Genomic DNA, 56,748 nt, shown 5'->3' on the forward strand with positions numbered 1-56,748 from the left:
TGGGAGGGCGGCACGCGGATCGGGGCCTGCCTGCATGCCTTCAACCGCGACTGGTCGCGCCGGGTCATGGGGCAGGGGGCAGTGGTGCTGTTGATCACCGACGGGCTGGATCGCGACGACCCCGGCGCGCTGTCGCATGAGATGCAGCGGCTGCACCTGTCGGCGCGGCGGCTGATCTGGCTCAACCCGCTGTTGCGCTGGGAGGGGTTCGCGCCCAAGGCCACAGGCATCCGCGCGATGCTGCCGCATGTGGACACGTTCCGCGCGGGCCACTCGATCGCCACGCTGGAGGCGCTGGCCGAGGCGCTTTCACGCCCCGACGATGCGGGCGAGAAGGCGCGGCTGATGGCGCAGCTTTGACAGGCGGGCGTGATCCAGTTGAGCGCTACCGCGCGCCTTCATTCAGACATCCCTGACGCGACGCCAGGTTGACAACTGGTCGCACCTGCATCGGCGGGGCTGGAAAACGTCTGTTCGGTATTATATATTCACAAACATGAATATGAATCGGAGGGCGATCTCATGCCACTGAACTGGAAATCGGGCGGGCTCTTGCTGGGCCTTGTCTTCTTTGCCGCCGTGCTCCTGGTGAAACCCATCGGGGTCAGCACGCAATTTGTCATCTTTGACGCCATGTTGGGCGATCTGGCCAGTCCCGGCCTGATCACCGAGACGGAGGAGGGCTATACCTCCACCAATGCCTATCTGGCCAAGTCCGGCGGGAAATACGCCAAGAACGCGGCCAACCCGCTGAACTACAGCTTTGTCTTCGTGCTGGCGATGATGGTAGGGGCCTTTGCCTCGGCCATGCTGCGCGGCGGCGTGGGGGCGGATGAACGGCGCCTGCCCGCGATCTGGCGCGCAAATTTCGGAGACACGCCCGCCAAGCGCTATGCGGTGGCCTTTCTTGGCGGGTTCATTGTGCTTTACGGGGCGCGCCTTGCGGGTGGGTGCACCTCGGGGCACATGATGTCGGGGATGATGCAGACCGCCGTGTCGGGCTATATCTTCGCCGCCGGTGCCTTTGCCGCCGCCATTCCCGTTGCCATCATGATGTACAGACAGGAGGCCTGAGCCATGACGTCGATTTTACTTGCTGTTGTGATCGGGGCCGCGTTCGGCGCGGTTCTGGACCGGATCGGGGCCACCAACCCCAACTGGATTGGCCGGATGCTGAACCTGACCAATCTGCACCTGATGAAGACCATTCTGCTGGCGATCGGCACAGGCTCGGTCCTGATGTTCGGCGGGCAGATGCTGGGCCTGGTCGATGTCGGCCATATGAGCGTGAAGACGGCCTATGCCGGTGTCTTCATCGGCGGGCTTCTGCTGGGCGCGGGCTGGGCGGCGTCGGGCTATTGTCCGGGCACCGGGCTTGGCGCGGCGGCGGCCGGGCGCAAGGACGCCTGGTTCTTCATCGCAGGCGGGCTTGTCGGTGCCGCGGCCTATATGGTGAGCTACCCGATGTGGAAGGCGAGCGGCCTTCTGGAGGGCGAAAAGCTGACCATCGGTGCTGTGCCGGGGGCCAAATATGACGCGCTGACCGGGCTGTCGGGCGATCTGGTGGGGATCGTGCTGGGGCTGATCTTCGTGGCCGTGGCCTTTGCCTTGCCCGAGCGTCTGCGCGGGCAGGAGGTCGCCGTTCCGGCGGAGTAATCCCGCGACCTGAAAAACGGATTTGTGCAATGCCTCCCCGCGCTTCATAGTGAGCGCGGGGAGGTTTTTTCATGGACCGATTTGACGACATTCCCGAAACCGCGCTGCGCTGGTACCGCGAGGGCAAGGGCGCGGCGCTGGCCACGGTGGTGCAGACCTGGGGCAGCGCGCCGCGCCGGGTGGGCAGCCAGCTGGCGATTTCGGGCGAAGGCGAGATTGCCGGCTCGGTTTCGGGCGGCTGTGTCGAGGGCGCGGTGGTGGCCGAGGCGCTGGATGCGATCGACGAGGGCAGGCCGGTGATGCTGGAATACGGGGTCAGCGACGGCGATGCCTTTGCTGTGGGGCTGGCCTGTGGCGGCACGATCCGGGTGCTGGTCGAGCCGGTGGGCCGCGTCATGCCCGAGGCGCTTCTGGATGATCTGGTGCTGGCGCGTGCGTCCCGCGTGCCGGTGGCCTATGTGACCGGGATGACCGCCGAGCGGCGGCTGGAGCAGGACGGGCACGAGGCGCGCTTTCGCATGGACCGCTCGGGCTTTGAGGAAGATGGCGAAACCTTCGTGGCCATTCACAACCCGCCTTTGCGGCTGATTATCGTGGGGGCTGTGCATATCGCGCAGGCGCTGGTGCCGATGGCGCGGATCGCGGGGTATGATCCGCTTCTGATCGACCCGCGCGAGAGCTTTGGCAGCGCCGAGCGCTTTCCCGGTGAGACGATCCTGCATGACTGGCCCGATGAGGGGGTGCAGGCCTATGGGCTGGATGCGCGCACGGCGCTGGTGTTGCTGACGCATGACCCCAAGCTGGACGATCCGGCGCTGATGCAGGCGCTGCGCTCGGAGGTGTTTTATATCGGCGCGCTGGGGTCCACCCGGACCCATGCCAAGCGGGTGGAGCGGTTGCAGGCGGCGGGGTTCTCGGACGCCGAGATCGGGCGCATTCATGGCCCCGTGGGGCTGAATATCGGGGCCGCCGGGCCGCCGGAGATCGCCGTGAGCATCCTGGCGCAGATGACCCAGGTTCTGAGGCAGGGCGCATGAAATTTGGCCCGGTGCCCGTGGCCGAGGCGGAAGGCGCCATTCTGGCCCATTCGCTGCATCTGTCGGGCGGGCGGCTGCGCAAGGGGGTGCGGCTGACGGCGGAGCATGTGGCGACGCTGCGGGACGCGGGGCAGACCGAGATCACCGTCGCGCGGCTTGAGCCGGGCGACGTGCATGAGGACGCCGCCGCGCTGGCGCTGGCGGAGGCCGCGGCGGAGGGGGCATCAAGCCTGCACCTGAGCGCGCCCTTCACCGGACGGGTGAACCTGATCGCGGACCGGCCGGGGGTGGTTGTTCTGGATCCCGACAAGGTCATCGCGGCCAACGAGGTGGACCCGATGATCACCGTGGCCTGTGTTCCGGCCTGTCATCAGGTGCTGAAGGGCGGGATGATCGCCACGATCAAGATCATCTCCTACGCGGTGTCCGAGGCGGCGCTGGCCGAGGCCTGTGCACGCATTCGCGGGGCGCTGGGGCTGGCCGTGCCGGTTCATGGCAGCGCCAGCCTGATCATCACCGACATTCCCGGCGGGCCGGGCGACAAGGGCCGGGCCGCGATTGAGGCCCGGCTGGGCGCTCTTGATATGCGGCTGGAGGAGCTGCGGCTCTGCGCCCATGACGACGCGGCGCTGGCCGGGGAAATCGCCGCGGCGACGGGCGATCTGGTGCTGATCCTGACGGGATCGGCCACATCGGACCTGCGCGACACAGCGCCCGAGGCGCTGCGCATGGCGGGGGGCAAGGTGACGCGCTTTGGCATTCCGGTTGATCCGGGGAACCTGCTTTTTCTGGGTGAACTCGGTGAAAAGCCGGTGATCGGCCTGCCGGGCAGCGCGCGCTCACCTGTGTTGCACGGGGCGGATTGGGTGCTTGCACGGGTGGCCTGCGGGCTTGAAATCAGCCCGCGCGATTTCGCGGCGATGGGCGTTGGGGGGCTGTTGAAGGAAATCCCGACGCGCCCGCAGCCGCGCCGGGGCTAGGGCGGCCCCGCGCAATCCGGGCCGGGTGTTGACCCAGATCATGGGGCATATGGCGCAATCGCGATATGCTGGGGCAATACGCCAAGCGTAAGCCCTGAAGGAGCAGACAATGCGTGCGTCCTCAAATCCCCTGCGGGACATGAAGCCCGGGAAAGTCCTTGACGACCCCACCCGGATCCGGCCCGATGCGGCCCTTGCCCAAGAGGTGTTGCCCGCGTTTCAGAAGGTGGTGCGCGCCCGGCGCGCGATCCGCGTGTTCGACGGCGCGCCGATCCCGGACGAGGTGATGCGGGACTGCCTGGCCGATGCGCTGCTGGCCCCGAGCGCGTCCAACCTGCAGACCTATGAGCTTTACTGGGTGCGCGACGCGGCCAGGAGGGATGCGATGGTGCCGCTCTGTCTGGACCAGCCCCCGGCGCAGAGCGCGGGCGAGATGGTCGTTGTCGTGTCGCGCGTCGATCTGTGGGCGCGCAACCTTGCCATGCTGAAGAACCAGATCACCAAGGATGGTACGCAGCCCCTGGAAGGGCCGCTTGCGGAATATTACGACCGGATCGTGCCGATGCTGATGCGGACGGATGCGTTTGGGGTGCAGAACCTGATCCGCCGGGTGGCGTTCTGGCTCAGGGGGTTGCGCGGGGCGACCGTGCGGGGGCCGGTGAGCCGGGCGGATCACCGGATTTACGGGCATATCCAGTCGACGCTTGCCGCGCAGACGCTGATGCTGTCGCTCGCGGCGCATGGCTATGACAGCTGTCCGATGACCGGGATCGACAGCAAGGGGATCGGGCAGGTTCTGGGCCTGCCTGCATCGGCCGAGGTCACGATGGTCATCGCGGCGGGCCGGGGCATGCCGGAGGGGCTTTATGGCAAGCGCCTGCGACTGCCATTCGATGCGCTTGTAAGAGAGATCTGACGCGGGCGGCACGGGGTCTTTGCCGCCGGATCGGAGCCCGGGACGCCGAGTTGACGCCCGTGCACCGGAAATTGCAGGGACCCTTTGGCTGATTTCCGATCAAGCGGAAAAAACCGGCTTCTCAACACGCGGTTGGCGTGCTTAACTCTGCGAATAGAAAAAATAAATGGGAGGAGCCGATGGCACAGGTCAGCATGACCGTGAACGGCAAAGCCGCGTCTGGCCAGATTGAAGGCCGCACGCTGCTCAGCGATTTCTTGAGAGAGACCCTGGAACTGACCGGCACGCATGTCGGCTGTGACACCAGCCAGTGCGGGGCTTGTGTGGTGCATGTGAACGGCAAGGCGGTGAAGTCCTGCACGATGTTCGCCGCCGAGGCCGAGGGCGCCGAGGTGACCACGATCGAGGGCATGGCCAGTCCGGATGGGTCGCTGGGGGCGATTCAGCAGGCGTTCCAGGATCATCACGGGCTGCAATGCGGCTTTTGCACACCGGGCATGGTGATGTCGGCGGCGGCCTTGCTGAGCGAAAACCCGAAGCCCACCGAGGCGGAGGTGCGCGATTATCTCGAAGGCAATATCTGCCGCTGCACCGGCTATCACAACATCGTCAAGGCGATCCTGGCGGCAAGCGGTCAGGACGTGAGCGCGATTGCAGCGGAATAAATGAGCGGCGCTGCTCGTCGCGCTCTTGCGTGCGCGCCTCGCGAGGCCGGCACGAAAGAGCCGGATGAGCGGCACCGGCAACGGATTTTAGGGAGAAGAACATGCCAGCAGATGGAGGCATCGGCGCCAGCCCGAAACGGCGCGAGGATATCCGGTTTCTGACCGGGACCGGGAACTATACCGACGACATCAACATGCGTGGACAGGCCTATGTGCATTTCCTGCGCTCGGATGTGGCCCATGGGCGGATCAATTCGATCGACACCTCCGCCGCCGAGGCGATGCCGGGGGTGCTGAAGATCTACACCGGCGACAATTTCCGCGACGCGGGGTCGATCCCCTGCGGATGGCAGGTGACCGACCGCTTCGGTGAGCCCATGAAAGAACCGCGCCACCCGATCCTGGCAGAGGACAAGGTGCGCCATGTGGGCGATCCGATCTGTGCCATTGTCGCCGAGAGCCGCGAACAGGCGCGCGATGCCGCCGAGGCCATCGACCTCGACATCGAGGAACTGCCCGCGGTGGTGGACATGAAAGCCGCGCTGGAGCCCGGCGCGACGCTGGTGCATGACGACCTGGCGGACAACCTGTGCTTTGACTGGGGGTTTGTCGAGGAAAACAAGGAGGCCGTGGACGAAGCATTCCGCAATGCCGCCCATGTGACCAGTGTCGAGCTGATCAACAACCGGCTGGTGCCCAACCCGATGGAGCCGCGCGTGGCCATCGGCGACTATAACCGGGCCAGCGGTGACAGCACGCTCTACACCACTTCGCAGAACCCGCATGTGATCCGGCTGCTGATGGGCGCCTTCGTGCTGGGTATCCCCGAGCACAAGCTTCGCGTGGTGGCCCCGGATGTGGGCGGCGGGTTCGGCTCGAAAATCTATCACTATGCCGAGGAAGCCTTCTGTACCTATGCGGCGAAGGATCTGAACCGCCCGGTGAAATGGACCTGCTCGCGCTCGGAGGCGTTCCTCACGGACGCGCAGGCGCGCGACCATGTGACCAAGATCGAGCTGGCGCTGGACGCGGAGAACAACTTCACCGCGATCCGCACCGATACTTACGCGAATATGGGTGCCTATCTGAGCACCTTCGCGCCGTCGATCCCGACCTGGCTGCACGGTACATTGATGGCTGGCAACTATAAGACCCCGCTCATCTATGTGAACGTGAAGGCGGTCTTTACCAACACGGTGCCGGTCGATGCCTATCGCGGGGCCGGGCGGCCCGAGGCGACCTATCAGCTGGAGCGCGTGATCGACAAGGCCGCGCGTGAGCTGGGCGTCGATCCGATTGCGCTGCGCCGTCAGAATTTCGTGACCGAGTTCCCCTATGCCACCCCGGTGGCCGTGGAATACGATTCGGGCGATTTCCACCGGCTGATGGACAAGCTGGAGAGCCGCGCCGATTTCCCCGGCTTCGAGGCACGCCGTGAGGCCAGCCGCGCCAAGGGCAAGCTGCGGGGCCTTGGCATCAACTGTTTCATCGAGGCCTGCGGCATCGCGCCGTCGAACCTGGTGGGTCAGCTTGGTGCGCGCGCGGGGCTTTATGAAAGCGCCACGGTGCGGGTCAACGCCACGGGCGGCATCACCGTCATGACCGGCAGTCACAGCCACGGGCAGGGGCACGAAACCGTGTTCCCGCAGGTGGTGGCCGATATGCTGGGGATCGACCCGTCCATGATCGAGATCGAACATGGCGACACGGCCAACACACCGATGGGCATGGGCACCTATGGCTCGCGCTCCATCGCGGTGGGCGGATCGGCCATGGTGCGCGCCACCGAGAAGATCATCGCCAAGGCCAAGAAGATCGCCGCGCACCTGATGGAGGCCTCGGAGGCCGATATCGAGCTGAAGGACGGGCAGTTCTCTGTCGCGGGCACCGACAAGTCGGTCGCCTGGGGCGATGTGACCCTGGCCGCCTATGTGCCGCATAACTACCCGCTGGAAGAGGTCGAGCCGGGGCTGGAGGAAACCGCCTTCTACGACCCCAACAACTTCACCTATCCCGCGGGCGCCTATGCCTGCGAGGTCGAAGTGGACCCCGACACCGGCAAGGTCACGATCGAGCGCTTCACCACTGCCGATGATTTCGGCAATGTGATCAACCCGATGATCGTGGACGGGCAGGTGCATGGGGGCCTTACGCAAGGCATCGGGCAGGCGCTTTTGGAAAACTGCGTTTATGACAAGAACGGTCAGCTTCTATCGGCATCCTACATGGATTACGCCATGCCGCGCGCCGACGATGTGCCGTTCTTCTCGATCGACCATTCCAACGGCACGCCCTGTACGCACAACCCCCTGGGGGTGAAAGGCTGTGGTGAGGCGGGGGCCATCGGCTCGACGCCCACGGTGGTCAACGCGGTGGTGGATGCGCTGAAGTCGGGTGGCTTTGCCGTGGATCACGTCGATATGCCGGTGACGCCGCATAATGTCTGGAAAGCCATGCAAAATTCGGGGCAAGGGTAAGGAGAGAAACGATGTATGCATTTGATATCGAACGCCCGAGCACCGTGGCCGATGCGGTCAAGCTTCTGAGCGATAGTGTGGAAAGCCAGCCTCTGGGTGGGGGACAAACCCTGATCCCGACGCTGAAACAGCGCCTGGCCAGCCCCGAGCGGCTGGTGAGTCTGGGCGGCATCGACGAGATTCGCGGCATCTGTCAGGACGATGCGGGCCGGATCTGTATCGGCGGGGCGACAACCCATGCCGAGGTGGCCGCAGGCGCCGGGGCTTTCCCGGCGCTGGCGGGGCTTGCGGGCAATATCGGCGATCCGGCGGTGCGCAACCGCGGGACGATCGGCGGAAGCCTGGCCAATAACGACCCGTCGGCCTGCTACCCCGCCGCCGTTCTGGGCGCGGGGGCGACAGTGGTCACCAACACGCGCGAGATCGCGGCGGATGACTATTTCCAGGGCATGTTCACCACGGCGCTCGACGAGGGCGAGATCATCACCGAGGTGAAATTCCCCGTACCGGAACGGGCCGCCTACATGAAGTTCGAGCAACCCGCCTCGCGCTTTGCGCTGGTGGGGGTCTTTGTCGCCAAAACCGCCGATGGTGTGCGCGTGGCGGTGACCGGGGCGTCGGAAGAGGGCGTGTTCCGCTGGGCCGAGGCCGAAGCGGCGCTGAACGGTGATTTTTCCGCGTCGGCGCTGGAGGGTATGAGCCCGGGCGCGGATGGGATGATCTCGGACCTGCACGGCTCATCCGAATACCGCGCGCATCTGGTGGGCGTGATGACCCGCCGGGCGGTGGCCGCCGCCTGAGCGAACTCAGGTCAAAAAGACAAAAGCGCGCGGCTCCTGATCGGGCCGCGCGCCTTGGTATTCCGGGGAGCGCCTCCGGCGGGAGTATTTTCGGAACAATGAATGGCAGGGCGCGCCTGGGCTTTCATTGTTCTTCAAATACTCAACTCCGATCGAAGGAGCAGGCTCAGGCGGTGTCGAGTTTGCGCAGGCGTTTGAAGAGGCTCGAGGTGTCCCAGCGACCGCCGCCCATTTTCTGCACGTCCTTGTAGAACTGATCGACCAGGGCCGTGACGGGCAGGGAGGCGCCGTTCTCATTTGCCGTGGACAGGCAGATGCCCAGATCCTTGCGCATCCAGTCCACCGCAAAGCCATAGTCGAAATGGTCGTCGAGCATGGTCTCATAGCGGTTCGACATCTGCCAGCTGCCGGCCGCGCCCTGGCTGATCACCGACACCACGTCGCGCCCGTCGAGCCCGGCTTTCTCGGCGAAGTGCAGCGCCTCTGACAGGCCCTGGACCAGCCCGGCGATAGCGATCTGGTTGCACATCTTGGTCAGCTGGCCCGCGCCGCTTTCGCCGATGCGGCGGCACATCTTGGCATAGATGTTCATGATCGGCTCGGCGGCGGCGTAGGCGTCTTCGTCACCGCCGCACATGATTCCGAGCTGGCCGTTTTCCGCGCCGGCCTGGCCACCGGAAATCGGCGCATCGACAAAGTTCAGACCGGCCGATTTGGAGGCGGCGTAAAGCTCGCGCGTGACCTTTTCGGATACGGTTGTGTGATCGACGAAGATCGCCCCTGCCGCCATGCCGGCGAAGGCGCCGTCATCGCCAAGGCAGACCGAGCGCAGGTCATCGTCATTGCCGACACAGGCCATGACGAAATCCGCGCCCTCGGCGGCCTCGCGCGGGGTGAGGGCGTGGCGGCCGCCGTGTTCAGCCACCCAGGCCTCGGCTTTGGCGGCGGTGCGGTTATAGACACAGACCTCATGCCCCGCGGCCTGAAGGTGCCCCGCCATGGGGTAGCCCATCACGCCCAAGCCCAGAAATGCCAGTTTTGCCATTGTGCCGTCTCCTTGCCATTGTCTCGCTCCGGTTTTCTGACTATCGACACGACAGGATGCAAGGGAAAAGGGACGCCGGACGCGGATGGCGGGGCTGTTCAGATGGCTGATACGGGCGACTGGCGGGTTGATCCTGCTGGCGGTTGCGGCCGTGTGCGCGGTCTATTTCCTGCTTTCGCGCTCGTTGCCGGACTATTCCAAGACGCTGGCGGTTGAGGGCATCTCGGCGCAGGTGGAGATTATCCGCAACAATTCCAACGTGCCGCATATCTTCGGGCAGGCGGATGAGGATGTCTTTTTCGGCCTGGGCTATGTGCATGCGCAGGACCGGCTGTGGCAGATGGTGATGCTGCGCCGCACGGTGCAGGGGCGGCTGTCGGAGGTGTTCGGCGCCCGCACGATCGAGATCGACAAGGTGCTGCGGCGGCTGGATATGTACGGGCTGGCGCGGCAGTCGGTGGCGGTGCAGGACGCACGCACGATGGCGGCGCTCGAGGCCTATGCGGCGGGTATCAACGCGCGGCTCAAGGAGATCAACGACGAGGCCCTCGGGCGTGGCGCACCCGAGATGTTTCTGTTCAACACGCCGATCGCGCCCTGGCAACCCGCGGATTCGATTGCGATCATCAAGCTGATGGCGGTGCAACTCTCGGGGCATCTTGAGCACGAGGTTTTGCGCGCGCGCACATCGCTGGCGGTGCCCGATCCGGCCCGGTTGGCCGATATCCTGCCCGATGCGCCGGGCAGCGGCATCGCGGCGCTGTCGGATTACGCCAGCCTCATGGACGCGCCGATGGGTCGTCAGGTGGCAAGCGCAGAGCCGTCGGGCGAGCCATTGTCGCCGTTCAAGCGACGCGCCTTCGCGGGGGCGTCCAACGCCTGGGCGGCGGCGCCCAAACGGTCGGCCTCGGGTGGCACGCTGCTGGCCAATGATCCCCATCTCGGGTTTTCGGCCCCGGCAATCTGGTATCTGGCGCGTATGGAATTGCAGAGCGGCGGGATCATCGGGGGCACGATCCCCGGCGTGCCCGCGGTGATGGTCGGGCGCAGTGCGAAACTTGGCTGGGGGATCACCTCGTCCTATCTGGACGACCAGGACGTGTTCATGGAAGAGCTGAACGCGGCCAACCCCGAAGAATACCGCACGCCGGACGGCTTCAAACCTTTTGTCACGCGCAAGTCGATCATCGAGATCAAGGACCAGAACCCGGTCACGCTGACGCTGCGGTGGTCCGACAACGGTCCGATCCTGCCGGGCTCGCACTATGATCTGGCCGAGGTGACCCCGGCAGGCCATGTGGCGGCACTGAACTGGACAGCGCTGAACCCGGAGGACACGACCATGTCCGCGGCGATCGGGCTGATGTATGCCGACAGCGTGGCGGAGGCGCTGGCCAGTGCCGAGCAATACATCGCGCCTTCGCAGAACCTGACGGTGGTGGATCAGGACACGATCGCGATGAAGCTGATCGGGGCGATGCCGCGCCGCGATGCCCGCCACCAGACCGAAGGGCGGATGCCCAGCCTGGGCTGGCGCGAGGAAAACCGCTGGCAGGGCCTTTTGGCCTATTCGGCGAACCCGGAATTCGTGGCGCCCGTGGGCGGTTTGCTGGGCAACACCAATAACAAGACCGTGGACCGGCCCTTTCCGCTGCATGTGAGCCATGTCTGGGGTGACACCCAGCGGGTGAATCGCTGGCGGCGGCTGATGCAGATCCGACAGGTGCATACGCGCGACAGCTTCATCGAGGCGCAGCTTGACACGGTCAGCTTCACGGCGCGGTCGCTTTTGCCGCTGATCGGGGCCGAGCTGTGGTTCACCGGGGAGGCGGCCCCCGATGGCACGCCCGAGAGGCTGCGGCAGCGGGCGCTGGTGCTGCTTTCGGAGTGGAACGGCGAGATGAACGAGCATCTGCCCGAGCCGCTGATCTATGCCGCCTGGCTCAGGGCGTTGCAGGATCGTCTGATCCGCGACGATATCGGCCCGCTGGCGAATGAGTTCGATCATGTGAATCCTCTGTTCATCGAGAGGGTGTTCCGCGATGTCGATGGAGCGTCGGCCTGGTGCGACATCAGGCAATCCTCGCCGGTCGAGAGTTGTGTCGATATTGCGCGGCTGGCGCTGGACGATGCGTTGGTCTGGATCGAGGAACGCTATGGCACAGCCTTGGAAAGCCTGCGCTGGGGCGATGCGCATCAGGCGACGCATGATCATCAGGTCCTGGGCGAAGTGCCGGTGCTACGGTATTTCGTGAATATCCGGCAGAGCACGAGCGGAGGCGACAACACGCTGCTGCGCGGGCGCACGAGGGGCGGGCAGGGGCCGAACCCGTTCGAGAACGTCCATGGCGCAGGCTATCGCGGGGTCTATGATTTTGCTGATCCGGACAGTTCGGTCTTTGTCATCTCGACCGGGCAATCGGGGCATTTCCTGAGCCGTCATTACGATGACATGGCGCAGCTCTGGCGGCGCGGGGAATACATTCCGATGTCGCTCGACCGGGATCTGGCGCGGGCGGCGGCGGTCGGGGTGACCGTGCTCAGACCCGTGGGCGAATGAGCGGCACGAGCCAGCCGCACACAGGTCTGGCCCATGTCCTTGACCGCCATTGTCCAGCAAAGTCGGGGCCGACAGCGCTGACCGCAGTCTTGCCCGTCGGCGGGCCTTGCCGAGTAAAGACAAAGGGCTTGCCCCGGCAGGCATAAATCATGTTATCGTTGCGTATTCCGTGACTTGAGGGGGGCAAGGCGCGTGTTTGATCATTTTGATACAAAGCATTCATCTGAAACCGCACAATTGGCCGATCTCTACGATCTTGTTGTCGTGGGGGCGGGCGTGGCGGGGCTGAACGCGCTTTATGCCGCGACAGAGTATCTGCCCAAGGGCGCACGGGTGCTTTTGATAGATCAGAAGGACATGGCGGGTGGCATGTGGAATGTCGCCTATGATTACGTGCGGCTGCACCAGCCACATCCCATGTTCACCGTGGGCGACCTGAAATGGGGATGGAACAAGCCCCCGTCCTACCTGGCAAAACGCGACGAGGTGCGCGACCACCTGGCCAGCGCTCTGGCCCCGATTGCCGACAGGGTACAGCTTGACCTGCGGTTCGGCCATACGGTGACGGGGTGTGAGGATATGCGCGCCGAGGACGGGTATCGCGCGGCGGTGACGTTTCATGCCAATGGCGACGCAGAGGAGAGCGTGACGGTTCAGGCCACGCGTGCCATTCATGCGCCGGGCCTCGATTACCGCCTTGCCGAACCGCTTGTCTTTTCCAACGGACATGTGATCTCGATCCTGCCGCAGGATCTGCTTGAGACGCTGGCGGCACATCCCGGCCGCCCGGTTTACGTGGTCGGCGGCGGCAAGACGGGGATGGACACGATCCTTGCCACGCTGGCGGAAAACCCCGAGCGGGAGGTGACGCTGATCAACGGGCGCGGGACGAATTTTCTCAACCGGACCAAGTATTTGCCGAATGGGTTGAAGCGCTGGACCTCGGGAATGCTGATTTCGCGTCTGTTCCGCGATCTGGCGCTGACTTTCGACGGGCTGAACGAGGACCATCTGATCGACCATTTCCGCCGCCAGCATTCGAGCGATCCCGACAGCGCCAACGGCGTGTTCCTCTACGGCCTGCAATCCGAGGAGGAGCGCGCGCGGATAGAGGCGGGGCTGGCGCAGCGCCATGACGGCTATCTTGAGGATGTCGAGGGGCCTGCTGAGGCGCCGGTGATGCGGCTGCGCGGCGGGCAGAGGGTGGATGTGCCTGCGGGCAGTATCTTTGTGAATTGCACGGGCTCTTTCTTTCGGTCGCCCGAGAAGGCCCATGTGCACCCGTTTCTGTCACCGCAGGGCACGGTGATGAGCATCAATGCGCGGGACGGGTTTCATTTTCTGACCAGCGTGGCGGGATTTTTTGCAACTCATCTGCTCTATCGCGGGCAACTTGCCAATGCGGGGTTTTACACCCTTGATCTGGAAGAGCTGTTTCGGCGGAACAGGAATGCATGGGTCGGCGCATCGTCGGCGCAGGCCTATATGAATCAGGTGATCGCGGTGCAGATATTGCCGATGATGCTGCTGGATCGCTGTGCGCTGGACTTTGACCGCTGGTATCCGCTGCCGCGGCGGATTGCCGGGCTGATCCGGATGAAATCCACCGCCCAGGCGGATATCGCACATTGTCGCGGCGTGCTAGAGCGGGTGGCGGACCGGTTCGAGGTCCGCTGCGCCCCCGTGTGAGGGGGCGCAGGGACAAGGATCAGGCGTTGGCTTCGCGGATCTTGTCAGCGGCGTCCTTGTCATAGGCGACGCCGTTTTCGTCAAAGAGGGTGTCCAGCTCCCCGGAGAGGGTCATCTCGGTGATGATATCGCAGCCACCGACAAACTCACCCTTGACGTAAAGCTGGGGGATGGTGGGCCAGTCGGAATAGTCCTTGATGCCCTGACGGATCGCGTCATCGGTCAGCACGTTCACATCGGCATAGTCCACACCCATGAAGTTGAGCACGCCCGCCACGCGGGAGGAAAACCCGCATTGCGGCATGGATTTGGTGCCTTTCATGTAAAGCACCACATCGTTGGCTTTGACGGTTTCTTCGATCTGGGTCTTGGCGTCGGTCATGATATTGGTCCTTACGTATTCGCGCGTCGGGGGTCAGTCGGGGGCCTTGGTGGTCAGCGCCAGGGCGTGCAAATCGCCATTGGGGCCGTCCATCTTTCCCTTCAGGGCGGCATAGACGGCGCGCTGCTGCTGCACCCGGTTCATGCCGCGAAAGCTCTCGTCGATCACCTCGGCAGAGAAATGCACACCATCGTCGCCTTCCACGGTGATCTTGGCATCGGGCAGGGCGGCGCGGATCAGGTCTTCGATTTCCTGGGCGTGCATGGGCATGGCAGCTCTCTCTTCAAGGGTCTTGCCCTGTGATGTAGACCGCACGGGCCATTGGTGCAAGATGTGCGCAATTGGCATCGTCCATTTTCCGGTCCGACCCGGCTGCGGTCAGGCCGGAAAGGCCGTGCGGCGCTGATACTCAGCTGTCGAAAATCTCGGCAAACCGACCGCGGAAGAGCGCGGAAAGCTCGGACAGATGGGCGGATTGCCCGCCGAAGCCGACCGTGTCGCCGGTGAAGCGCCCGACGCTCTGGATCGGTACACCGGCCTGACCTGCGGCGACCATGAGCGCTTCGGCGGCATCCATGTTGCAGGCGATGAGGTAACGTCCCTGATCTTCGCCGAAAAGCTCGGCGGTGTCGGCTGTGTCGAGCTCGACACCGACGCCTGCGGCCTCGGCCATCTCGAACGCCGCCAGCGCCAGACCGCCATCGGAGAGATCGGTACAGGCGCGGATGAGCGCGTGATTGGTGCGGATAAATTCGCCGTGGCGCTTCTCGGCCTCCAGGTCGACCGGCGGCGCGTCGCCTTCGTTACGACCCAGATGCTCGGCCAGAAGGGCAGACTGGCCCAGATGGCCCGCCGTTTCCCCCACCAGCAACGCCACATGCCCGTCGCGGGCCTGGCCGGTGATCGCCTGATCGGCATGGGCCACAAGCCCCACCGCGCCGATGGTGGGCGTGGGCAGGATCGCCGCCCCGTCGGTTTCGTTATAGAGCGAGACATTGCCCGACACGATGGGCATGTCGAGGGCCGCCACAGCAGCACCGATGCCTTTGATCGCGCCGACGAACTGACCCATGATCTCGGGCTTCTCGGGATTGCCGAAATTGAGGTTGTCGGTGGTGGCCAGCGGCTTGGCCCCGAGGGCACTGAGGTTGCGATAGGCCTCGGCCACGGCCTGTTTGCCACCCTCGACCGGGTTGGCCTTGACGTAGCGCGGGGTCACGTCCGAGGTGAAGGCCAAGAGCTTGTCCGTGCCATGCACGCGGATCAGCCCGGCACCTTGCCCCGGCGTGCGGGCGCTGTCGGCCATGACCATCGTGTCGTACTGTTCCCAGACCCATTGGCGGGAAGAATAATTGGCCGAGCCGATAAGCGCGCGCAGCCCCTCGATCGGGTCCACGGCAGGCACGCTTGACGGGTCGAGCGGGGCCGCGGGCACGGGCTCGTTCCAGGGGCGGTCATATTCGGGGGCGCTGCCCGAGAGCGTGGCGAGCGGCAGGTCGGCCTTGACCTCGTTACCATGCAGGATCAGGAAGCGGTCTTCAGCGATCGTCTCGCCCACGATGGCGAAATCGAGATCCCATTTTTCAAACACGGCGCGGGCTTCGGCCTCAAGCTCGGGCTTGAGCACCATGAGCATGCGTTCCTGGCTTTCGGAGAGCATCATTTCATAGGCGGTCATGCCCTCTTCGCGCTGGGGCACGTCGTCAAGCTGAAGCTTCACGCCCAGGCCGCCCTTGTCGCCCATCTCCACGGCGGAGCAGGTGAGGCCAGCCGCCCCCATGTCCTGGATCGAGATCACGGCGCCGGTCTGCATCAGCTCCAGCGTGGCCTCCATCAGGCGCTTTTCGGTAAAGGGGTCGCCGACCTGCACGGTGGGGCGTTTTTCCTCGATGCTTTCATCGAATTCGGCCGAGGCCATAGTGGCCCCGCCAACGCCGTCGCGGCCCGTCTTGGCCCCGAGATAGACGACCGGCATGCCCACGCCGGACGCGGCGGAGTAGAAGATCTTGTCACTGTCGGCGAGACCGGCGGCAAAGGCGTTCACCAGGCAGTTGCCGTTATAGGCGGGGTCAAACCGGACCTCACCGCCCGCGCAGGGCACGCCGAAGCTGTTGCCATAGCCGCCGATGCCCTCGACCACGCCATGCACAAGCTGGCGGGTCTTGTGGTGGCCGGGTTCACCGAAGCTGAGCGAGTTCATCGAGGCGATGGGCCGCGCGCCCATGGTGAAGACGTCACGCAGGATGCCGCCCACGCCGGTGGCCGCCCCCTGATAGGGCTCGATATAGGAAGGGTGGTTGTGGCTCTCCATCTTGAAGATCACGGCCTGCCCGTCGCCGATATCCACCACGCCGGCATTCTCGCCGGGGCCGCAGATCACTTGCGGGCCGTCGGTGGGCAGGGTGCGCAGCCATTTCTTGGAGGATTTGTAGGAGCAATGCTCGTTCCACATGGCCGAAAAGATGCCGAGCTCGGTGAATGTCGGCTCGCGTCCGATGATCTCGAGAATGCGCTCGTATTCGTCGGGCTTGAGCCCATGCGCGTCGATCAATTCGGGCGTGATGGCCGGTTCCTGCATCTGGCTGCTCCCCTCGTGGCGTGCGTGGGTGCTCTTTAGGCGATTGTCTGGCCTTGTGGAAGGGGGAGGAACGCCTCCGGCGGGAGTATTTTTGGAACGCTGAAAGCGGGGGCGGGGGATTTCCCTCTTGACCCGCAGAGGTGAAAGGCATTGGGTCGCACCAGACATCAGGGAGGGGCGCATGCATATCTTATCCAATCCATGGCGCGGGGCCGGTCTGACCGATCCGTCTTTTGACGGGGTGCCGGGGCCGAGTGTGGATGCGGACGCGCCGCGCCGCCTTCTGGGGCAATGCCCGGCGGCAGGGCCGACGCCGCTGGTGGAAGCCGAAGGGTTTGGCGCACGGACCTGGGTGAAGGACGAACGCGGGCGCATGGGGCTGGGCAGTTTCAAGGCGCTGGGGGCGGCCTATGTGATCGCCCATCAGGCGGTGGAGACAGGCGCCGGGGACCTGGCGACCGCGCTTTCGGGGCGGACATATGTGACCGCGAGTGCGGGCAATCACGGCATGTCGGTGGCGGCGGGCGCACGGGTGTTCGGCGCACGGGCGGTGGTCTATCTGGCCGAGACGGTGCCGGAGGATTTTGCCCGGCGGCTGCGCGAGAAGGGCGCCGAGGTCGTGCGCGAGGGGGCCGAGTACGAGGCCAGCATGGCGGCGGCGGCAAAGGCGGCGGTGGACAATGGCTGGACGCTGTTATCAGACAGTTCCTGGCCCGGCTATTTCGAACTGCCGCACCGGCTGATGGAGGGCTATCTCGCCATGGCGGCAGAGGCGGCGGAGCAGATGCCCGAGCCGCCCACGCATATCTATCTTCAGGCCGGTGTGGGCGGGCTGGCCGGGGCCTGCGCGGCCTATTTCCGGAAGGTCTGGGGCGACGCGCCGCAGATCATCGTGGTGGAACCCGAGGCCGCCCCGGCGCTGCAGGCGAGCATTGAAGCGGGCAAGGCGGTGGTCACGGAAGGGCCGGTGTCGAATATGGGGCGGCTAGATTGCAAGGAGCCGTCGCTGATCGCTCTGAAGGGGCTGGCGCAGGATGCCGATGCCTTCGTGACGATCACGGAGGCGGAGGCGTCGGAGGTGCTGCCCTTGCTGGCAGAGCGCGGGCTTGCGACGTCGGAATCCGGCGGCGCGGGGCTGGCGGCGCACAGGATCATCAAGATCGATCCCGACGCCCGCGTGCTGTGCATTCTCAGCGAAGGCGCGGACGCATGATGCGCGGCTTTCCCGAGGCGGAGTTCCGGGCCCGCACAAGAGCCGCACAGGCACGCATGGCCGAGGAAGGCCTGGGCGCGCTGTGGCTCACAACCGAGGTGGATGTGCGCTATTTCACCGGGTTTCTGACGCGGTTCTGGGAAAGCCCGAGCCGCCCCTGGCACCTGATCGTGCCTGCAGAGGGCAAGCCGATCGCGGTGATCCCGTCGATCGGGGCCTACCTGATGGGCACCACCTGGGTGGAGGATATCCGCACCTGGTCCGCGCCCAACCTGGCCGATGACGGGGTGAGCCTTCTGGCCGAGACGCTGACGGATGTGGGCGGGCCGGTGGGGGTGCCGTCGGGATATGAGACGCATCTGCGCATGCCGCTTGCCGATTTCGAACGCGTAAAGGCGATGAGTGGGATCAAGATAACGGATGATGCCGGGATCGTGGCCGACCTGCGGGCGATCAAATCCGAGGCGGAGATCGAAAAGATCACCCATACCTGCGCCATCGCGGGCCGGGCCTTTGCGCGCATGGGCGAGATCGCGGGCGAGGGTGTCGCTCTGTCCCAGGTGTTCCGCGATTTTCAGCGGCTCTTGCTGGAGGAGGGGGCCGACTGGGTGCCATATATGTCCGGCGGGGCCGAACAGGATGGCTATGGCGATGTGATCTCGCTCGCCAAGGATGCGCCGCTGGAGGCGGGCGACGTGATGATGGTGGACACGGGCGCGATCTGGGACGGGTATTTCAACGATTACGACCGCAACTTTGCAATCACGCGCGCCTCGGACGCGGCGAAGGCGGCGCATGCGCGGCTGATCGAGGCCACCGACGCGGCATTCCGGATTGCCCGGCCCGGAGCGCGGGCCTGTGATCTGTGGAAGGCGATGGCCGATATTGTGGGCGGCGGCGAGGAGGCCGGGCGGCTGGGCCATGCGCTGGGGATGCAACTGACCGAAGGGCTGTCGTTGACGCCGCGGGATGAGACGGTGCTGCGCCCCGGCATGGTGATCACGCTGGAGCCGGGCACTGAAGTGGTTCCGGGCAAGATCATGGTGCATGAGGAAAACATCGTGATCACCGAGGGCGCGCCAAGGGCGATCTCGCCGTTTTCAGGCGCGGAACTGCCTGTGCTGTGAGGGCGTTGAGGGGCCGTGCAAGGTGCGTGTGAACACGCACCCTACAGCGGGCGGATGAGCCTGGGCAGGAAACGGCCGGGGATGGAGCCGGATGGCGCGCGGCCGACCTCGACAGCGCCCATCGCCTCGTAGAAGGCGGCGGCATGCGGGTCGGCTTCGATATGAAGTTTTGTGGCGCCCTGTGCCCTGGCCTCGGCCATGCACCAGTCAAACAGGCGCCGACCAAGTCCCTGACCGATCGCGTCAGGATGCACATAGAGCAGTTCCAGATCGGCGATGTCATCAGTCACCAGCACCTGTGCAAGTCCGAGGGGGCCCGTGCCGCCCTCGATGTCGCCCTCGATCACGATCACGCCCTTCGTGTCGCGCAAGGTCAGCTCTTCGCGGCAGGCGGTCATGAAAGCCGCGTCATACCCCCAATAGGCCTTGGATCGCAGACAAAGCGCGCTCAGGGTTTCAAGCTCATCAGACCGGGCCGGGCGCAATACAGATGTCATGATTGCGGTGTATCAAGCCCGCAGACCAAAAAAAAGGCCGAGCGCTAAGCTCGGCCGTAGTCCAACAGGGAGGTATGATGATGACCAGCTCGCGCCGTCATCGTCACGAGTGGATTTAGGCGGGTTTGACCAACCGATCAATAGCCAGAATGCCGCAGGTGCAGCATGGCCGCTATGCGCCTGTTGCATGGCTCAGTCCTGAGCCTGGTTGCCTTCCAGTTTTCGCTGCTTTTTCCGGTAGGAAATGATCTCGTCCTGGACGAAATCGCGGAAGGCGGCGATGCGCTTGGAGTGGCGCAATTCCTCTGGATAAGCGAGGAACACGGGCACCTCGCCTGATTCCACCTCCGGCAATACCTGCACGAGGTCGGGGAAATCGCGGATCACGTAGTCGGGCAGCACCCCGATGCCAAGATTGTTGAGCACGCCCTGAAGCACGCCATAGTAGTTGTTGACCGTCAGAAGCGGCGGGACGTCATTGGCCAGAAGCTCATTGACCATCGTGGCGCCGACCCCGACCTGGGCCGAGCGCGGATTCTGGCAGATCAGCCGGTGTTCGGAGAGATCGGCAACCGTTTGCGGCGTGCCGCGCTTGGCAAGATACGCATGCGTTGCATAGAGCCGCATGTGGATTGTCATCAGCCGCTTGCGGATCAGGTCGGCCTGGCTGGGTTCTTTCATTCGGATGGCCACGTCGGCCTCACGCATGGGCAGATCGAGCACGCGCTCTTCGAGCATGAGGTCGATCTTGAGGTCGGGGTATTTCTCGTAGAGATGCGGCAGGCGCGGGGCCAGCCAGAGCGTGCCGAAGCCGATGGTGGTGGTCACGCGCAACTCGCCGAACACCTCTTCCTCGCTGTCGCGGATGCGCGCGGTGGCGGCGTCCAGCCGTTTCATCATCGCGCGGGTGGCGTCAAACAGAAGTTCGCCCTGTTCGGTGAGAATCAGTCCGCGGGCATGGCGGTGAAAGAGGGTGGCGTTGAGCGCCTCTTCGAGCGCCCTGATCTGGCGGCTGACCGCCGATTGCGACAAATGCAGCGTATCGCCCGCATGGGTGAGAGAGCCCGCATCGGCGACCGCGTGAAATATCCTGAGCTTGTCCCAATCCATCTGATAACTTTCGTTCCCTGGCCGCATTGATTTTGGAATAGCAAACCTCGCCCCGACTTGCACCCGGCAGAGCGGCGATTGGGCAAGATTTTTCTTGGTAGGTCAGTAAATGTGACCTATATTAGGCGCTATACTAAAGCCTGGGGAGGGCGCTCATGAGCACGGCCAAGGTTTCACTCAACGACCGCTTCGATCTGGAAAAATCGCCTGTCCTGCTGAACGGGACGCAGGCGCTTGTGCGGCTGATGCTGATGCAGGCGGCGCGCGACAAGGCGGCGGGGCTGAATACGGCGGGCTATTGCACCGGTTATCGCGGCTCGCCCCTGGGTGCCGTGGATATGCAGATGCGCCGGGCCGAGCGGTTCCTGAAAGAGGCGAATGTGCGCTTTGAGGAAGGTCTGAACGAGGATCTGGCCGCCACCGCCCTTTGGGGCAGCCAGCAGGCGGAGCTTCGCGGCGAGGGCAAGTATGATGGCGTCTTTGGCCTGTGGTATGGCAAGGGGCCGGGGGTGGACCGCTCGGGCGATGTGATGCGGCATGCCAATATGGCGGGCACGTCGAAACATGGTGGCGTGCTCATGGCGATGGGCGATGACCATACCGGCGAAAGCTCGACCGTGCTGCACCAGTCCGAATGGGCGCTGGTGGATGCCTATATGCCCGTCGTTTCGCCCGCGGGTGTGCAGGAAATCCTCGATTACGGCATATACGGCTATGCGCTGAGCCGGTTTTCGGGCTGTTGGGTCGGCCTCAAGACGATGAAGGACACGGTAGAGGCCACGGCGGTGGTCGATGGCCGCCCGGACCGGATGCAGGTGGTGCTGCCCGAGTTCGACATGCCCGAAGGCGGGCTGAATATCCGGCTGGGCGACACCCCCCATGCGCAGGAAGCGCGGGTGATCGACTACAAACGTTTCGCCGCCGAAGCCTTTGCCCATGCCAACCGGATCGACAAGCGGGTGCATGGCAAGCCGGGGGCCAAGATCGGCTTTGTCTCGGCGGGCAAGAACTGGCTCGACCTGGTGCATGCGCTGAGCCTTCTGGGCATAGACGAGGCCGAGGCGGAGCGGCTGGGGATCACCACTTACAAGGTGGGGCAGGTTTTTCCGCTGGACATGAAAGGGTTTCACGAGTGGGCCGAGGGGCTGGAGCTGATCGTTGTCGTGGAAGAAAAGCGCAAGCTCATTGAGATCCAGATCAAGGAAGCCCTGTTCGATGACAACCGGTACCGCGTCTATGGCTGGTACAAGGGCGGCGCCGGCGCGCTGCACCGCGATGAGCTTTTTCCGACCCGCGGCGCGCTTGATCCGATCTGGATCGCACGCAAGCTGGGCGAGATCCTGATCGAGGAAGGGCGCGGCACGGAGCGCGTGAAGTCCGGCCTGCAAACCCTTGAAGACGCGTCAAAAGCCGACAATGCCGAGGAGATCGCGGCGCGGCTGCCCTATTTCTGCTCGGGCTGTCCGCATAACAGTTCGACCAAACTGCCCGAGGGGGCGCGGGCCTATGCCGGGATCGGCTGTCACTACATGGTGCAGTGGATGGACCGGGAGACGACCGGCTTCACCCATATGGGCGGCGAAGGGGCGAACTGGATCGGTGAGGCGCCGTTTTCCACCCGCAAGCATATCTTCCAGAACCTCGGTGACGGGACCTATAACCATTCCGGCGTGCAGGCCATTCGTGCCGCCCTCGCGGCGGGCACGACGATGACCTACAAGATCCTCTATAACGATGCCGTGGCCATGACCGGCGGGCAGGCCAATGAGGGTGGGCTGGATGCGCCGCGCATTGCCGCCGAGCTGAAGGCGATGGGGGTGAAGCATATCGCCGTGGTGTATGACGAAAAGGAAGATGTCGACACGAAGTCCTTCCCGCAGGGCGTTGAAATGTTTGAACGATCCGATCTGATGGCGGTGCAGGAACGGTTCGAGAAGATCGAAGGTGTGTCGGCCATCGTCTATATTCAGACCTGCGCCGCCGAGAAGCGCCGCCGCCGCAAGCGCGGGACGTTCCCGGACCCGGACAAGCGCGTCTTTATCAACACGGATGTCTGCGAAGGCTGCGGCGATTGCGGGGTCCAGTCGAATTGCGTGTCCATTGTGCCGGTCGAGACGGAGCTGGGCCGCAAACGCGCGATAGACCAGTCAAGCTGCAACAAGGATTTCTCTTGTCTGAAAGGGTTTTGCCCGTCGTTCCTCACGCTGGAGGGGGCGACGATCCGCAAAGAGGCGGCGACCGAGATCGACCTGCCGGACCTGCCAGAGCCGAAGCTGCCCGCGATTGACGGCACCTATAACGTGGTGATCACCGGGGTTGGTGGCACAGGTGTGGTGACCATCGGCGCGGTGATGGCGCAGGCCGCACAGCTTGATGGCAAAGGCGCCGGGATGATGGAGATGGCGGGCCTCGCGCAGAAGGGCGGTGCGGTGCATATCCATTGCCGTCTGGCCGAGCGACCCGAGGATATCAGCGCCATACGCGTGGCCACGGGCGAGTGCGATGCGCTGATCGGGGGCGATCTGGTGGTCAGCGCCGGGGCCAAGACGCTGGGGCTGACCCGCGCAGGGCGCACGGGGGCCGTGGTCAATTCCCATCAGGTGATCACCGGCGATTTCACCCGGGATGCAGAGTTCAGATTGCCCTTTGACCGGCTGGAACTGGCATTGCAGGCACGGCTGCGCGACGATGTGCAACTGTTCGATGCGATGAAGCTGGCCAAGGCGACCCTTGGCGATTCCATTTTCTCCAACATGATGATCTTTGGCGCGGCCTGGCAGAAGGGGCTGGTGCCGCTCAGCCATGAGGCCATCGCGCAGGCGATCGAACTGAATGGTGCCGCGGTGGCGCGCAACCTGCGCGCTTTCGAGATCGGCCGCTGGGCGATGATACATCCTGAGGAGGCGGCGAAGCTGATCACGCCGAATGTGGTCACCCTGCCCAAGACGGTGGGCGAGGTCATCGCCTTTCGCGAGGCGCATCTGATCGCCTATCAAAGCAAACGTCTGGCCAGACGCTATCGCAAACTGGTGGACGGAATTGCCGATGAGGCCGTGCGCGAGGCCGTGGCGAAGGGGTATCACAAGCTCCTGGCCTATAAGGATGAATATGAGGTGGCGCGGCTTTTGCTGAGCAGCCGCGAAAAGGCGCGCGCGGAGTTTGACGGCGATTTCCGGATGTCCTTCCACCTCGCGCCGCCTCTGCTGGGCGGCAAGGGGCCGGACGGGCGGCCGAAAAAGCGCCGGTTCGGGCCGTGGATCGAGCGGCCGATGCGGATGCTGACAAAGATGAAGCGCCTGCGCGGCACGCCGCTGGATATCTTCGGCTACACCTCCGAACGCAAGATGGAGCGCGCGCTGATCCGGCAATATGAGGCGGATATGGCGGAAGTGCTGCCGAAACTGAGCGAAGCCACCCGGGAGCCGATCGTGGCACTTGCCGAATTGCCCCTGCAAATCAGGGGATTCGGGCCGGTCAAATCGGCCCATGAGGCCAAGGCGGCGAAGCGGCGCGAGGAGCTTCTGGCGGCGATCCGCACGGGCGGACAGGCCCCGGCACAAGCGGCAGAGTGAAGCGGTCACGCAAGCTTTACAGATTTTCCGCAACATCTGTGCCAGAACACCCGCAAAAGGCGAATCGAGGGTGGATCTCATGCGGCAGGCACAGGTGGCGCGCGATATCAGCTATGCCAGTTCCGCGCGGACGCGGGGCGGTCGGGCGGTCATCCGTACGATGGAGACGCTCTCGGGGCGGATGCGGCTGATCAGGCGCGCCGAAGGCTATGAGCGAGAGGTGGCAGAGGGCCGCGATTTCTGGGAGGTGATGGCGGCGCGCTACGGGCTGAGCCTGGAGGTGACGCGCGGCAGTCTCTCGAATATCCCGAAGGATGGCCCGCTGATCCTCGTGGCCAATCACCCGTATGGCATTCTGGACGGTCTGATGATGGGCCACATCCTGCGCGAGACGCGCGGCGAATTCCGCATCCTGGCCAATAGCGTATTTCAGCAGGCCGAGGCGCTGAACGACGTGGTCCTGCCGATCAGCTTCGAAGAAACGAAAGCGGCGGTGGCGCTGAACCTGGCCACCCGCAAAACGGCCCTGGACACGCTGGCGCAGGGTGGGGCGATTGGCATCTTTCCGGGTGGGACGGTCAGCACGGCGGCCACGCCGATGGCCCGCCCGATGGATCCCGCCTGGCGCGGATTTACCGCGCGCATGGTGAAGCGGTCGGGCGCAACCGTGGTGCCGATTTTCTTCGAGGGCGAATGCAGTCGGCTGTTTCAGTGGGCAAGCCATGTGCATGTCACGCTGCGGCTCGGGCTGTTGATCAAGGAATTCGGGCGCAGGGTCGATGCCCCGGTGCGCGTGGCCATCGGCGCCCCCATCGGACAGGAGGCGCTGCGCGGACATAACGGCGATTCGAAATCCCTTATGGAGTTTCTGCGCCGCAAGACGTATGAGCTGTCTCAGACGCCGATTGACGCGGATGCGCTCGGCTATGAATTCAACTGACGCGTGAGGCGCGGGCATTATGGCAGTGGGGATTTTTGACAGCGGCCTTGGCGGGCTGACGGTGCTGGAGGCGGTGCAGGCGCGCCTGCCGGAGGTGCCGTTTGTCTATATGGCCGACAGCGCCCATGCCCCTTACGGGGTGCGCGACGCGGATGACATTTTCCGGCTGACCTGTGCGGCGGTCGAACGGCTCTGGGACGAGGGCTGTGACCTGGTGATCCTGGCCTGCAACACCGCCTCGGCGGCAGCCCTGCGGCGGATGCAGGAAAGCTTCGTGCCGACGGACAAGCGGGTGCTGGGCGTGTTCGTGCCGATGATCGAGGCGCTGACCGAGCGGCAATGGGGCGACAATTCTCCGCCGCGCGAAGTGGCGGTGAAGCATGTGGCGCTCTTTGCCACACCTGCCACGGTGTCGAGCCGGGCGTTTCAGCGCGAACTGGCGTTTCGCGCGATCGGCGTGGATGTGGAGGCGCAGGCCTGCGGCGGCGTGGTGGATGCGATCGAGGAGGGGGACATGATCCTCGCCGAGGCGCTGGTGCGCAGCCATGTGGAAGCGCTCAAGCGCAAGATGCCCGAGCCGCAGGCGGCGGTGCTGGGCTGCACCCACTACCCGCTGATGGAAGAAGTGTTTCAGGCCGCTCTTGGCGCAGGAGTGAAGGTGTTTTCCCAGGCCAGCCTGGTGGCCGAGAGCCTTGCCGATTACCTCACGCGGCATCCGGGCATGTTGGGGCAGGGCACAGAGGCGAAATATATCACCACGGGCGATCCGCGCCGTGTGTCGGACCGCGCCACGCAATTCATGCGACGACAAATCAGTTTCGAGGCGGCCTGACGCATCCGCTCTTCGGGCCCTTGCGTGCCCGCCTCGCGAGGCCGCCTGTCAGGGCGGATGAGCCGACGCGTCGCATTGCAGCGCGCCTGATTTGCCCCTAGACCCTGTTCCAACATCTTTTGACGAGACCGATCATGACCCATTCCATCGCCATTCTTGGCGCCTCCGGCTATACCGGTGCCGAGCTTGTCCGGCTTATCGCCACCCATCCCGGCATGACCATCAAAGCCCTTGCTGCCAATTCCAAGGCCGGGCAGCCCATGGCACAGGCCTTTCCGCATCTGCGGCATCTGGATCTGCCGGATCTTGTCACCATCGACGAGATCGACTTTTCCGGGATCGACCTGTGTTTCTGTGCCTTGCCGCACAAGACCAGCCAGGAGGTGATCTCGGCCTTGCCGCGCGATCTGAAGATTGTGGACCTAAGCGCCGATTTCCGTCTGCGCGATCCGGAGGCCTATCAGAAATGGTATGGCAACCCGCATGCGGCCGTCGATATGCAGGGCGAGGCGGTCTATGGCCTGACGGAGTTTTACCGTGAGGCGATCCGGGGCGCGCGGCTGGTGGCGGGCACGGGCTGCAACGCGGCGACGGGGCAGTATGTCTTGCGCCCGCTGATCGAGGCGGGGGTGATCGACCTCGACGATATCATCCTCGATCTGAAATGTGGCGTGTCGGGCGCGGGTCGCAGCCTGAAGGAGAACCTGCTGCATGCTGAGCTGTCCGAGGGCTATCACGCCTATGCAGTGGGCGGCACGCACCGGCATCTGGGCGAGTTCGACCAGGAGTTCAGCGCGATTGCGGGCCGCGAGGTGCGCATCCAGTTCACGCCGCATCTGATCCCGGCCAATCGCGGGATTCTGGCCACGGGCTATGTGAAGGGTGATCCGGAGGCCATTTATGGCGCGTTGAGCAACGCCTATGCGCAAGAGCCCTTTATCGAGCTGCTGCCCATGGGTGAGACCCCCAGCACACGGCATATCCGGGGCTCGAATTTCTGCCATATCGGCGTATCGGCGGACCGTATTCCGGGCCGGGCCATCGTGATCGCGGCACTGGACAACCTGACCAAGGGGTCGTCCGGGCAGGCCTTGCAGAACGCCAATCTGATGTTAGGTCTGGACGAGACCGAGGGGCTGATGCTGGCCCCCGTATTTCCGTGAGGTGAGAGATGAAGTCGCTCAAGAAACAGCGCCGAATTCAGGTGATTGCAATCTGCGCGGTGGCCCTCATTGGGGCCACCGCGCTGATCGGGTATGCCATGCGCGACGGGATCAATTTCTTCCGCTCGCCGACGCAGGTGATGGAAGAGCCGCCCGCCGCCAACGAAGTCTTCCGCATCGGCGGGCTGGTCGAAGAGGGTAGCCTGGTGCGCGGCGAAGGCGAGGCGGTGCGGTTTAACGTGACCGACACCAACGCCTCGGTACCGGTGGTCTATGTCGGGGTGCTGCCTGATCTCTTCGAGGAAAATCAGGGTATGGTCGGCACCGGCACCTTTGATGGCGAGGTTTTCATCGCCTCCGAGATTCTGGCCAAGCATGACGAGGATTACATGCCCAAGGAAGTGGTCGAAACCCTCAAGGAGCAGGGCGTCTACAAGGGTGAGGACGCTCAGGAGTCCAGTTATTAACCTCTCAGGAGGACTGTCTGGCGGCCAGAGTGAGAGGGTCGCCCGATGCAAAGCGTTGCCGAAATTGCCAGAGAGATCGTCGCCCGCGAGGGCGGCTTTGTAAACGATCCGGACGATCCGGGCGGGGCTACGAAATATGGCGTGACGATCCATACCATGCGCCGTCTGGGGCTGGACCTCGATCGCGACGGCGATGTGGATGTGGCGGATGTGCGCAGGCTCAGCCGCGAGCACGCCGAAGAGATTTTCATTCAGCACTATTTTCACCGGCCCCGCATCGGGACGTTGCCCGAAATGCTTCAGGCCAGCGTCTTTGACATGTATGTCAACGCGGGCGCCAATGCGGTGAAGATATTGCAGCGGCTTCTTGGCGAGATGGGTCAGGAGGTGACCGTGGACGGGGTCATCGGCCCGCAAACCGCCGGGGCCGCCGCCGCCGCGGCCCACGCCGCCCCCGATCACATCGCCGATGCCTACGGGATCGCCCGGCGCAACTATTACTTCCGGCTGGCCGATGCGCGGCCCGCGAGCCGCAAATACGCCCGCACCCGCGACGGGCGCAAAGGCGGCTGGATCAGACGGGCCGAGGCGTTCATCTCGCCGCGCTATCACCTGAGCGAGGCACAGTTTCAGCAAAGGATTTCAAAATGGGCCTGATCGATACAGTTTTCGGCACCATCTTCGGCAATGGGCGCAACGCCATCGTAGAGACCGCGCAGGTCTTTCGTGAAAACACCGAGGCCGGGGCGGCGCGCGAGGCGGAACTGACCGAGCAGGTGCTGGCGCAGTTCGCCAAGGAGTTCAGCACCAGCAATCGCGGCCTCTTCGATCGGGTGATGGACGGGATCAACCGTATCCCGCGCCCGGCCATGGCCATCGGCACGCTCGGGCTCTTTGTCGCTGCCATGGTGAATCCGATCTGGTTTGCCGAGCGGATGCAGGGCATCGCCCTTGTGCCGGAGCCGCTCTGGTGGCTGTTGGGGGCGATTGTGAGCTTCTATTTCGGCGCGCGGCACCAATTCAAAGGCCAGCAGTTCCAGCAATCGATTGCCGCCACCATGGCATTGGCACCCGCGGTGCGCAGCAATATCGACACGCTGCGCGGTGGAGAAGCGCAACCGGGGAAGGCCGATACCGGCACCGATGCGGGGCTGAGCCTGCAGCTCACCGAGGCCACCGCGCGCGAGAATGCCGCCCTTGCGGAGTGGCGCGAAGCCCGAAGCCGCTGAGCCGCGTCTTCTTCTTGGTCGAAATACTCCCGAAGGAGGGTTCAAATTCTGTCCTGGGCTTCTCTCCCCCGCGACAAAGTGTTCCAGCTTGACCTCCGATAAGGATTGCCCCCCCGCTGCCGCGATTTATAATTGTCCGTATGATTACAGAGCTCGGACATTTCGCCCTCATCCTGGCCTTCATGGTGGCCATCGTGCAATCCGTTGTGCCGCTCATTGGCGCGCATAAACGCTGGCCCGGCTGGATGGCCGTGGCCGAACCTGCGGCGACAACGCAGTTCCTTCTCACTGCGTTTGCCTTTGCGGCGCTGACCTGGGCGTTTGTGACGTCCGATTTCTCGCTCAGGCTTGTCTGGCTCAACAGCCATACGGCCAAGCCGATGCTCTACAAGATCACCGGCGTGTGGGGGAACCACGAAGGCTCGATGCTGCTCTGGGTGCTCATCGTCGCCCTTTTCGGCGCTTTTGCCGCCTGGTTCGGGCAAGGTTTGCCGCCGGGGTTGAAGGCGCGGGTGCTGGCGGTGCAGGGCATGGTCGGCGTGGCGTTTTTCGCCTTCATCATCTTCACGTCCAACCCGTTCCTGCGGCTCGACGTGCCGCCCTTTGACGGCAATGACCTCAACCCGCTGCTGCAAGACCCCGGATTGGCCTTTCATCCGCCGTTTCTCTATCTCGGCTATGTGGGCCTTTCGATGACGTTCAGCTTCGCGGTGGCGGCGCTGATCGAGGGCCGGGTGGATGCCGCCTGGGGCCGCTGGGTGCGGCCCTATACGCTGGCGGCCTGGATGTTTTTGACCGTGGGGATCGCCCTCGGCTCCTGGTGGGCCTATTACGAGCTGGGCTGGGGCGGGTTCTGGTTCTGGGATCCGGTGGAAAACGCGAGCTTCATGCCCTGGCTGATCGCCGCCGCCCTGCTGCATTCCGCCGTGGTGGTGGAAAAGCGCGAGGCGCTGAAAAGCTGGACGATCCTTCTGGCCATCATCGCCTTCGGTTTCTCGATGATCGGGGCGTTTATCACACGCTCCGGCGTGCTGACCTCGGTCCATGCCTTTGCCAATGATCCCGAGCGGGGGATGTTCCTTCTGGGTATCACGGGTGTGTTCATGCTGGGCGGGTTGACGCTGTTTGCCGCGCGGGCCGGTGTGATGCAGGCCAAGGGGGTCTTTGCCGTGGCCAGCCGCGAATCCGCGCTTCTGATCAACAACATCCTTCTGGGCGTGTCGGCCTTCGTGGTCTTTGTCGGCACGATCTGGCCGCTGATCGCCGAGATCTTCTTTGACCGCAAACTGAGCGTGGGAGAGCCGTTTTTCAACATGTCCTTCACGCCCTTCATGGTGGCCCTCGGGCTGATCCTGCCGGTGGGGGCGATGCTGCCCTGGAAGCGGGCCAAGCTGGGCCGGGTGACGCGTCAGCTCATGCCGGTCTTTGTGCTGTCCGTGGCCATCGGTGTCCTGGTCTGGGCGATGCAGAGCGGGCGCTCGGCGCTGGGGCCGGTGGGCATGTTCCTGGCGGCCTGGCTGATCAGCGGGGCGGCGATGGACCTGTGGTCGCGCACCGGGCGGGGCAATGGGCGCATCGGGCGGCTCGCGCGGCTGCCGCGTGCCGACTGGGGCAAGGCGGTGGCCCATGCGGGCCTTGGTGTGACCATGGCGGGCGTGGCCGGGATGCTGGCCTGGCAGACGGAAGATATCCGCGTTGTGCAGGTCGGCGAGAGCTATGAGTTGTCGGGCTTCACCTTTGTGCTCAAGGACGTGCATGACGTGCAGGGGCCGAACTATGAAAGCACACTCGCCGATGTGGAGGTCAGCAAGAACGGGCGCTTCGTGGCGTTGCTGCACCCTGAGAAACGGTTTTATCCGGTGGCCAAGATGCCCACCACGGAAGCCGCGATCAACAATGGGGTGATGCGCGATATCTATGCGGTGATTGGCGATCCGCAGACCAATGGTGGTTGGGCGGTGCGGACCTATTACAAGCCGCTGGCCAACTGGATCTGGGGCGGGGCGATCCTGATGGCGCTTGGCGGATGTCTGTCGCTCAGCGACCGGCGCTACCGGGTGGCGGCTGGCGCGGCAAAGCGCCGGGCAACCCCCAACGCGGTGGCGGCGGAATGAGGCGGCTTGCACTGGCGCTGAGCCTGATCCTTCTGGCGCTGCCGGCTTATGCGGTGCAACCCGACGAGGTGCTGGACGACCCGGTGCTGGAAGAACGTGCGCGCGAGCTGTCCCAGGGGCTGCGTTGCCTGGTCTGCCGGAATGAGAATATCGACGATTCCAACGCCCCGCTCGCCCGCGATCTGCGGCTTTTGGTGCGTGAACGGCTCGTCGCGGGCGACAGCGACGCTCAAGCGCTCGACTTCATCGTGGCGCGCTATGGCGAATATGTGCTGCTCAAGCCGCCGCTCAAAGGCTCCACCCTGCTGCTCTATGCCGCTGGTCCGCTGATGCTGCTTCTGGCCGCGATCGGGGCGACGGTGTACCTGCGCCGCCGGGCGACGGCCCAGCCGGTCACCGAGGCGGGGCTCGATGCGGACGAAGAGGCGCGGCTGAGGGAAATCCTCAAGGACTGACGCGCCGTTGCGGGTTGCATCCGACCGCGTCTGTGGCCAGATACGCATGATCAGACATGCGAAAGGGCCGGGACGTGAAAGACTACGAGACCATCACATTCGACATTGACGAGGGTGTTGCCCTTCTTCGGCTGAACCGGCCCGACAAGATGAACGCGCTGAGCACCCAGATGCGCGCCGAGATCACCGATGCGGCCACCGAGGCCGGGCGCACCGCACGGGTGCTTGTCATCACCGGCGAGGGCAAGGCGTTCTGCTCGGGCCAGGACCTGAGCGATACGGGCGATGTGTCGGCTATGGATCTGGAGCGGGTGCTGCGCGATGAGTATGAGCCGATGCTGCACGCCATCGGCAATTGCCCGATCCCGACGATCAGCGCCGTGAATGGCCCGGCAGCGGGGGCAGGGGCGAACCTGGCGCTGGCGGCCGATGTGGTGATCGCCTCCGAGCGGGCGTATTTCCTTCAGGCCTTCGCGCGGATCGGCCTTATCCCCGATGCGGGCGGCACCTATTGGATGCCCCGGCAGATGGGCGCGGCCAAGGCGATGGGCGCAGCCCTTTTTGCCGAGCCGATCAGCGCCCAGCAGGCCAGCGATTGGGGCATGATCTGGGAATGGGCGCCCGATGCGGAGTTCACGGCCCTGTGGCGCAAGCGGGCCGCGCATCTGGCGAAGGGCCCGACGCAGGCCTATGCGAATATGAAGCAGGCGCTGCGTCAGTCCTGGGAGAACGGGCTGAAAGGGCAGCTTGATTTCGAAGCGCGGCTTCAGGGCAAATGCGGCATGAGCCGCGATTTTCAGGAGGGGGTTGTCGCCTTTCTGGAGAAACGCCCGCCGCATTTCGAGGGCCGGTGAACACGGCAGGTGCGTGAGATCACGCACCCTACGGAAAAGGGGGCCACGTTGGCCCCCTTTGTCTTGTGCATCGCTGTGTTCAGCGGTTTTCGATATCCACGTAATCGCGCATCGTAGCGCCCTGATAGAGCTGGCGCGGGCGGCCGATCTTGAGCTGCGGATCGCCAATCATCTCTTTCCACTGGGAAATCCAGCCGACGGTGCGGCTGACGGCAAAGATCGGCGTGAACATCGAGGTCGGGAAGCCCATCGCTTCCAGGATGATGCCCGAGTAGAAGTCCACATTGGGGAACAGCTTCTTCTCGGCGAAATAGGGATCGTTCAGCGCCTGTTTCTCAAGCTCCTTGGCGACTTGAAGCACCGGGTTATCCTCGATGCCCAGAAGTTCCAGCACCTCGTCGGCGGATTGCTTCATCACTGTCGCGCGCGGGTCGAAATTCTTGTAGACGCGGTGCCCGAAACCCATCAGGCGGAAATCGTCATCCTTGTCCTTGGCGCGCTCGATATATTCGGGGATGCGGTCCACCGTGCCGATCTCGCGCAGCATCTCAAGGCAGGCCTGGTTGGCGCCGCCATGGGCCGGGCCCCAGAGGCAGGCGATGCCGGCCGCGATACAGGCAAAGGGGTTGGCCCCCGAGGACGAGGCCAGACGTACCGTCGAGGTCGACGCGTTCTGCTCGTGGTCGGCATGCAGGGTGAAGATGCGGTCCATGGCGCGGCTGAGGATCGGGTTGACCTCGTAATCCTCGGCCGGCACGGCAAAGCACATGCGCAGGAAGTTCGACGCATAGTCGATATCGTTGCGCGGATACACGAAAGGCTGACCGATCGTGTATTTGAAGGCCATGGCGGCAATGGTTGGCATCTTGGCGATCATACGGATCGAGGCCACTTCGCGCTGCCAGGGGTCGTTGATATCGGTGCTGTCATGATAGAAGGCCGACAGAGCACCGACCACACCCACCATGATCGCCATCGGATGCGCATCCCGGCGGAAGCCGCGGAACAGGAAGTGCATCTGCTCGTGCAGCATGGTGTGGTTGGTCACGCGGCTTTCGAAATCCTCAAGCTGCGAGGCCGAGGGCAGCTCGCCATAAAGCAGCAGGTAGCAAACTTCGAGGTAATGCGATTTTTCCGCCAGCTGATCGATCGGATAGCCGCGATGCAGCAGCTCGCCCTTGCCGCCGTCGATGAAAGTGATGGTGCTGTCGCAGCTTGCCGTCGAGGTGAAGCCCGGATCGTAGGTGAAGACCCCGGCCTGACCATAAAGCTTGCGGATATCAATGACATCCGGGCCGGCAGTGGGCGAAAAAATCGGCAGCTCATAGCTGTTGCCGTCAATCGTCAGCGTTGCGGTCTTTTGCGTATCGGCCATCGGATGTCCCTTCCTCGTCGTCACGGGGGGCCCGTTGCCGCCCCGCATGGCTTCCTATCCCTGACATCCTTTATGAGCGGTTAACCCGCGCCGGATGCAGCGTCTGTGAGCCGGGCAAGGCTTTCTTCCTGCCCGAGCACCATGAACATATCAAAAACGCTCGGCGTTGCACTACGGCCCGCAAGCGCCGCCCGGAGTGGGCCCGCCAGCTTGCCGAATTTCATGTCATGGTTTTCGGCGAATTGCATCGCAACCGCCTCAACTTCGTCTCGCTCCCACCTAACATTCTGCAGGTGCGACGTCAATTCTTTCAGTATACCACGGGATACCGAATCCAGATTTCCGGCGGATTTTTCATCCGGCACAATCGGGCGGTCATTCAGAACAAACGCCGCTTTATCAATGAGTTCCGGGAAGGTCTTTGCACGCTCTTTCAAGTGGGGGAGGGCCGCGAGAACCAGCGGCGTTTTGTCATCCCCCAAGGGGCGCTGGCCCGTTGCGGCAAGGAAGTCCTGCCATTCATGCAGCAGTGCAGCATCATCCGAGGCCGCGATATGCTGACCACAGAGATTCTCCAGCTTCTTGAAATCGAACCGCGCGGGCGATTTGCCGATCCCGCCCAGGTCGAACCACTCCTTCGCCTGTTCGTCGGTGAAAAACTCGTCATCGCCGTGGCTCCAACCCAGCCGGGCGAGATAGTTGCGCATCCCCGCCGCCGGATAGCCCATGGCGCGGTATTCCTCGACACCCAGCGCACCGTGGCGTTTGGAAAGCTTCTTGCCATCGGGGCCGTGGATCAGCGGGATATGGGCATAGACGGGCAGGGGCCAGCCCATGGCCTCATAGATCATCATCTGCCGGGCGGCATTGTTAAGGTGATCATCACCCCGGATCACATGGGTGACGCCCATGTCATGATCATCGACCGCCACGGCCAGCATATAAACCGGCGTGCCGTCAGAGCGGAGCAACACCATGTCGTCAAGCTGATCGTTGCGGATGGTCACATCGCCCTGCACCTCGTCGCGGATCACGGTGCTGCCATCCCGCGGGGCCTTGATGCGGATGACATAGGGCGCGTCGGGATGCGTCGAGGGATCGGCATCGCGCCAGGGGCTTTGGTAAAGGGTCGAACGGCCTTCGGCCCGGGCCGCGTCGCGATAGGCCTGGATCTCGTCCTGGGTGGCAAAGCATTTGTACGCCTTGCCTTCGGCCAGAAGCTGACGCGCCACCTCCGCATGGCGATCGGCGCGTGCGAACTGGCTGATCGCCTCGCCATCATGGTCGAGCCCGAGCCAGGCCAGTCCGTCAAGAATGGCCTGTGTCGCCTCGGGTGTGGAACGCGTGCGGTCTGTGTCTTCGATTCTCAGCAGAAACGTGCCGCCGCGTCCGCGCGCATAGAGCCAGTTGAACAGCGCCGTGCGCGCCCCGCCGATATGCAAGTAACCGGTGGGCGAAGGGGCAAAACGGGTGACGACGGGCTGGGACATGAGACGGCGTTAACCTTTCGGTAAGATATGCGGAGATAGCGTTGAGCCCTGTCTATCGGCCCGCCGGAGGGGAGACAAGACGTGGCAGAACGCTGGAGCCTGCAAGCCGAATGGCTGTCGCAGCGGGGGTATCTTTTCCCCTGGGTGCCGGTGTTCCTCGCTGCGGGGATCGGGGCCTTCTTCGCGCTGAAGTTCGAGCCTGAGGCCGCGCATTTTCTCTATGTGGGCGGAGGTGGCGCGCTGGCGCTGCTGGCGGCGTGGCGTTTGCCCTATGCCTGGCGTCCGCTGGGTTGGGCTCTGGCGCTGAGCGCAGCCGGGTTCTGCCTGGCGGGTGCGCGGGCCCACTCCAAGGCCGAGCCGGTTCTGGGCTGGCGCTATTACGGCCCCGTCGAGGGCCGGATCGTCGGGATCGACCGCTCGTCTTCGGACGCGGTTCGGCTGACGCTCGATCAGGTGCGCCTGCGGGATGTGCGCCCCTCGCGCACGCCTGCGCGCGTGCGCCTGTCGCTGCATGGGGATCAGGGGTTCATGACGCCCGAGCCGGGCCTCTGGGTGATGACCACGGCGCATCTGTCGCCCCCCGGCGGGCCGGTGGAGCCGGGCGGTTTCGATTTTCAACGCCATGCCTGGTTTTTGCAGATCGGGGCCTGGGGCTATACCCGTGACCCGGTGCTGATCCGCGCGCCGCCCGATGGAAGCCAGCCGGTCTTTACCGCGCGCATGGCGCTGTCGCGCCATGTGCAAGAGGTGCTGCCCGGCGAACGCGGAGCCTTTGCGGCGGCTGTCATGGCGGGCGACCGATCCGGCATCGGGCAGGAGACGCTGCATGCGTTGCGTGTGTCGAACCTCGCGCATCTTCTTGCCATTTCGGGGCTGCATATGGGGCTTCTGGCGGGGTTCGTCTTTGCCGCCCTGCGCTATGGGCTGGCGCTGGTCCCGGCGGTGGCGCTGCGGGTGCCGTCGAAGAAGCTGGCGGCGATACTGGCCTTTGTCATTGCGGGCGGATACCTCGCGCTGTCGGGCGGCAATGTGGCGACGCAGCGCGCCTATGTGATGGTTGGCGTGGTGTTGCTGGCCGTGTTGCTGGACAGGCGGGCCTTCAGCCTGCGCGCGGTGGCGCTGGCGGCGGTGATCATCCTTGTGCTCAGGCCCGAGGCCTTGCTGGGCCCGGGTTTCCAGATGTCCTTTGCCGCGACCACGGCGCTGGTGGCGGCGTTCAACTGGCTCAGAGACGCGCCGGTACCGCGCGGGCCGCGATGGGTGCAACCGGTGCTGGCGGTGGCGCTGTCCTCTTTCGTGGCCGGGCTGGCGACGGCGCCTATCGCGGCGGCGCATTTCAACCAGATCGCGCATTACGGACTGGTGGCGAACCTGCTGAGCGTGCCGTTGATGGGGCTGATGGTGATGCCGCTGGCGGTGATCGCGGTGTTGCTGATGCCCTTCGGGCTCGATGCTGCGGCGCTGTGGCTGATGGGGCAGGGGGTTGGCTGGATCCTGGGTGTCGCGCATTGGGTTTCTGCACTTGAAGGCGCGCGCGGCGTGGTGGTCAGCCCCGGGCCTGTTGTGCTGCCGCTTCTTGCGCTTGGCATGTTGCTGCTGATGCTCTGGCGCGGGCGGGCCCGCTGGGCGGGTCTGGCGCCTGCCGCTCTCGCCCTTGTCCTCTGGGCCGGGACGGATCGTCCGGATGTGCTGATTGCTGAGAATGGCGCGCTTGTGGGGGTGATGACCCCGGAAGGGCGCGCGCTGAGCCGGGCGAAGGGCGCGGGGTTCGTGGCGAGCAACTGGCTGGAAAACGATGGCGATCCGGCAAGTCAGGAAAAGGCGGCGGAGCGGTGGGCGACCCGGCCCGCAGCGGCGCTTCCGGTGATCGCGCTGAGCGGGAAGAGAGCCGCGGCGCGGCTTGTGGGCTGTGACGGTGGGGCCTGGGTCGTGCTGAACGTGGCGCGCCCGCCGGAGATGGACGAGGCAATGCCCTGCACCGTGCTCGACCCGGCGGAGCTGCGCGAGACGGGGGCCCTGGCGCTCTACCAGAGAAAAGAGGGCGTCTTTACGGTCAGCGCGCGCCAGATCACCGGCGCGCGCATGTGGAATACCCGATAAGTCGGGGGCCACTCATCCGCCCTTGCGGGCGGCCTCGTTCCCGGTTCAGTAGGTGCGGATCAGGCCCACAAGCCGCCCTTGCACCTTGACCTTGTCCTCGGGCAGAACGCGGGTCTCATAAGCCGGGTTGGCGGCCTCCAGCGCAATCGCATCGCCGCGGCGGAAGAACCGTTTGAGCGTCGCTTCCTGATCTTCGACCAGCGCCACGACGATATCGCCATTGTCGGCCACGGATGTTTCGCGGATGACCACCACATCGCCATCATTGATCCCGGCCTCGATCATCGAGTCGCCCTTGACCTCAAGCGCGTAATGCTGGCCTGAGCCGCTGAGCATGGAGCCCGGGACGGCGACATTATGGCTGGCATGGGCAATCGCTTCGATCGGAACACCGGCCGCGATCCGGCCCATGACCGGCAGCTCAATGGCGTGAATGCCGCTCACATCCATCGCGCCCGGGGGCGGCGGGGCATCGGGGCGGTCGCCGTCGATCACGCGGGGCGTGAAGCCGTGGCTGGCCTCTCCACCGAGTGTTTCCGGCAGTTTGACAATTTCGAGCGCCCGCGCCCGGTGCGCCAGCCGCCGGATAAAGCCACGCTCCTCCAGCGCCGTGATCAGCCGGTGGATGCCGGATTTGGAGCGCAGATCGAGCGCATCCTTCATTTCGTCAAAGCTGGGCGGCACCCCGTCGCGCTGCACGCGTTTGTGGATAAACTCCAGCAGATCCAACTGCTTCTTTGTCAGCATGATGCTCGTCCTCCGCTCAGGGATTTTCTTTTTGTTCTACGCATGTTCTTGTTTTGTGTCAACATGCCTGTTTCCAAGCGCTGACGTGGCGCTGCCGGGCTAACCTTGGAATGAGTATTTTTGGAAAGATGAAAGAGTGGGCATGGCTTTCAGCTTTCTTTAGATACTCAGATCATCACCCCTTGGCTCAGAGCGGAAGGTAAGGGATCTGAGAGCCAGCCTCGCGCGGCGGATCGTCAGGCGGTCGGATCATCAGGGCATTGGCCTCGGCGAGCACTGTCAGCAGGGCGCTGTCCTGGCTGGGCAGGGGGGTGATGGCACCGTCCTTGACGATGGCGCGCATGTAATGCTCGCGCGGGCCATTGGGGCCGATATCGGCGGCGAGGCGCGCTGTCAGGCGCGAAGAGCGTCGCGCGCCCAACCCGAGCATCGCGCGCAGCATCGGCAGCAGGAAGACATGACCGCAGACCATGGCCGACACGGGGTTCCCGGGCAGGCCAACCATCGCCGCCTCACCGAAACGCCCCGCCATCAGCGGTTTTCCGGGGCGCATTTTGACCTTGTAGAAGGCGCGCTCGACGCCAAGATCGGCGGCCACGTCACCGACGAGGTCGTGATCGCCCACCGATGCACCACCGATCGTCACCACCAGATCGGCCCCTTCGGCCAGCGCGAACGCCGCTTCGAGTGAGGCGCGCGTGTCGCGGGCGATGGGCAGAATCCGCGCGCGGGCGCCATGTGCCTCCAGCAAGGCCTTCAGGCCAAAGGTGTTGGAGGCGATGATCTGATCGGGGCCAGGGGTCTCGCCGGGCATGACCAATTCGTCACCAGTGGAAATCAGCGCGATGTCGGGCTGGCGGGTCACCGTGACATTGGGGATATTCATGGACGCCAGCAGGGCAATGTCCGACGCAGACAGGCGGCGCGGTGCCGAGAGCTTGTCACCGACTTTAAAGTCAGCGCCCAAGGGCCTGATATGTTTGTTATTGTCGAGGTTTTCTCCAAGAGTGATCCGGTCGCCGTCACGGGTGACGTCTTCCTGAATGATCACCCGGTCAGCCCCATCGGGTACCGGCGCGCCGGTAAAAATGCGCACCGCCTGACGCGCACCGACAGAGCCGGAAAAAGCATGGCCCGCCGCCGCTTCGCCGATCACGGTGAAACACGCGCCGGGGGCGGCCTGCGCCTCTGCGACCGCATACCCATCCATGGCGGAGGCGGAAAACGGTGGCTGATCGCGTGTGGCCACGGCATCCGCGGCCAGAACCCGACCCATGCCTTCGGACAGGGGCACCGTTTCAGTCTCAAGCGGTGAGACCAGAGAGAAGAGATGGTCCAGCGCCTCGTCGACGGTGATCATGACGCCTCGTAACGCCCGGATTTGCCGCCATCCTTCAGCAGCACCCGGATGCCGCCGATTTCCATCGCCTTGTCGACCGCCTTGACCATGTCATAGACGGTCAGCGCTGCGGTGGAGACAGCAGTCAGCGCTTCCATTTCCACGCCGGTCTGGCCAGTGGTCTTGACCGTCGCCTCGATGCGGATGCCCGGCAGGGCGGCATCGGCCGTCAACTCCACCGCGACCTTGGTGATGGGCAGCGGATGACAGAGCGGGATTAACTCGGGCGTTTTCTTGGCCCCCATGATCCCGGCAAGCCGCGCGACGGACAGGACATCGCCCTTCTTGGCGCGCCCTTCGGTAATGATATCATATGTTTGCGGGTCCATCTTGATGTGGCCCTCGGCCACGGCCACCCGCGATGTGACAGCTTTGTCCGACACATCAACCATGTGTGCGTCGCCCTTGTTGTCAAAATGGGTAAGGCCCGCCATTCACATGCCTCCCGGCGCTTGTTGCGGCGCGGAAAGGATGGCGCGGGTTGCCGCGGTCACGTCGTCGGCGCGCATCAGTGTTTCACCGATCAGAAAGCTGCGCGCGCCGTATCGGGCCATGTCGGCTAGATCATCCGCCGTGGCGAGACCGCTTTCACAAACGATCATGCGGTCTTCGGGGACCAGCTTGGCCAGCTTGCGGGTGGTGTCGAGCGTGGTTTCGAACGTGTTGAGATCGCGGTTGTTGATGCCGATCATCTGGCTTTTGAGTGCCGCGGCACGCTCCAGCTCTTCGGCATTATGCACCTCCAGCAGCGCGTCCATGCCGAAGCTGATCGCCGCCTCTTCCAGTTCGATCGCCTGTGCGTCCGAAACCGAGGCCATGATGATCAGGATGCAATCCGCCCCCCAGGCGCGCGCTTCGGCCACCTGATACGGGTCATACATGAAATCCTTGCGCAGGACGGGCAGGTCACAGGCCGCGCGGGCCTGGCGCAGAAACTCTGGGGCGCCTTGGAAACTCGGCGTGTCGGTCAGAACCGAAAGACAGGTGGCCCCGCCGACCGCATAAGCCTGGGCCAGGTCCTCGGGGTTGAAATCGGCACGGATGAGGCCCTTGGAGGGGCTGGCCTTCTTGATCTCGGCGATGAGGCCAAAGCCGGTCTTGGACTCCTGCAACAGCGCATCGGCAAAGGGGCGTATCTCCGGGGCGGCGTGGGCCTGTGCCTCGATCTCCTCAAGGGAAATTTCGGCCTTCGCGGAGGCGATTTCCTCAAGCTTGTAGGCTTTGATCTTTTCCAGAATGGTTGGGGTACTCATGACGCTCTCGATGTGATGTCTGCAAGGGTTTCGATCTTGCGGAGGGCGGCACCGGAATCGATGCTTTCTGCCGCGATTTCAACACCTTCCCTAGGATTGCTCGCGCGCCCGGCGACGATCAGCGCGGAGGCGGCATTCAGCAGCACCGCATCGCGGTAGGCGCCCGGCGCGCCATCCAGCAGGGCGCGGAAGGCGGCGGCATTTTCCTCCGGTGCGCCGCCCAGGATATCCTCGAACGGATGCACCGGCAGGCCGTACTCTTCGGGGTGAACTTCACGGTCGGTGACAGAGCCATCCTCGGACAGGGCGGCGACCCAGCTGATGCCGGTGATGGTCAGCTCGTCCGTGCCGTCGGAGCCGTGCACGAGCCAGGCCGCCTCTGACCCCAGTTGCCCGAGCGTTTCGGCCATCGGGCGGATCAGATCGCGGGAAAAGGCCCCGGTAAGCTGCCGCTTGACGCCGGCGGGATTGGTGAGCGGGCCCAGAATGTTGAAAATCGTGCGCGTGCCAAGCTCGGCGCGCACGGGGCCGACATGGGCCATCGCCGGATGATGCATGGGGGCCATCATGAAGGCGATGCCCGCCTCCCTGAGACCGGCCTCGACCACATCGGGGCCGACCATCACGTTCACGCCCATCTGCGTCAGCGCATCGGCCGCGCCCGATTTGGAACTCAGGTTGCGGTTGCCGTGCTTGGCCACCGGCACGCCCGCGCCCGCGACCACAAAGGCGGTCGCAGTGGAAATGTTCAGGGTGCCCTTGCCGTCGCCCCCGGTGCCGACAATGTCCATCGCGCCCTCGGGCGCGGTCACCTTGTTGCATTTGGCGCGCATCACGGCGGCGGCGGCGGCGTATTCATCCACCGTCTCGCCCCTTGTGCGCAGCGCCATCAGAAAGCCGCCCATCTGTGCCGGTGTCGCCTCGCCTTCGAAGAGCACGGTAAAGGCGGCCTCGGCCTCGTCACGGCTCAGTGCGCGGTCGGCTGCGGTTCCGATCAGCGGTTGCAGCGAGGTACTCATGCCGGAACCTTCATCGTGTCGAGGAAGTTTTTCAACAGCGCATGGCCATGTTCCGAGGCGATGGATTCGGGGTGGAACTGCACGCCGTGAATGGGCAACTCGCGGTGTTGCAGGCCCATGATGGTGCCGTCTTCAAGCTCTGCGGTCACCTCAAGGCAGTCGGGCAGGCTTTCACGTTCGACAACCAGTGAATGATAACGCGTGGCCTCGAAGGGTGAGGGCAGCCCGGCAAAGACCCCTTTGCCGGTATGATGCATCGTGCCCATCTTGCCGTGCACGATCTCGGAATGGCGCACTACCTTGCCGCCAAAGGCCTGGCCGATGGCCTGATGGCCAAGGCAGACGCCCATAAGCGGCGTGCCGGTTTCGGCGGCCGCTTCGGTGAGGGCGAGGCAGATACCCGCCTGATCGGGATCGCAGGGGCCGGGGCTGAGCAGGATACCCGCCGGGTTCATGCCCATCGCCTCCTGCACATTCAGCGCATCGTTGCGGCGCACCACAACCTCGGCCCCCAACTCGCCCACGTAATGCACGAGATTATAGGTGAAACTGTCGTAGTTATCGATCAGAAGCAGCATCTTGCCCGTCTCCTGGCGTGGGTTCTGAGGGCTGGAGGCCCCCTCTTGGTCGCGCTATACTTGTTCAGGCTTGCGCATGGGCGTCAAGGGGCGCAAAGCTGTCAAAAAGGAAAAACGGGGGCAAATGCAGTGGCACGCGGATTTTTGTCAGGGGTGATCGCCGGAACGCTTGTGTCGGGGCTTGGGCTCGGAACGGCGTCGGTACTGACATATGAGCGCGGGGCGCCTGCGCCGCAGCCGGGCAGCGTCGAGGTGCCCGCCGGTTCGGGCTTTTCGCAATCGCTGGAGGACACCACGGCAGCGCTGCCTTCGCCGGAAGCTTCGCCCGAGGCAGGAGCGGCCCCGGACGTGTCTGCGCCGGAGCCTGATGACCTGAGTGCCTTGCAGGACGGCGACACCGAAACCGCGGCGCAACCAGAGGCCGGACAGGCCGAAAGCGCCCTGGCACAGCCTGCCGAAGGGGCAGGGGGAAGCGGCGTGGAGGTGGAAACCGAAGCGCCTGTCCTGCCCAGCCCGCAGGCCGCGGCCCCCGAAGCCCCCGCAGGGGAGGACGATCTGTCGATCTCAACCGACCCGGCGCAGCCCGCGCTGAGCCAGGCGGTCGAGGAATCGTCGGCCTTTCCCGAAGAAAGCGAGGCCCCAGAGCCCGAAAGCGAGGTCGAGGTTGACCCTCAGACCGACACCGCCGCCACGGAACCGGAGAGCAGCGAAAACAACGCAGCACCCGAGCCTGCGGAACCGGAAGAGCCCGCCGCGAGTGTTGCGGCGCAGGACTCCCCCGCGACCGAGCCTGCCGCCGAACCTGTCACAGAGCCGACACAGCCCGAAACACCCGAAGTGGCCGCCGCGCCCGCAACAGAGACCGCCGAGGCGCCATCAACCGAAGAGCCCGAGGCCCTGCCGGCCCCCGTCACCGAAGAGGCGGCGCTGGCGGAGCCGGAAGCGGAAAATTCCAGCACGATCGGCGATCTGGCCCCCGAGGTGAAAACCAACCGGCTGCCATCGGTCGGGGACGCGGAGGAAGCCGCGCAACCCGAAGAGGCCGAGACGGCGCCGGAAAGCACGGAGGCCAGCGAACCCGAGGAGGACACCCGCCCGCCGCTGGAACGTTTCGCCGTGCCCTTCGATAACCCGGATAACAAACCGCTGATGTCGATCATCCTTCTGGATGACGGCACAAGCCCGGTGGGGCTTGAGGCGCTGCAAAACTTTCCCTACCCGCTCAGCTTTGCGGTGGACGCCGGCTGGGACGGGGCCGAGGATGCGATGGTCAAGTACCGCGCGGCGGGCTTTGAGGTTCTGGTGCTGACCGATCTGCCCGAAACCGCCGGTGCCAAGGATGCCGAGCAGGCCATGCAGGCGATCTTTGCGGCGCTGCCCGAGGTTGTGGCGGTAATGGAAGGCACCGGCAGCGGGCTGCAATCGAGCCGGGCGGCAGCCGAACAACTGGCGCCGATCCTGCGGTCGAGCGGGCATGGCGCCGTGCTGTTTCCCAAAGGGCTGAACACAGCGCAAAAGCTTCTGGCGCGCGAAGGCGTGCCGTCAGCGGCAGTGTTCCGGGACTTTGACGCCAAGGGGCAGAACGCCACGGTGATCCGGCGCTTTCTCGATCAGGCGGCGTTCAAGGCCGGGCAGGAGGAGGGTGGCGTTGTGATGGTGGGCCGCCTGCGCCCCGATACGGTCAGCGCGCTGTTGCTGTGGGGCTTGCAGGACCGCGCCAACAGCGTGGCGCTTGCACCCATTTCAGCGCTGTTGGGGTCGACGGTGCAGTAATCGCGGGCCTTGGGCGCGACAGCCCGCTCTTCCGCCCTGACAGGCGGCTTCGCAGCGGGTAGAGTGGGCCTATGCCTCGACTGAGATCCTTGTTTGCCTCGGCCGGTGCCGGGGTTTTGCTGTGCTTCGCCGCGACCTCGGTCGACGCGTGTCGGCAGGCGCTGGTACTGGGGCTGGATGTCTCTCTCTCGGTCAACAGGTTCGATTTTGCCCTGCAGCGCAACGGGCTGGCCGATGCGCTGACGGATGAGGCGGTGATGCAGGCGCTTCTGGCCGGGCCCGAGCAGCCAGTGACGCTGGCGGTGTTCGAGTGGAGCGGGCAGTTCAACCAGACGCTGCTGGTGGACTGGACGGTGATTGACAGTCCCGCCACCCTGCAAGAAATCGCCCTTGTGCTGCGCGAGGCTCCGCAAGGGCTGCGCTCAGGGCGGACGGGGCTGGGCGCGGCGATGGTCTATGCGCGCGACCTGCTCAGGCAGCGCCCTGACTGCGCGGTCTGGACCGTCGATATCTCCGGCGACGGGGTCAATAACAACGGGGTCGATCCGTCCCGGGTGCGGGCCCTGATGCAGGCCGAGGATATCGGGGTGAATGCGCTGGTGATCGAACAGCCGCTGGTGACACCAGAGCCAGGCACACCGTCGCTCAGCACCTATTTTGCCGCCAATGTCATTGTCGGCCCGCAGGCTTTTGCAGAAGTGATCCATGATTTCGAAAGCTACGGCGCCGCGATCCGCCGCAAGCTTCTGCGCGAGCTGGAACCAGTGGTGGGGCAGGCGCCGCGCAAGACGCCGCGCCGACTGGCTCAACTGCCCTGAAGAAACCGCCATTCCCCGGGGGCGAGCCCGTCCAGTGTCCAGCCGCCGATGCTCCAGCGGACCAGCCGCAGGGTCGGGTGGCCCACATGCGCCGTCATCCGCCGCACCTGCCGGTTGCGCCCTTCGGTAAGGGTAAGTTCCAGCCAGCAATCGGGCACCGACTTGCGAAACCGCACTGGCGGATCGCGGTCCCAGAGTTGCGGCGGGTCGATCCGGCGCGCCTTTGCGGGACGGGTCAGGCCGTCCTTGAGTGTCACGCCGTCGCGCAGCGCCCTGAGAGCGGCCTCGTCCGGCAGGCCCTCGACCTGCACCAGATAGGTCTTGGGCATCTTGTGGCGCGGTGTTGCGATACGGGCCTGCAGCCGACCATCGTCGGTAAGCAGCAAAAGCCCCTCGCTGTCGCGGTCGAGCCGCCCGGCGGGGTAGACACCGGGGCAATCGATATAGCCCGAGAGCGTCGGCCGCGCAGAGCCTTCCGTGCCTTTGTCGGTGAATTGCGACAGCACGCCGTAAGGTTTGTTGAAGGCGATGAGCCGGGTCATGCCCGCCTCATGCCAAAACGCGTGAGACGGGGCAAGCGCTAGTCTGTGCTGATCAGCAAACCGGCGCGGGGGGTGTAGGTCCAGGGAGCGCCTGCGTTCTTCCAGCCATTGACCTCGCGGCGGCCGTCCTTGTTCTTGTCGCCCTCGAAACCGTCGACCACCGAATAGAGCGGCACGTCAACACCGGCTTTGATCAGGATATCCACCGCGGCGGCACTGCGCCCGCCGGACCGGCAGATCACCAGAACCGCCGAAGGGTCACGTCCGGCGAGAAATCGCTTGGTGGCCCCGGCGAAGCCGCGGTTGGGCATCATCTTGTAGCGGTTCTTTTTCGCATTGAAGGCGTGGCTCGGGTCGAACAAGGCAAGCGGTATGTTGGCGTCGGTGTCGGTGGCATAGCCGGCAATCACGGTTTCCTCGGGGGTGCGGACGTCGATCAGCAGAACGTCGTCGCGCGCGGCCAGAACTCCTGCCGCCTCAGCCGCGGTGAGGTAGAGACCCGCCTGCGTCCGCTTGCCCTTGGGCAGGGAGGCCGAAGAAAGTGAGGTTTCGATCCCGGTATCAGCGGATTGGGCGAACGTGGCGGCGGGGGCGGCCACAACAAGGCTGAACGCGAGAAGCGGAGCGGTAAGAAGTCTGGTAAGAAAAGTCATGTCGACATCCTCTGGGTGCGCATTCACAGGACAGGAGATGTCATTCCTAGGGCAGATGGCAACCCATCTCATTGAGCTGCATCAAACCCCGGCCTTTTCGGCGTGTTTCAGCCGTTTTCGGTGCCGGTAAACCGCGCCGCATCGGCCGCTGCGCGCCGGATTGCGCCGGATTTGTGCACCGTCTCCATGTATTCCGCCTCCGGGTCGCTGTCATAGACAACGCCGCCCCCGGCCTGGATATAGAGCTTTTCGTCCTTCACCACGGCCGTACGCAGGGCGATACACACGTCCATATCGCCGCCCGCGCTGAAATAGCCGACGCCGCCGCCATAGACGCCGCGCTTTTCCGGCTCCAGCTCGTCGATGATCTCCATCGCGCGCACCTTGGGGGCGCCCGACACGGTGCCTGCGGGCAGACCGGCCAGAAGGGCGCTCAGTGCGTCCTGATCCTCGGCCAGTTCGCCCACCACGTTCGACACGATGTGCATGACATGGCTGTAGCGCTCGATGATGAATTCCTCGGTCGGGCGCACGGTGCCGATCTTGGACACGCGGCTGGCATCGTTGCGGCCCAGGTCGAGCAGCATCAGATGCTCGGCCAGCTCTTTCTGATCGGCCAGCAGATCCGCCTCGTGGGCGCGGTCTTCCTCGGGCGTGGCGCCGCGCGGGCGGGTGCCCGCGATGGGCCGGATCGTGACCTCGCTGCCAAAGACCCGCACCAGGATCTCGGGGCTGGCGCCGATCACCTGAAAGCCGCCGAAATTGAAGTAGAACATGAACGGCGACGGGTTCGTGCGCCGCAAGCTGCGATAAAGCGCGAAGGGCGGCAGGCGGAACTCCTGCGTCCAGCGTTGCGAGGGGACGACCTGAAAGATATCGCCCGCCTTGATGTATTCCTTGGCGGTCTCCACGGCGGATTTGTAGCTCTCTTTGGTGAAGTTGCTCACCGGCTCGGGGGCCTCTGCCGCATCGCCCAGGTCGCGCGCCTGAGAGGGCAGGGCGCGGCCCATGTCGCGCAGCGCGTCCATCACCCGTTCGGCCGCCTGGGCATAGGCGGCGCGCGCGTTGAGGCCGGAATTGGCCCAGGCGGGGGCGACCACCGTGACCTCGCCCTTGACCCCGTCGAGCACCGCGACAACCGACGGACGCAGCATCACCGCGTCGGGCAGGCCGAGCGGATCGGGGTTCACATCCGGCAGATGTTCCACCAGGCGGATCATGTCATAACCCAGATACCCAAAGAGCCCGGCCGAGGCGGCGGGCAGATCCGCAGGCAGGTCGATCCGGCATTCGGCAATGAGCGCCCGCAGGTTGTCGAGCGGATGGCCCGCCTGCGCCTCGAAAGCCTGCCCGTCAAACCGCGCCTCGCGGTTGATCCGGCTGCTGTCGCCGTGGCACTGCCAGATCACGTCGGGTTTCATCCCGATGATGGAATAGCGCCCGCGCACCTCGCCGCCTGTGACCGATTCAAGCAGGAACGCATCGCGGGCCGCCTCGGTCAGCTTGAGCATCAGCGACACCGGCGTGTCGAGATCGGCCGCCAGACGGGCATAGACGACCTGATTTTGCCCGGCGTCGAAACCCTTGGCGAAGTCTTCGAAGGAGGGGGTGAGCTGCACCATGCAAGACCTACTGGAAGTTCGAATGCACGGCGTTCAACGCCTGCTGGTCAATCAGGATGTCGGTCCGGCTGCGGATGTCATTGGCCAGGATCTGAAACAGATCCTGCGCCAGCGCGGTATTGGCATCCTGGGACAAGGCCGCGCGCAGGCGTGTAAGCTCTTCATTGTCCGCGGCGGGCGGGGCGATGGTGTCGAGCCGCAAAACAAAGATGCGGCCGTCCTCGCGGATCACCTGCACATCGCCCTGAGACATATCGTAAACCGTTTCGATGAAATCCGCCGGGGTGTTGGTCAGGAAGGCCCTGCGGGTCAACTCCCGCGTGGTGGTTTCGGGCATGCCGTGATCGGCAAAAGCCGCCCCGCCGCGCAACGCGTCGAGGACGGGCGCGACCTGTTCGCTCAGGGCTTCGGCAACCGCCTGCCGCCGCCAGCCCGCTTCCACCTCGGCGCGGACCGCGTCCAGCGGCTGAATCTCAGGCTCAACCACCGCCTCGAGGCGCATGGCGAAAATGCCGTCATCGTCGAGCTTTTCCACCTCGGGATAATCCGAGGTCGTGATCTCGGCCGCGGCGCTGCGGAACGCGTCATAGGCGCCGATCGCGTCGGTCATGCCCGGGTGCCAGTCGATCTGGGCGAGCTGCATGTCGGTCTCTTTCGCGAGATCCTCCACCGTCGCGCCACCGGCAAGCAAATCCTCGATCCCGTCGATCTCGGCGTCGATCACGCGGCGGGCGCGGTCTCCGGCCAGCTCGTCGCGCAGCTGCGGTTCCGCCTCCTCAAAGCTGGTGGTCTGGGCCTGCAACACACCATTGATCCTAAAGAGGGCAGGGCCGATCGCGGTCTCCAGCGGGCCGACCACATCGCCCGCCTCGGCCGCAAACACGGCCTCGCCCGCCGCGCCCAGATCGGCCAGGCTCACATCGCCCAGATCCACATCGGCCAGGTCTAGCCCCCGTTCGGTCACCAGATCGTCAAAGCTCGCCTCTTCCGCGCGCACCCGCGCCAGAGCGGCCTCGGCGGCGGGGCTGTCGGGAAAGGCAAGACGCTCGACCAGCCGCCGTTCGGGTTGGTTGAATTCCTCCGAGCGGTCGTCATAGAGCGCGCGAAGCGTGTCCTCGTCCACCTCGACCGTGTCGATGATCATCTCTGGCGTAAGCCAGGCATAGGTGATCTTCTTGACTTCCGGAGTGGTGAAATCAGGCAGGTTGGATTGGTGATAGTCGATCAGGTCCTGTTCGTCCGGCTCTGTCAGCCCGGTGATCAGGTCGCCCTGATCCAGCATCGCCCAGGTAACGGTGCGCTCTTCGCCGATATACAGCATCAACGCATCGGTATAGATTTCAGGCAGTTCGATCCCCGTCACGACGGCCCCTTGCAGAAGGGTCCGGGCGGTCTCGGCGCGCAGGTCCTCTTCGAACTGGCCCTCCGTCAGCCCGGTCTGTTCGAGCTGAAAGCGATAGGCCTCGCGGTCGAAGCTGCCGTCGATGCCCTGAAAGGCGGGGATGTCGCGGATTTGCTGGGCGAGGTTCGCATCCCCGATGGAGACCCCCATCAGCCGCGCCTCTTCTTCCAGGGATGTGGCGGCGATCAGCCGGGCCAGCACGATCTGGTCGATCTGCAATTCCTGCGCCTGGGCGAAGCTGACCGGCTCGCGCCGCGCGGCTTCTTCGGCGCGGATGTCGTCACGCAGCATCCGGGCATATTCGGTGACGCCGATATCGCTTTCCCCGACCGAGCCGATGCTGCGCACATTGCCGCCCAGGTTGGTCACACCGAACCCGCCAAGGCCAAGGATCAGCAGACCCATCAGGACCCACATGGCCGATTTGCCGATACTCTTCTTGCCAGACATGGCGTGCTCCCGTCGGTGTCTTTGTCGCTCTGGTTGAGGCTTGTCTACGCGCTCGGCCCAGTGGGGGCAAGAGGCCAACTGAGGCGTTCCAGACGGTCGAAAAGCGTCCCGATCTGGGCACGGTCCACATTGGCGAAGGCCAGCCGCAATTCGCGGGCACCGGAGGGATCGTCCGCAGGCCGGAACATGGTGCCCGGCAGCAGCAGAACACCGGCCTCCGCGACCAGTTTCTGCGCCAGTTCATTCGACGGCATGGCAAATGGATGGCGCAGATAGGCGAAATAGGCGCCATTGCCCAGAAGCTCCCAGCCCCGGGCGGCGAGCTTTGGCATGTTGTCCTCGATCGCCGCGCGCCGGTCGAGGATTTCGGCGCGTTCGCCGGCCAGCCACTGGCCGAGGTTGCGCATCCCCCAGAGCGCTGCGTGCTGGCCCAGCTGGTTGGGGCAGATCGTGACCGTGTCGAGAAACTTTTCGGCCTCGGCAAGGCGGGCGGGCGAGGCCACCATCGCACCGACGCGATGGCCGGTCAGGCGATACGCCTTGGAAAAGGAATACAGCTGGATCAGCGTGTCGCCCCAGTCCGGATCGGTAAAGAGATCATGCGCCGCCCCGCTGCGCGCATCGAAGTCGCGATAGGTCTCATCGACGATCAGCGCGATACCGTGGCGCTGCGCCAACTCGTAAAAGGCGCGCAGGAGGCTTGCGGGATATTCCACGCCACCGGGGTTGTTGGGGCTGACCAGCACGATGGCGCGGGTGCGTTCGGTGATGTATGTGGCGGCCTGGTCCGGATCCGGCAAAAGGCCCGCGCCCGCCGCAAGAGGAACGCATTGCAAGCCGTTCATATCCAGCCACATTTTGTGATTGAAATACCAGGGCGTCGGCAGGATCACCTCGTCCCCTTCGTTGGTCAGCGCGTTGATCGCGGCGCAAAACGCCTGGTTGCAGCCCGAGGTGATCGCCACGTTTTCGGTGCTGAGAGTGCCACCATAGGCGCCGGACCATTGCGCCGCCACTTCGGCGCGCAGCTCGGGCAGGCCCAGCACGGGGCCATAGAGATGCGCCTCGGGCTGGTTCAGCGCGGTTTCGGCAATCACCTTGCGCAAGGGCTCGGGCGGCGGGTCCACCGGCGCGGCCTGGCTCACGTTGATCAGCGGGCGTTCGGCCGGAAACGCGACCCCCTGAAGCCAGCGCCGGGCCTCCATGACGGGCGGGGCGAAGGTGCTCTCAGTGCGGCTGATCTGGGTCATCATCTGTCTCCGAAAGGGGGCTCGTCCGCCCTCACAGGCGGCCTCGCGAGGCGGGCACGTAAGGGGCCCGAAGAGCGGCGGGCTCAGGTGCCGCGATAGGGCTCGACATATTGCAGGGCCATGTCCCAGGGGAAGAAGATCCAGGTATCCTGGCTTACTTCTGTGACATAGCTGTTGACCCGGTCGCGGCCCATCGGCTTGGCATAGACCGTTGCGATATGCGCCTTGGGCATCGCCTTGATCACCACATCCAGCGTGCGACCGGTATCGACCAGATCATCGACGATCAGAACCCCCGTACCATCGCCCACCAGATCCATGTCAGGCGATTTGATGATCACCGGCTCGCTTTGCGCCTGGTGGTTATAGGATTTCACGCTGATCGTATCGACCGTGCGGATATCCAGCTCGCGCGCGACGATCATCGCCGGGGCCATGCCGCCGCGGGTGATCGCCACCACCGCCTTCCACTCGCCATTCTCGGGGCCCTGCCCATCCAGGCGCCAGGCCAGTGCCCGGGCATCGCGGTGCAACTGGTCCCAGCTCACATGAAAGCCCTTCTCATGGGGCAGGCGCTGATCTGTCATGGGGCGGCTCCTCGCAAATGTGGACCCTTCTTTACCTAGCCCGTGGCGATTTTCAATCCGAAGATGGCGATGAGCCCTCCAAAGGCGCGATCCACCCAGGCCTTGGCCCGCGCATAGGCTGCCCGTGGACGCGGCAGCGAAAACAGCCGGGCGACAAGGCAATACCACAGCGTTTCGTTGACGAAGATCACCGCGATTAGGGCCGCGCGCGTCCAGAGCGGCGTCTCGACCGGCACCAGCCCGACGAACACCGCACCGAAAAATACCGCGGATTTGGGATTGGTCAGGAAGGTCAGCAGGCCCAGGCGGAAGGCGGCGCCGACGCTGCGCGAGGTGACCGCGCCAGGGTCGGGCAGGGGCGCGCTGGCATGCCGCCATGTCTGGATCGCAATATAGATCAGGAACGCTCCACCCAGAAGTTTCAAGCCCACGAAAAGCTGCGGAACCAGTTCGAACACCAGTGCCAGCCCCGCCATGGCCGCCCCCGCCCAGAGCGCCGCGCCCAGCCCGAAGCCGAGCGCCAGCGCAACAGCGGCGCGGAACCCTTCGGAGGCCGCCAGCCGCACGCTGACCACAAAGGCCGGCCCGGGGCTCATGGCGGCAACAAGGTGGATCAGCACCACCGCGAGAAACGCAGCGGCGGTCATTTGCCGACGAGAAGCCGCAGGCCGAGCAGTCCCAGTACTGCACCGGCGATGCGGTCAAGCAGCGGTTTCAGCCGCAGATAGCCCGCGCGGGCAGGGGGTGAGGCAAGTGCCGCTGCAAAGCCTGCATAGACCAGCACCTCGACCGCGAAATGGTTGCCGACGATCATCGCCTTTTCCGCAAGGCTCAGGCCCGGCGGAAAGATCACCACCAGCACGGAGGCGGCAAAGAGCACCGATTTGGGGTTGCCCAGATTGATCAGAATACCCCCCCAGAAGGCCCGTGCGCGCGGGGTGGGGGCGTCGTTCACCGGGGTTCCGGCGTCGCGCCACAGGGTGTAGCCGATCCAGATCAGGTACAGCGCGCCCGCCAGTTTCAGCGCCGTGAAAGCAACGGGAAAAAGCGCGAACACCACCTCAAGTCCCAGAAGCGCGGCCCCGGTCCAGGCCGCCGCCATCAGGCCCAGCCCGGCCCCGGTCGCCAGACCCACGCCGAACCCGCCCGCCACGGATTGGCGCAGCGCATAGAGAAGCGCCGGGCCGGGGGCCGCCATTGCGGCCAGCAGCGTCAGGTTGAAGGCGATGAGGTGGGCAGCCTCCACCGAGCCTAGTCCTTGCGGCCGGTCACGACGTCGATATCCGGCGCATCCACCGCCTTCATGCCGACCACGTGATAGCCCGCGTCCACATGCAGGTTCTCACCGGTGACACCACTTCCGAGATCGCTCAGCAGATAGAGCGCGGATTTGCCCACATCGTCGATGGTCACGTTGCGGCGCAGGGGCGAGTTGAGCTCGTTCCACTTCAGGATATAGCGGAAATCGCCGATTCCGCTCGCGGCCAGCGTCTTGATCGGCCCCGCCGAAATGGCATTTACACGGATACCGTCCTTGCCCAGATCCTCGGCCAGGTATTTCACGCTCGCCTCCAGCGCGGCCTTGGCCACGCCCATGACGTTATAATGCGGCATCACCTGTTCGGCGCCGTAATATGTCAGCGTCAGCATCGAGCCGCCGTCCGTCATCAGCTTCTCGGCGCGCTGCGCCACGGCGGTGAAGGAATAGACGGAAATATCCATCGTCATCGCGAAGTTTTCACGGCTGGTGTCCACGTAGCGGCCGCGCAGCTCGGTCTTGTCGGAAAAGCCGATGGCGTGAACCAGGAAGTCGAGCTTGCCCCATTTGGCCTCGATCTCGGCAAAGGCGGCATCGATCGACGCAGGGTCGCCCACATCGCAGTCGATCAGCGTGTCGACACCCAGTTGCTCGGCCAGCGGCGCCACGCGCTTGCGGAAGGCATCGCCCATATAGCTGAACGCCATCTCGGCCCCGGCATCGGCGCAGGCCTTGGCAATGCCCCATGCGATCGATTTGTCATTGGCCAGGCCCATGATCAGCCCGCGCTTTCCTACCATTAGGGTGTTCGACATATCCTGGGCCCGTCCCGTTCTTTTTTGGTGTTCACAATCCTTTAGGGGAATGGCCCGGCTGCATCAAGGGGCGCGCAGGGCTCTGCGATCTTGACGGGAAATCTTCGGGCTCGGCGGATTCTTGTGTAAAGCAAAAGAAAATGTTGCAAACTTGGGGCGAGAGCGGCATTTCCCTCGAATATGGTCCTAAATTTGGGTACATGTGATTTTATGACTGAACGTGATGGAATTTTCAGCGGCGATGACCCCTTTGAGATCGCGCAGCGCTGGCTCGATGAGGCCGGCGAGAGCGAGGTCAACGATCCCAACGCAATGGCGTTGTCGACGGTGGATGCCGATGGCCTGCCCAATGTCCGTATGGTGCTTCTGAAAGCGATCGAGCCGGACGGGTTTGTCTTTTACACCAATTACGGATCGGCCAAGGGGCAGGAGCTGGAGGCCAATGCCCGCGCGGCCATCGTGCTGCACTGGAAATCGCTGCGCCGTCAGGTGCGGGTGCGCGGCAGCGTGACCCGCGTGGGCGGGGCGCAGGCGGATGAGTATTTTGCCTCCCGTTCACTCAAAAGCCGCCTGGGTGCCATTGCGTCGCGCCAGTCGCAGCCCTTGGAATCACGCACCGCCCTGATGGCGGATGTGGCCAAAGTCACCGCCAAATACGGGATCAATCCTCCCCGTCCCGCGCATTGGGGCGGCTTCAAACTATCACCAGTTGAAATCGAATTTTGGGCCGACGGGGCCTTTCGCTTGCATGATCGCTTTGTGTGGCGGCGCGAAGGGGCTGAAAACACTTGGGAAATCACGCGCTTGCATCCGTGACATTCACGCGACGTAAAATGCAAGCAACTGAATAAAAAACATTTTTTGCCCTTGCGCCTGAGGTGCAATGGGCGCAAAGGTTAACATCAGGTCTTAGGGATGGGACTGTACGGTAGGACGACGTGACACAGAACGATACAGCGACAAGGCGCGTCCACGGGCGCGTAAAATGGTTTGATCCGGTCAAAGGCTTCGGCTTTGTCATTTCCGACGAGGGCGGTCCGGATATCTTGCTGCATGCCAATGTGCTGCGCAATTTCGGACAAAGCTCGGTGGCCGATAATGCCGGGGTGGAGATCAAGGTTCAGGACACCGATCGCGGGTCGCAGGCGGTGGAGGTTCTGGCGATTCATCCGCCTGAAGGCAGCGAGGCGATCGGATTGTCCGATTTCGAACAGATCGACCCGGAACTGATCAAATCCGCCCCTCTGGAGCCTGCGCGCGTGAAGTGGTTCGACAAGGGCAAAGGCTTTGGCTTTGCCAATACCTTCGGCAGCGACGAAGATGTGTTCGTGCATATCGAAGTGCTGCGCCGGTCCGGCCTCGCGGATCTGTTACCCGGCGAGGCGCTGGCCATCCGTGTGATCCATGGTAAACGTGGCCGTATGGCGACGGAGGTCTGTGGATGGGAAAGCGCGGTAAAGGAATCGGATTAGGGTCACTTCTGTCCGGTCTGTTTATGGCGGCCGCGGCGGCCGCAGCCGATGACTGTCGTGCAAATCAGGTTCAGCTGCGCGGTGACTGGGGTACTGCGCGGTTCACGGTCGATGTGGCCGACACCGCCGAGACCCGGGCGCAGGGCTTGATGCATGTCGAAACCATGCCGCGCTCCAAAGGAATGCTCTTTGTCTATCCGTTTCCGCGCGAGGTGGGATTTTGGATGAAAAACACGCTGATCCCGCTCGATATGCTGTTCGTGGATGAGACCGGTACGGTCATCAAGGTGCATGAAAACGCGATTCCCCACGATCTGCGGCCGGTGATGAGCGACGGCGCGACGCTTGTCGTGCTGGAGGTGAATGGCGGGCTTGCGGGGCAGATGGGCATCACCCCGGGCTCTGAAATGCGCCATCCCGCCTTTGACCCTGACAAGGCGGCCTGGCCCTGCAACTGAACGCGGTGCAATAGGGCTTTTCAAAGCCTCCATTCACGAGTAGAGAGGCGCACGGTCCGGGGCGTGGCGCAGTCTGGTAGCGCACCTGTTTTGGGTACAGGGGGTCGTAGGTTCGAATCCTGCCGCCCCGACCATCTCCTCAGAACTCGGTTTGATATCCGGTTTCGGCAGCCAGCGCCGAGCCGTCGAAATTTTTTTCGGACCAGACGATTTGTTAAGAAAGATGAACGATGCGCCGACGGCAGCGGTCCTGCCGGGGCGGGGCATGTGCGAACTATCTGACCTAAGTGAGCCGAATAAAAAAGTTTCTCCAGATCTCTAAATGCCGGACCTGTCCGGTGCTGCGGCGCGGCAATCAATCAAGATGAATCACATCGCCCCGCGCCGCGTCCTTTTTCGGACTTGGTCAACCGCTTTTTGCGAAAAAAAATATAAAATTTTCGTTGACCGCCTATGGGGGAATACGTCAAGTTGTGTAAACCGGCCGCTAAGCCACAATATATAGTGGTAGGTCGGAGGCAGGGACAACACCCTACACCCAACATAACCGGGACAATCCCGGGAAAGAGCCTTTGTTCAAGGCTTTATGTCCGCGTCAGGTGATTGGCGCGTCCGGGAGGTGTGTTGTCCGCTGCGACAGGAGACATATGGCTCGCGATGCTGGGTCGCGACGGAACACCAAGCTGAAGTAGGGGCAGCTCAGATGAAAATCGAAAGAAAATTCACAAAGGCCGGGCAGGACGCATACGCGGATCTGGAGTTCATCACCACAAGCTCGGAAATTCGCAACCCCGATGGCACGACGGTTTTTCGCCTCGATGAGGTCGAAGTCCCCGCAAGCTGGAGCCAGGTGGCCAGCGACGTGATCGCCCAGAAATATTTCCGTAAGGCCGGCGTGCCCGCCTCCCTGAAAAAGGTCGAGGAAAAGGATGTTCCGGAATTCCTGTGGCGCTCGGTGCCCGCCGAAGATGGTGTGAAAACCGGCGGCGAAACCTCGGCCAAGCAGGTGTTCGACCGTCTGGCAGGGGCCTGGGCCTATTGGGGCTGGAAGGGCGGCTACTTCACCACCGAAGAGGACGCGCAGGCTTACTTTGACGAGATGCGCTATATGCTGGCCTCGCAGATGGCGGCGCCCAACTCGCCCCAGTGGTTCAACACCGGCCTGCATTGGGCCTATGGCATCGATGGTCCGGGTCAGGGCCACTACTATGTGGATTACGCCACGAAGGAGCTGACCAAATCCACCTCCGCCTATGAGCATCCGCAGCCGCATGCCTGCTTTATCCAGTCGGTCGCCGACGATCTGGTGGGCGATGGCGGCATCATGGA

The 56,748-nt window shown here is 64.2% G+C and carries 53 protein-coding genes and 1 tRNA gene (2 of these 54 cut by a window edge); 31 read left to right on the forward strand and 23 right to left on the reverse strand.

The features are described 5' to 3' along the window. The 9 genes from EI983_RS07185 to EI983_RS07225 form a co-directional block, all read left to right on the forward strand. Nucleotides 1-360, forward strand: partial view of a vWA domain-containing protein gene (locus EI983_RS07185; protein ID WP_157706697.1) — the final stretch only. Its footprint begins 897 nt before the window's first position; the window shows 360 of its 1,257 coding nt (coding positions 898-1,257); its start codon lies off the left edge, out of view; the stop codon is at nt 358-360. 162 nt (nt 361-522) lie between these two features. Then, entirely contained in the window at nt 523-1,074 is a 552-nt protein-coding gene (locus EI983_RS07190) for a YeeE/YedE thiosulfate transporter family protein (RefSeq protein ID WP_157706698.1), read from the forward strand. A 3-nt stretch (nt 1,075-1,077) separates the two neighbouring features. Then, the gene (locus tag EI983_RS07195) at nt 1,078-1,656 is read left to right on the forward strand and encodes a YeeE/YedE thiosulfate transporter family protein (RefSeq protein WP_157706699.1); all 579 of its coding nucleotides are present in this window, start codon (nt 1,078-1,080) and stop codon (nt 1,654-1,656) included. 71 nt (nt 1,657-1,727) lie between these two features. Further along, nucleotides 1,728-2,693: an XdhC family protein gene (locus EI983_RS07200; protein WP_157706700.1), complete on the forward strand. Its 966-nt coding sequence runs from the start codon at nt 1,728-1,730 to the stop codon at nt 2,691-2,693. After that, nucleotides 2,690-3,673, forward strand: coding sequence for a molybdopterin-binding protein (locus tag EI983_RS07205; RefSeq protein ID WP_157706701.1), 984 nt, complete (start codon nt 2,690-2,692; stop codon nt 3,671-3,673). Before EI983_RS07200 ends, EI983_RS07205 begins: the two co-directional genes overlap by 4 nt. 109 nt (nt 3,674-3,782) lie before the next feature. Further along, entirely contained in the window at nt 3,783-4,589 is an 807-nt protein-coding gene (locus EI983_RS07210; protein WP_157706702.1) for a nitroreductase family protein, read from the forward strand. Nucleotides 4,590-4,768: 179 nt separating this feature from the next. After that, nucleotides 4,769-5,254, forward strand: a complete 486-nt coding sequence (locus EI983_RS07215; RefSeq protein ID WP_157706703.1) for a (2Fe-2S)-binding protein — start codon at nt 4,769-4,771, stop codon at nt 5,252-5,254. A 101-nt stretch (nt 5,255-5,355) separates the two neighbouring features. Next, nucleotides 5,356-7,731, forward strand: coding sequence for a xanthine dehydrogenase family protein molybdopterin-binding subunit (locus EI983_RS07220; RefSeq protein ID WP_157706704.1), 2,376 nt, complete (start codon nt 5,356-5,358; stop codon nt 7,729-7,731). 11 nt (nt 7,732-7,742) lie between these two features. Continuing rightward, nucleotides 7,743-8,531: an FAD binding domain-containing protein gene (locus tag EI983_RS07225; RefSeq protein WP_157706705.1), complete on the forward strand. Its 789-nt coding sequence runs from the start codon at nt 7,743-7,745 to the stop codon at nt 8,529-8,531. Between the two features lie 166 nt (nt 8,532-8,697). Here EI983_RS07225 and EI983_RS07230 read toward each other — a convergent pair whose 3' ends face one another. Beyond that, on the reverse strand, nt 8,698-9,576 hold the full coding sequence (locus EI983_RS07230; protein WP_157706706.1) for an NAD(P)-dependent oxidoreductase: 879 nt from the start codon (nt 9,574-9,576) through the stop codon (nt 8,698-8,700). A gap of 85 nt (nt 9,577-9,661) precedes the next feature. Here EI983_RS07230 and EI983_RS07235 point away from each other — a divergent pair, with 85 nt between their 5' ends. Both EI983_RS07235 and EI983_RS07240 read left to right on the forward strand, forming a co-directional pair. After that, nucleotides 9,662-12,136, forward strand: coding sequence for a penicillin acylase family protein (locus EI983_RS07235; RefSeq protein ID WP_157706707.1), 2,475 nt, complete (start codon nt 9,662-9,664; stop codon nt 12,134-12,136). Between the two features lie 192 nt (nt 12,137-12,328). Further along, entirely contained in the window at nt 12,329-13,825 is a 1,497-nt protein-coding gene (locus EI983_RS07240) for an FAD-dependent oxidoreductase (RefSeq protein ID WP_198389391.1), read from the forward strand. Between the two features lie 19 nt (nt 13,826-13,844). Here the strand turns inward: EI983_RS07240 and grxD are convergent, their stop codons facing one another. The 3 genes from grxD to purL form a co-directional block, all read right to left on the reverse strand. Beyond that, on the reverse strand, nt 13,845-14,207 hold the full coding sequence (grxD, locus tag EI983_RS07245) for a Grx4 family monothiol glutaredoxin (RefSeq protein ID WP_157706709.1): 363 nt from the start codon (nt 14,205-14,207) through the stop codon (nt 13,845-13,847). Nucleotides 14,208-14,240: 33 nt separating this feature from the next. After that, a complete protein-coding gene (locus tag EI983_RS07250) occupies nt 14,241-14,477 on the reverse strand; it encodes a BolA family protein (RefSeq protein WP_157706710.1) in 237 nt (78 codons plus the stop codon). Nucleotides 14,478-14,616: 139 nt separating this feature from the next. Further along, entirely contained in the window at nt 14,617-16,785 is a 2,169-nt protein-coding gene (purL, locus tag EI983_RS07255; protein WP_157706711.1) for a phosphoribosylformylglycinamidine synthase subunit PurL, read from the reverse strand. A 181-nt stretch (nt 16,786-16,966) separates the two neighbouring features. Here purL and EI983_RS07260 point away from each other — a divergent pair, with 181 nt between their 5' ends. Both EI983_RS07260 and EI983_RS07265 read left to right on the forward strand, forming a co-directional pair. Then, nucleotides 16,967-17,998 carry a pyridoxal-phosphate dependent enzyme gene (locus EI983_RS07260; protein ID WP_157706712.1) on the forward strand — a complete coding sequence of 344 codons (1,032 nt, stop codon included), beginning with the start codon at nt 16,967-16,969 and terminating at the stop codon, nt 17,996-17,998. Then, a complete protein-coding gene (locus EI983_RS07265; RefSeq protein WP_157706713.1) occupies nt 17,995-19,125 on the forward strand; it encodes a M24 family metallopeptidase in 1,131 nt (376 codons plus the stop codon). The genes EI983_RS07260 and EI983_RS07265 overlap by 4 nt, the downstream gene beginning before the upstream one ends. Nucleotides 19,126-19,166: 41 nt before the next feature. Here EI983_RS07265 and EI983_RS07270 read toward each other — a convergent pair whose 3' ends face one another. Then, nucleotides 19,167-19,622 carry a GNAT family N-acetyltransferase gene (locus EI983_RS07270; RefSeq protein ID WP_157706714.1) on the reverse strand — a complete coding sequence of 152 codons (456 nt, stop codon included), beginning with the start codon at nt 19,620-19,622 and terminating at the stop codon, nt 19,167-19,169. A 192-nt stretch (nt 19,623-19,814) separates the two neighbouring features. Continuing rightward, the gene (locus tag EI983_RS07275) at nt 19,815-20,732 is read right to left on the reverse strand and encodes a LysR family transcriptional regulator (RefSeq protein ID WP_157709018.1); all 918 of its coding nucleotides are present in this window, start codon (nt 20,730-20,732) and stop codon (nt 19,815-19,817) included. 155 nt (nt 20,733-20,887) lie between these two features. On the opposite strand from EI983_RS07275, the gene EI983_RS07280 reads away from it, so the two are divergent. The 10 genes from EI983_RS07280 to EI983_RS07325 all read left to right on the forward strand — a co-directional run bounded on the left by EI983_RS07280 (nt 20,888) and on the right by EI983_RS07325 (nt 32,358). Beyond that, nucleotides 20,888-24,304, forward strand: a complete 3,417-nt coding sequence (locus tag EI983_RS07280) for an indolepyruvate ferredoxin oxidoreductase family protein (protein WP_157706715.1) — start codon at nt 20,888-20,890, stop codon at nt 24,302-24,304. Between the two features lie 79 nt (nt 24,305-24,383). Continuing rightward, nucleotides 24,384-25,244 carry a lysophospholipid acyltransferase family protein gene (locus EI983_RS07285; RefSeq protein ID WP_198389392.1) on the forward strand — a complete coding sequence of 287 codons (861 nt, stop codon included), beginning with the start codon at nt 24,384-24,386 and terminating at the stop codon, nt 25,242-25,244. Nucleotides 25,245-25,263: 19 nt separating this feature from the next. Next, on the forward strand, nt 25,264-26,076 hold the full coding sequence (locus tag EI983_RS07290; RefSeq protein ID WP_157706717.1) for a glutamate racemase: 813 nt from the start codon (nt 25,264-25,266) through the stop codon (nt 26,074-26,076). A gap of 134 nt (nt 26,077-26,210) precedes the next feature. After that, on the forward strand, nt 26,211-27,239 hold the full coding sequence (argC, locus tag EI983_RS07295) for an N-acetyl-gamma-glutamyl-phosphate reductase (protein WP_157706718.1): 1,029 nt from the start codon (nt 26,211-26,213) through the stop codon (nt 27,237-27,239). 8 nt (nt 27,240-27,247) lie between these two features. Beyond that, nucleotides 27,248-27,706, forward strand: coding sequence for a cytochrome c maturation protein CcmE (ccmE, locus tag EI983_RS07300; protein WP_157706719.1), 459 nt, complete (start codon nt 27,248-27,250; stop codon nt 27,704-27,706). A 45-nt stretch (nt 27,707-27,751) separates the two neighbouring features. After that, a complete protein-coding gene (locus EI983_RS07305; protein WP_157706720.1) occupies nt 27,752-28,363 on the forward strand; it encodes a holin-associated N-acetylmuramidase in 612 nt (203 codons plus the stop codon). Then, entirely contained in the window at nt 28,354-28,935 is a 582-nt protein-coding gene (locus EI983_RS07310) for a holin family protein (RefSeq protein ID WP_157706721.1), read from the forward strand. The genes EI983_RS07305 and EI983_RS07310 overlap by 10 nt, the downstream gene beginning before the upstream one ends. Before the next feature lie 140 nt (nt 28,936-29,075). Continuing rightward, complete coding sequence (locus EI983_RS07315; protein ID WP_157706722.1) at nt 29,076-31,049, forward strand: heme lyase CcmF/NrfE family subunit; 1,974 nt, start codon at nt 29,076-29,078, stop codon at nt 31,047-31,049. Next, nucleotides 31,046-31,504, forward strand: coding sequence for a cytochrome c-type biogenesis protein (locus EI983_RS07320; protein WP_157706723.1), 459 nt, complete (start codon nt 31,046-31,048; stop codon nt 31,502-31,504). The genes EI983_RS07315 and EI983_RS07320 overlap by 4 nt, the downstream gene beginning before the upstream one ends. Before the next feature lie 56 nt (nt 31,505-31,560). Further along, entirely contained in the window at nt 31,561-32,358 is a 798-nt protein-coding gene (locus tag EI983_RS07325) for an enoyl-CoA hydratase-related protein (RefSeq protein WP_157706724.1), read from the forward strand. A gap of 79 nt (nt 32,359-32,437) precedes the next feature. Here the strand turns inward: EI983_RS07325 and gltA are convergent, their stop codons facing one another. Both gltA and gltX read right to left on the reverse strand, forming a co-directional pair. After that, on the reverse strand, nt 32,438-33,733 hold the full coding sequence (gene gltA, locus EI983_RS07330) for a citrate synthase (protein WP_157706725.1): 1,296 nt from the start codon (nt 33,731-33,733) through the stop codon (nt 32,438-32,440). Between the two features lie 80 nt (nt 33,734-33,813). Next, nucleotides 33,814-35,223 carry a glutamate--tRNA ligase gene (gene gltX / locus EI983_RS07335; protein WP_157706726.1) on the reverse strand — a complete coding sequence of 470 codons (1,410 nt, stop codon included), beginning with the start codon at nt 35,221-35,223 and terminating at the stop codon, nt 33,814-33,816. Nucleotides 35,224-35,304: 81 nt separating this feature from the next. Between gltX and EI983_RS07340 the strand changes: the two genes are divergently transcribed. Next, complete coding sequence (locus EI983_RS07340) at nt 35,305-37,323, forward strand: ComEC/Rec2 family competence protein (RefSeq protein ID WP_157706727.1); 2,019 nt, start codon at nt 35,305-35,307, stop codon at nt 37,321-37,323. A gap of 45 nt (nt 37,324-37,368) precedes the next feature. On the opposite strand, the gene lexA is transcribed toward EI983_RS07340, so the two are convergent. The 6 genes from lexA to EI983_RS07370 form a co-directional block, all read right to left on the reverse strand. After that, on the reverse strand, nt 37,369-38,070 hold the full coding sequence (gene lexA, locus EI983_RS07345) for a transcriptional repressor LexA (RefSeq protein WP_157706728.1): 702 nt from the start codon (nt 38,068-38,070) through the stop codon (nt 37,369-37,371). A 187-nt stretch (nt 38,071-38,257) separates the two neighbouring features. Then, complete coding sequence (locus EI983_RS07350; RefSeq protein WP_157706729.1) at nt 38,258-39,430, reverse strand: molybdopterin molybdotransferase MoeA; 1,173 nt, start codon at nt 39,428-39,430, stop codon at nt 38,258-38,260. After that, nucleotides 39,427-39,903, reverse strand: coding sequence for a cyclic pyranopterin monophosphate synthase MoaC (gene moaC / locus EI983_RS07355; protein ID WP_157706730.1), 477 nt, complete (start codon nt 39,901-39,903; stop codon nt 39,427-39,429). The genes EI983_RS07350 and moaC overlap by 4 nt, the downstream gene beginning before the upstream one ends. Then, nucleotides 39,904-40,722, reverse strand: a complete 819-nt coding sequence (gene trpC / locus EI983_RS07360) for an indole-3-glycerol phosphate synthase TrpC (RefSeq protein WP_157706731.1) — start codon at nt 40,720-40,722, stop codon at nt 39,904-39,906. Further along, nucleotides 40,719-41,741 (reverse strand): anthranilate phosphoribosyltransferase, encoded by a 1,023-nt coding sequence (trpD, locus tag EI983_RS07365; RefSeq protein WP_157706732.1) that lies wholly within the window; start codon nt 41,739-41,741, stop codon nt 40,719-40,721. Before trpD ends, trpC begins: the two co-directional genes overlap by 4 nt. After that, nucleotides 41,738-42,319 (reverse strand): anthranilate synthase component II, encoded by a 582-nt coding sequence (locus EI983_RS07370; RefSeq protein ID WP_157706733.1) that lies wholly within the window; start codon nt 42,317-42,319, stop codon nt 41,738-41,740. Before EI983_RS07370 ends, trpD begins: the two co-directional genes overlap by 4 nt. Nucleotides 42,320-42,448: 129 nt before the next feature. On the opposite strand from EI983_RS07370, the gene EI983_RS07375 reads away from it, so the two are divergent. Further along, entirely contained in the window at nt 42,449-44,092 is a 1,644-nt protein-coding gene (locus tag EI983_RS07375; RefSeq protein ID WP_246162331.1) for a divergent polysaccharide deacetylase family protein, read from the forward strand. Between the two features lie 71 nt (nt 44,093-44,163). Next, nucleotides 44,164-44,910: a DUF1194 domain-containing protein gene (locus EI983_RS07380; protein ID WP_157706734.1), complete on the forward strand. Its 747-nt coding sequence runs from the start codon at nt 44,164-44,166 to the stop codon at nt 44,908-44,910. Here the strand turns inward: EI983_RS07380 and EI983_RS07385 are convergent. The 9 genes from EI983_RS07385 to fabI all read right to left on the reverse strand — a co-directional run bounded on the left by EI983_RS07385 (nt 44,898) and on the right by fabI (nt 53,489). Beyond that, nucleotides 44,898-45,452, reverse strand: a complete 555-nt coding sequence (locus EI983_RS07385) for an rRNA large subunit pseudouridine synthase E (protein ID WP_157706735.1) — start codon at nt 45,450-45,452, stop codon at nt 44,898-44,900. The genes EI983_RS07380 and EI983_RS07385 overlap by 13 nt on opposite strands. A gap of 38 nt (nt 45,453-45,490) precedes the next feature. After that, on the reverse strand, nt 45,491-46,105 hold the full coding sequence (locus EI983_RS07390; RefSeq protein WP_157706736.1) for a rhodanese-like domain-containing protein: 615 nt from the start codon (nt 46,103-46,105) through the stop codon (nt 45,491-45,493). A 107-nt stretch (nt 46,106-46,212) separates the two neighbouring features. After that, complete coding sequence (trpE, locus tag EI983_RS07395; protein ID WP_157706737.1) at nt 46,213-47,727, reverse strand: anthranilate synthase component I; 1,515 nt, start codon at nt 47,725-47,727, stop codon at nt 46,213-46,215. A 7-nt stretch (nt 47,728-47,734) separates the two neighbouring features. After that, a complete protein-coding gene (locus EI983_RS07400) occupies nt 47,735-49,579 on the reverse strand; it encodes a peptidyl-prolyl cis-trans isomerase (protein ID WP_157706738.1) in 1,845 nt (614 codons plus the stop codon). A 44-nt stretch (nt 49,580-49,623) separates the two neighbouring features. Continuing rightward, a complete protein-coding gene (locus EI983_RS07405; protein WP_157706739.1) occupies nt 49,624-50,829 on the reverse strand; it encodes an aminotransferase in 1,206 nt (401 codons plus the stop codon). Between the two features lie 83 nt (nt 50,830-50,912). After that, complete coding sequence (gene gpt / locus EI983_RS07410; RefSeq protein WP_157706740.1) at nt 50,913-51,416, reverse strand: xanthine phosphoribosyltransferase; 504 nt, start codon at nt 51,414-51,416, stop codon at nt 50,913-50,915. A gap of 35 nt (nt 51,417-51,451) precedes the next feature. Next, the gene (locus EI983_RS07415) at nt 51,452-52,063 is read right to left on the reverse strand and encodes a LysE family translocator (protein ID WP_157706741.1); all 612 of its coding nucleotides are present in this window, start codon (nt 52,061-52,063) and stop codon (nt 51,452-51,454) included. Further along, nucleotides 52,060-52,662 carry a LysE family translocator gene (locus EI983_RS07420; protein WP_157706742.1) on the reverse strand — a complete coding sequence of 201 codons (603 nt, stop codon included), beginning with the start codon at nt 52,660-52,662 and terminating at the stop codon, nt 52,060-52,062. The genes EI983_RS07415 and EI983_RS07420 overlap by 4 nt, the downstream gene beginning before the upstream one ends. A 5-nt stretch (nt 52,663-52,667) precedes the next feature. Continuing rightward, nucleotides 52,668-53,489 (reverse strand): enoyl-ACP reductase FabI, encoded by an 822-nt coding sequence (gene fabI, locus EI983_RS07425; protein WP_157706743.1) that lies wholly within the window; start codon nt 53,487-53,489, stop codon nt 52,668-52,670. 210 nt (nt 53,490-53,699) lie between these two features. On the opposite strand from fabI, the gene pdxH reads away from it, so the two are divergent. The 5 genes from pdxH to EI983_RS07450 form a co-directional block, all read left to right on the forward strand. Then, nucleotides 53,700-54,305, forward strand: coding sequence for a pyridoxamine 5'-phosphate oxidase (pdxH, locus tag EI983_RS07430; protein WP_157706744.1), 606 nt, complete (start codon nt 53,700-53,702; stop codon nt 54,303-54,305). Nucleotides 54,306-54,427: 122 nt separating this feature from the next. Continuing rightward, the gene (locus EI983_RS07435; RefSeq protein WP_157706745.1) at nt 54,428-54,961 is read left to right on the forward strand and encodes a cold-shock protein; all 534 of its coding nucleotides are present in this window, start codon (nt 54,428-54,430) and stop codon (nt 54,959-54,961) included. Between the two features lie 23 nt (nt 54,962-54,984). After that, complete coding sequence (locus tag EI983_RS07440) at nt 54,985-55,419, forward strand: DUF192 domain-containing protein (RefSeq protein ID WP_246162333.1); 435 nt, start codon at nt 54,985-54,987, stop codon at nt 55,417-55,419. 57 nt (nt 55,420-55,476) lie between these two features. Continuing rightward, nucleotides 55,477-55,553, forward strand: a tRNA-Pro gene (locus EI983_RS07445). Between the two features lie 569 nt (nt 55,554-56,122). Beyond that, a protein-coding gene (locus EI983_RS07450; protein ID WP_157706747.1) for a vitamin B12-dependent ribonucleotide reductase crosses the window boundary here: on the forward strand, nt 56,123-56,748 show its start. 3,067 nt of this gene lie beyond the right edge of the window; only the first 626 of its 3,693 coding nucleotides appear in the window; its start codon is at nt 56,123-56,125; the stop codon falls past the right edge of the window.

This window comes from Roseovarius faecimaris (genome assembly GCF_009762325.1).
GTDB lineage: Bacteria > Pseudomonadota > Alphaproteobacteria > Rhodobacterales > Rhodobacteraceae > Roseovarius > Roseovarius faecimaris.

Bases quoted from the DNA above. Each gene is read 5' to 3' on its own strand.
- EI983_RS07190 (WP_157706698.1), top strand. From the start codon at position 523: ATGCCACTGAACTGGAAATCGGGCGGGCTCTTGCTGGGCCTTGTCTTC.
- EI983_RS07195 (WP_157706699.1), top strand. From the start codon at position 1,078: ATGACGTCGATTTTACTTGCTGTTGTGATCGGGGCCGCGTTCGGCGCG.
- EI983_RS07200 (WP_157706700.1), top strand. From the start codon at position 1,728: ATGGACCGATTTGACGACATTCCCGAAACCGCGCTGCGCTGGTACCGC.
- EI983_RS07205 (WP_157706701.1), top strand. From the start codon at position 2,690: ATGAAATTTGGCCCGGTGCCCGTGGCCGAGGCGGAAGGCGCCATTCTG.
- EI983_RS07210 (WP_157706702.1), top strand. From the start codon at position 3,783: ATGCGTGCGTCCTCAAATCCCCTGCGGGACATGAAGCCCGGGAAAGTC.
- EI983_RS07215 (WP_157706703.1), top strand. From the start codon at position 4,769: ATGGCACAGGTCAGCATGACCGTGAACGGCAAAGCCGCGTCTGGCCAG.
- EI983_RS07220 (WP_157706704.1), top strand. From the start codon at position 5,356: ATGCCAGCAGATGGAGGCATCGGCGCCAGCCCGAAACGGCGCGAGGAT.
- EI983_RS07225 (WP_157706705.1), top strand. From the start codon at position 7,743: ATGTATGCATTTGATATCGAACGCCCGAGCACCGTGGCCGATGCGGTC.
- EI983_RS07230 (WP_157706706.1), bottom strand. From the start codon at position 9,576: ATGGCAAAACTGGCATTTCTGGGCTTGGGCGTGATGGGCTACCCCATG.
- EI983_RS07235 (WP_157706707.1), top strand. From the start codon at position 9,662: ATGGCGGGGCTGTTCAGATGGCTGATACGGGCGACTGGCGGGTTGATC.
- grxD (WP_157706709.1), bottom strand. From the start codon at position 14,207: ATGACCGACGCCAAGACCCAGATCGAAGAAACCGTCAAAGCCAACGAT.
- EI983_RS07250 (WP_157706710.1), bottom strand. From the start codon at position 14,477: ATGCCCATGCACGCCCAGGAAATCGAAGACCTGATCCGCGCCGCCCTG.
- purL (WP_157706711.1), bottom strand. From the start codon at position 16,785: ATGCAGGAACCGGCCATCACGCCCGAATTGATCGACGCGCATGGGCTC.
- EI983_RS07260 (WP_157706712.1), top strand. From the start codon at position 16,967: ATGCATATCTTATCCAATCCATGGCGCGGGGCCGGTCTGACCGATCCG.
- EI983_RS07265 (WP_157706713.1), top strand. From the start codon at position 17,995: ATGATGCGCGGCTTTCCCGAGGCGGAGTTCCGGGCCCGCACAAGAGCC.
- EI983_RS07270 (WP_157706714.1), bottom strand. From the start codon at position 19,622: ATGACATCTGTATTGCGCCCGGCCCGGTCTGATGAGCTTGAAACCCTG.
- EI983_RS07275 (WP_157709018.1), bottom strand. From the start codon at position 20,732: ATGGATTGGGACAAGCTCAGGATATTTCACGCGGTCGCCGATGCGGGC.
- EI983_RS07280 (WP_157706715.1), top strand. From the start codon at position 20,888: ATGAGCACGGCCAAGGTTTCACTCAACGACCGCTTCGATCTGGAAAAA.
- EI983_RS07285 (WP_198389392.1), top strand. From the start codon at position 24,384: ATGCGGCAGGCACAGGTGGCGCGCGATATCAGCTATGCCAGTTCCGCG.
- EI983_RS07290 (WP_157706717.1), top strand. From the start codon at position 25,264: ATGGCAGTGGGGATTTTTGACAGCGGCCTTGGCGGGCTGACGGTGCTG.
- argC (WP_157706718.1), top strand. From the start codon at position 26,211: ATGACCCATTCCATCGCCATTCTTGGCGCCTCCGGCTATACCGGTGCC.
- ccmE (WP_157706719.1), top strand. From the start codon at position 27,248: ATGAAGTCGCTCAAGAAACAGCGCCGAATTCAGGTGATTGCAATCTGC.
- EI983_RS07305 (WP_157706720.1), top strand. From the start codon at position 27,752: ATGCAAAGCGTTGCCGAAATTGCCAGAGAGATCGTCGCCCGCGAGGGC.
- EI983_RS07310 (WP_157706721.1), top strand. From the start codon at position 28,354: ATGGGCCTGATCGATACAGTTTTCGGCACCATCTTCGGCAATGGGCGC.
- EI983_RS07315 (WP_157706722.1), top strand. From the start codon at position 29,076: ATGATTACAGAGCTCGGACATTTCGCCCTCATCCTGGCCTTCATGGTG.
- EI983_RS07320 (WP_157706723.1), top strand. From the start codon at position 31,046: ATGAGGCGGCTTGCACTGGCGCTGAGCCTGATCCTTCTGGCGCTGCCG.
- EI983_RS07325 (WP_157706724.1), top strand. From the start codon at position 31,561: ATGCGAAAGGGCCGGGACGTGAAAGACTACGAGACCATCACATTCGAC.
- gltA (WP_157706725.1), bottom strand. From the start codon at position 33,733: ATGGCCGATACGCAAAAGACCGCAACGCTGACGATTGACGGCAACAGC.
- gltX (WP_157706726.1), bottom strand. From the start codon at position 35,223: ATGTCCCAGCCCGTCGTCACCCGTTTTGCCCCTTCGCCCACCGGTTAC.
- lexA (WP_157706728.1), bottom strand. From the start codon at position 38,070: ATGCTGACAAAGAAGCAGTTGGATCTGCTGGAGTTTATCCACAAACGC.
- EI983_RS07350 (WP_157706729.1), bottom strand. From the start codon at position 39,430: ATGATCACCGTCGACGAGGCGCTGGACCATCTCTTCTCTCTGGTCTCA.
- moaC (WP_157706730.1), bottom strand. From the start codon at position 39,903: ATGGCGGGCCTTACCCATTTTGACAACAAGGGCGACGCACACATGGTT.
- trpC (WP_157706731.1), bottom strand. From the start codon at position 40,722: ATGAGTACCCCAACCATTCTGGAAAAGATCAAAGCCTACAAGCTTGAG.
- trpD (WP_157706732.1), bottom strand. From the start codon at position 41,741: ATGAGTACCTCGCTGCAACCGCTGATCGGAACCGCAGCCGACCGCGCA.
- EI983_RS07370 (WP_157706733.1), bottom strand. From the start codon at position 42,319: ATGCTGCTTCTGATCGATAACTACGACAGTTTCACCTATAATCTCGTG.
- EI983_RS07380 (WP_157706734.1), top strand. From the start codon at position 44,164: ATGCCTCGACTGAGATCCTTGTTTGCCTCGGCCGGTGCCGGGGTTTTG.
- EI983_RS07385 (WP_157706735.1), bottom strand. From the start codon at position 45,452: ATGACCCGGCTCATCGCCTTCAACAAACCTTACGGCGTGCTGTCGCAA.
- EI983_RS07390 (WP_157706736.1), bottom strand. From the start codon at position 46,105: ATGACTTTTCTTACCAGACTTCTTACCGCTCCGCTTCTCGCGTTCAGC.
- trpE (WP_157706737.1), bottom strand. From the start codon at position 47,727: ATGGTGCAGCTCACCCCCTCCTTCGAAGACTTCGCCAAGGGTTTCGAC.
- EI983_RS07400 (WP_157706738.1), bottom strand. From the start codon at position 49,579: ATGTCTGGCAAGAAGAGTATCGGCAAATCGGCCATGTGGGTCCTGATG.
- EI983_RS07405 (WP_157706739.1), bottom strand. From the start codon at position 50,829: ATGACCCAGATCAGCCGCACTGAGAGCACCTTCGCCCCGCCCGTCATG.
- gpt (WP_157706740.1), bottom strand. From the start codon at position 51,416: ATGACAGATCAGCGCCTGCCCCATGAGAAGGGCTTTCATGTGAGCTGG.
- EI983_RS07415 (WP_157706741.1), bottom strand. From the start codon at position 52,063: ATGACCGCCGCTGCGTTTCTCGCGGTGGTGCTGATCCACCTTGTTGCC.
- fabI (WP_157706743.1), bottom strand. From the start codon at position 53,489: ATGTCGAACACCCTAATGGTAGGAAAGCGCGGGCTGATCATGGGCCTG.
- pdxH (WP_157706744.1), top strand. From the start codon at position 53,700: ATGACTGAACGTGATGGAATTTTCAGCGGCGATGACCCCTTTGAGATC.
- EI983_RS07440 (WP_246162333.1), top strand. From the start codon at position 54,985: ATGGCGGCCGCGGCGGCCGCAGCCGATGACTGTCGTGCAAATCAGGTT.